Source organism: Citrobacter sp. wls706 (assembly GCF_005281305.1).
Taxonomy (GTDB): Bacteria; Pseudomonadota; Gammaproteobacteria; order Enterobacterales; family Enterobacteriaceae; genus Citrobacter; species Citrobacter werkmanii.
In genome coordinates this window covers 458,832-516,502 of record NZ_SZXG01000029.1, presented here as the reverse complement: position 1 = coordinate 516,502, position 57,671 = coordinate 458,832, and the positions used below count along the sequence as shown (strand labels likewise).

At 53.1% G+C, this 57,671-nt stretch carries 50 protein-coding genes (2 of these 50 cut by a window edge); 33 read left to right on the top strand and 17 right to left on the bottom strand.

Annotation, left to right across the window (positions count from 1 at the left end; translation table 11 throughout):
* From FDW92_RS07365 to FDW92_RS07310, 12 genes are all read left to right on the top strand, one after another.
* On the top strand, window positions 1-1,030 hold the 3' portion of the coding sequence (locus FDW92_RS07365) for an alpha-2-macroglobulin (protein ID WP_137400592.1). Its footprint begins 3,905 nt before the window's first position; only the last 1,030 of its 4,935 coding nucleotides appear in the window; its start codon lies off the left edge, out of view; the stop codon is at window positions 1,028-1,030.
* Complete coding sequence (gene pbpC / locus FDW92_RS07360; protein WP_042306745.1) at window positions 1,031-3,343, top strand: peptidoglycan glycosyltransferase PbpC; 2,313 nt, start codon at window positions 1,031-1,033, stop codon at window positions 3,341-3,343.
* A 149-nt stretch (window positions 3,344-3,492) separates the two neighbouring features.
* Entirely contained in the window at window positions 3,493-3,924 is a 432-nt protein-coding gene (gene ndk, locus FDW92_RS07355) for a nucleoside-diphosphate kinase (RefSeq protein WP_003037710.1), read from the top strand.
* A 194-nt stretch (window positions 3,925-4,118) separates the two neighbouring features.
* Window positions 4,119-5,285, top strand: a complete 1,167-nt coding sequence (locus FDW92_RS07350; protein WP_003037713.1) for a bifunctional tRNA (adenosine(37)-C2)-methyltransferase TrmG/ribosomal RNA large subunit methyltransferase RlmN — start codon at window positions 4,119-4,121, stop codon at window positions 5,283-5,285.
* A gap of 285 nt (window positions 5,286-5,570) precedes the next feature.
* The gene (gene rodZ / locus FDW92_RS07345; protein WP_042306747.1) at window positions 5,571-6,569 is read left to right on the top strand and encodes a cytoskeleton protein RodZ; all 999 of its coding nucleotides are present in this window, start codon (window positions 5,571-5,573) and stop codon (window positions 6,567-6,569) included.
* Window positions 6,570-6,595: 26 nt separating this feature from the next.
* Window positions 6,596-7,714, top strand: a complete 1,119-nt coding sequence (gene ispG / locus FDW92_RS07340; RefSeq protein ID WP_016154000.1) for a flavodoxin-dependent (E)-4-hydroxy-3-methylbut-2-enyl-diphosphate synthase — start codon at window positions 6,596-6,598, stop codon at window positions 7,712-7,714.
* Between the two features lie 110 nt (window positions 7,715-7,824).
* The gene (gene hisS / locus FDW92_RS07335; RefSeq protein WP_042306750.1) at window positions 7,825-9,099 is read left to right on the top strand and encodes a histidine--tRNA ligase; all 1,275 of its coding nucleotides are present in this window, start codon (window positions 7,825-7,827) and stop codon (window positions 9,097-9,099) included.
* 13 nt (window positions 9,100-9,112) lie between these two features.
* Window positions 9,113-9,733, top strand: coding sequence for a YfgM family protein (locus FDW92_RS07330; RefSeq protein ID WP_042306752.1), 621 nt, complete (start codon window positions 9,113-9,115; stop codon window positions 9,731-9,733).
* A 10-nt stretch (window positions 9,734-9,743) separates the two neighbouring features.
* Window positions 9,744-10,922: an outer membrane protein assembly factor BamB gene (gene bamB / locus FDW92_RS07325; protein ID WP_042306755.1), complete on the top strand. Its 1,179-nt coding sequence runs from the start codon at window positions 9,744-9,746 to the stop codon at window positions 10,920-10,922.
* Between the two features lie 116 nt (window positions 10,923-11,038).
* A complete protein-coding gene (gene der, locus FDW92_RS07320) occupies window positions 11,039-12,511 on the top strand; it encodes a ribosome biogenesis GTPase Der (protein WP_038642605.1) in 1,473 nt (490 codons plus the stop codon).
* Window positions 12,512-12,811: 300 nt separating this feature from the next.
* Window positions 12,812-14,353 (top strand): peptide MFS transporter, encoded by a 1,542-nt coding sequence (locus FDW92_RS07315; RefSeq protein ID WP_042306756.1) that lies wholly within the window; start codon window positions 12,812-12,814, stop codon window positions 14,351-14,353.
* A gap of 139 nt (window positions 14,354-14,492) precedes the next feature.
* The gene (locus tag FDW92_RS07310) at window positions 14,493-14,708 is read left to right on the top strand and encodes a zinc ribbon domain-containing protein (protein ID WP_072014717.1); all 216 of its coding nucleotides are present in this window, start codon (window positions 14,493-14,495) and stop codon (window positions 14,706-14,708) included.
* On the opposite strand, the gene xseA is transcribed toward FDW92_RS07310, so the two are convergent.
* Window positions 14,705-16,078: an exodeoxyribonuclease VII large subunit gene (xseA, locus tag FDW92_RS07305; protein WP_042306758.1), complete on the bottom strand. Its 1,374-nt coding sequence runs from the start codon at window positions 16,076-16,078 to the stop codon at window positions 14,705-14,707. The genes FDW92_RS07310 and xseA overlap by 4 nt on opposite strands.
* 160 nt (window positions 16,079-16,238) lie before the next feature.
* Between xseA and guaB the strand changes: the two genes are divergently transcribed.
* Window positions 16,239-17,705, top strand: a complete 1,467-nt coding sequence (guaB, locus tag FDW92_RS07300; RefSeq protein ID WP_038642597.1) for an IMP dehydrogenase — start codon at window positions 16,239-16,241, stop codon at window positions 17,703-17,705.
* A gap of 69 nt (window positions 17,706-17,774) precedes the next feature.
* Complete coding sequence (gene guaA / locus FDW92_RS07295) at window positions 17,775-19,352, top strand: glutamine-hydrolyzing GMP synthase (protein ID WP_042306761.1); 1,578 nt, start codon at window positions 17,775-17,777, stop codon at window positions 19,350-19,352.
* Between the two features lie 108 nt (window positions 19,353-19,460).
* Here guaA and mscS read toward each other — a convergent pair whose 3' ends face one another.
* Both mscS and FDW92_RS07285 read right to left on the bottom strand, forming a co-directional pair.
* Window positions 19,461-20,339, bottom strand: a complete 879-nt coding sequence (gene mscS, locus FDW92_RS07290) for a small-conductance mechanosensitive channel MscS (protein WP_042306850.1) — start codon at window positions 20,337-20,339, stop codon at window positions 19,461-19,463.
* A 368-nt stretch (window positions 20,340-20,707) separates the two neighbouring features.
* The gene (locus tag FDW92_RS07285; RefSeq protein WP_032939486.1) at window positions 20,708-20,911 is read right to left on the bottom strand and encodes a YfgG family protein; all 204 of its coding nucleotides are present in this window, start codon (window positions 20,909-20,911) and stop codon (window positions 20,708-20,710) included.
* Between the two features lie 63 nt (window positions 20,912-20,974).
* On the opposite strand from FDW92_RS07285, the gene FDW92_RS23180 reads away from it, so the two are divergent.
* Complete coding sequence (locus tag FDW92_RS23180; protein WP_227255164.1) at window positions 20,975-21,100, top strand: hypothetical protein; 126 nt, start codon at window positions 20,975-20,977, stop codon at window positions 21,098-21,100.
* A 161-nt stretch (window positions 21,101-21,261) separates the two neighbouring features.
* Complete coding sequence (locus tag FDW92_RS07280) at window positions 21,262-23,532, top strand: sensor domain-containing phosphodiesterase (protein WP_042306853.1); 2,271 nt, start codon at window positions 21,262-21,264, stop codon at window positions 23,530-23,532.
* On the opposite strand, the gene ppx is transcribed toward FDW92_RS07280, so the two are convergent.
* The 4 genes from ppx to purM form a co-directional block, all read right to left on the bottom strand.
* Entirely contained in the window at window positions 23,512-25,053 is a 1,542-nt protein-coding gene (gene ppx / locus FDW92_RS07275; RefSeq protein WP_042306855.1) for an exopolyphosphatase, read from the bottom strand. The genes FDW92_RS07280 and ppx overlap by 21 nt on opposite strands.
* Window positions 25,054-25,057: 4 nt before the next feature.
* Window positions 25,058-27,124 (bottom strand): polyphosphate kinase 1, encoded by a 2,067-nt coding sequence (gene ppk1 / locus FDW92_RS07270; protein WP_042306859.1) that lies wholly within the window; start codon window positions 27,122-27,124, stop codon window positions 25,058-25,060.
* Between the two features lie 179 nt (window positions 27,125-27,303).
* Window positions 27,304-27,945 carry a phosphoribosylglycinamide formyltransferase gene (gene purN, locus FDW92_RS07265; RefSeq protein WP_042306860.1) on the bottom strand — a complete coding sequence of 214 codons (642 nt, stop codon included), beginning with the start codon at window positions 27,943-27,945 and terminating at the stop codon, window positions 27,304-27,306.
* The gene (gene purM / locus FDW92_RS07260) at window positions 27,942-28,979 is read right to left on the bottom strand and encodes a phosphoribosylformylglycinamidine cyclo-ligase (RefSeq protein ID WP_042306862.1); all 1,038 of its coding nucleotides are present in this window, start codon (window positions 28,977-28,979) and stop codon (window positions 27,942-27,944) included. Before purM ends, purN begins: the two co-directional genes overlap by 4 nt.
* Before the next feature lie 521 nt (window positions 28,980-29,500).
* Between purM and upp the strand changes: the two genes are divergently transcribed.
* The 3 genes from upp to FDW92_RS07245 all read left to right on the top strand — a co-directional run bounded on the left by upp (window position 29,501) and on the right by FDW92_RS07245 (window position 32,310).
* Window positions 29,501-30,127 carry a uracil phosphoribosyltransferase gene (upp, locus tag FDW92_RS07255; protein ID WP_003835110.1) on the top strand — a complete coding sequence of 209 codons (627 nt, stop codon included), beginning with the start codon at window positions 29,501-29,503 and terminating at the stop codon, window positions 30,125-30,127.
* A 96-nt stretch (window positions 30,128-30,223) separates the two neighbouring features.
* Complete coding sequence (uraA, locus tag FDW92_RS07250; RefSeq protein ID WP_042306864.1) at window positions 30,224-31,513, top strand: uracil permease; 1,290 nt, start codon at window positions 30,224-30,226, stop codon at window positions 31,511-31,513.
* A 95-nt stretch (window positions 31,514-31,608) separates the two neighbouring features.
* On the top strand, window positions 31,609-32,310 hold the full coding sequence (locus FDW92_RS07245) for a DnaA inactivator Hda (RefSeq protein WP_211924219.1): 702 nt from the start codon (window positions 31,609-31,611) through the stop codon (window positions 32,308-32,310).
* Between the two features lie 35 nt (window positions 32,311-32,345).
* Here FDW92_RS07245 and arsC read toward each other — a convergent pair whose 3' ends face one another.
* Window positions 32,346-32,705, bottom strand: coding sequence for an arsenate reductase (glutaredoxin) (gene arsC, locus FDW92_RS07240; protein WP_042306866.1), 360 nt, complete (start codon window positions 32,703-32,705; stop codon window positions 32,346-32,348).
* An 11-nt stretch (window positions 32,706-32,716) separates the two neighbouring features.
* Window positions 32,717-34,180 (bottom strand): beta-barrel assembly-enhancing protease, encoded by a 1,464-nt coding sequence (gene bepA / locus FDW92_RS07235; RefSeq protein ID WP_042306868.1) that lies wholly within the window; start codon window positions 34,178-34,180, stop codon window positions 32,717-32,719.
* 226 nt (window positions 34,181-34,406) lie between these two features.
* On the opposite strand from bepA, the gene FDW92_RS07230 reads away from it, so the two are divergent.
* The 4 genes from FDW92_RS07230 to iadA all read left to right on the top strand — a co-directional run bounded on the left by FDW92_RS07230 (window position 34,407) and on the right by iadA (window position 37,934).
* Entirely contained in the window at window positions 34,407-35,471 is a 1,065-nt protein-coding gene (locus FDW92_RS07230; RefSeq protein ID WP_006683504.1) for an AI-2E family transporter, read from the top strand.
* A gap of 165 nt (window positions 35,472-35,636) precedes the next feature.
* On the top strand, window positions 35,637-36,296 hold the full coding sequence (locus tag FDW92_RS07225; RefSeq protein WP_042306870.1) for a nucleoside recognition domain-containing protein: 660 nt from the start codon (window positions 35,637-35,639) through the stop codon (window positions 36,294-36,296).
* 1 nt (window position 36,297) lies between these two features.
* The gene (locus tag FDW92_RS07220; RefSeq protein ID WP_003037948.1) at window positions 36,298-36,759 is read left to right on the top strand and encodes a YjiG family protein; all 462 of its coding nucleotides are present in this window, start codon (window positions 36,298-36,300) and stop codon (window positions 36,757-36,759) included.
* A gap of 11 nt (window positions 36,760-36,770) precedes the next feature.
* Window positions 36,771-37,934 carry a beta-aspartyl-peptidase gene (iadA, locus tag FDW92_RS07215; RefSeq protein ID WP_042306872.1) on the top strand — a complete coding sequence of 388 codons (1,164 nt, stop codon included), beginning with the start codon at window positions 36,771-36,773 and terminating at the stop codon, window positions 37,932-37,934.
* 116 nt (window positions 37,935-38,050) lie between these two features.
* On the opposite strand, the gene bcp is transcribed toward iadA, so the two are convergent.
* Complete coding sequence (bcp, locus tag FDW92_RS07210; RefSeq protein WP_038642568.1) at window positions 38,051-38,521, bottom strand: thioredoxin-dependent thiol peroxidase; 471 nt, start codon at window positions 38,519-38,521, stop codon at window positions 38,051-38,053.
* Complete coding sequence (locus tag FDW92_RS07205; protein WP_038642566.1) at window positions 38,521-39,093, bottom strand: glycine cleavage system transcriptional repressor; 573 nt, start codon at window positions 39,091-39,093, stop codon at window positions 38,521-38,523. Before FDW92_RS07205 ends, bcp begins: the two co-directional genes overlap by 1 nt.
* 145 nt (window positions 39,094-39,238) lie before the next feature.
* On the opposite strand from FDW92_RS07205, the gene dapA reads away from it, so the two are divergent.
* From dapA to ypfH, 6 genes are all read left to right on the top strand, one after another.
* Window positions 39,239-40,117, top strand: a complete 879-nt coding sequence (gene dapA, locus FDW92_RS07200; protein ID WP_016153972.1) for a 4-hydroxy-tetrahydrodipicolinate synthase — start codon at window positions 39,239-39,241, stop codon at window positions 40,115-40,117.
* Between the two features lie 16 nt (window positions 40,118-40,133).
* Window positions 40,134-41,168 carry an outer membrane protein assembly factor BamC gene (gene bamC / locus FDW92_RS07195; RefSeq protein WP_038642564.1) on the top strand — a complete coding sequence of 345 codons (1,035 nt, stop codon included), beginning with the start codon at window positions 40,134-40,136 and terminating at the stop codon, window positions 41,166-41,168.
* Window positions 41,169-41,279: 111 nt separating this feature from the next.
* Entirely contained in the window at window positions 41,280-41,993 is a 714-nt protein-coding gene (purC, locus tag FDW92_RS07190; RefSeq protein WP_003835086.1) for a phosphoribosylaminoimidazolesuccinocarboxamide synthase, read from the top strand.
* Window positions 41,994-42,121: 128 nt separating this feature from the next.
* Window positions 42,122-42,985 carry a neutral zinc metallopeptidase gene (locus FDW92_RS07185; RefSeq protein ID WP_032944186.1) on the top strand — a complete coding sequence of 288 codons (864 nt, stop codon included), beginning with the start codon at window positions 42,122-42,124 and terminating at the stop codon, window positions 42,983-42,985.
* Between the two features lie 15 nt (window positions 42,986-43,000).
* Window positions 43,001-45,016 carry a tRNA(Met) cytidine acetyltransferase TmcA gene (locus FDW92_RS07180; protein ID WP_137400591.1) on the top strand — a complete coding sequence of 672 codons (2,016 nt, stop codon included), beginning with the start codon at window positions 43,001-43,003 and terminating at the stop codon, window positions 45,014-45,016.
* A 73-nt stretch (window positions 45,017-45,089) separates the two neighbouring features.
* Window positions 45,090-45,788 carry an esterase gene (gene ypfH, locus FDW92_RS07175; protein ID WP_042306878.1) on the top strand — a complete coding sequence of 233 codons (699 nt, stop codon included), beginning with the start codon at window positions 45,090-45,092 and terminating at the stop codon, window positions 45,786-45,788.
* 92 nt (window positions 45,789-45,880) lie between these two features.
* Here the strand turns inward: ypfH and FDW92_RS07170 are convergent, their stop codons facing one another.
* The 3 genes from FDW92_RS07170 to FDW92_RS07160 are packed head-to-tail and all read right to left on the bottom strand — an operon-like array spanning window position 45,881 to window position 47,596.
* Complete coding sequence (locus FDW92_RS07170) at window positions 45,881-46,081, bottom strand: YpfN family protein (protein ID WP_003835080.1); 201 nt, start codon at window positions 46,079-46,081, stop codon at window positions 45,881-45,883.
* A 27-nt stretch (window positions 46,082-46,108) separates the two neighbouring features.
* Window positions 46,109-47,236 (bottom strand): succinyl-diaminopimelate desuccinylase, encoded by a 1,128-nt coding sequence (gene dapE, locus FDW92_RS07165; RefSeq protein WP_042306881.1) that lies wholly within the window; start codon window positions 47,234-47,236, stop codon window positions 46,109-46,111.
* A gap of 3 nt (window positions 47,237-47,239) precedes the next feature.
* Window positions 47,240-47,596 carry an ArsC family reductase gene (locus FDW92_RS07160; RefSeq protein ID WP_042306882.1) on the bottom strand — a complete coding sequence of 119 codons (357 nt, stop codon included), beginning with the start codon at window positions 47,594-47,596 and terminating at the stop codon, window positions 47,240-47,242.
* Between the two features lie 388 nt (window positions 47,597-47,984).
* Between FDW92_RS07160 and ypfM the strand changes: the two genes are divergently transcribed.
* Window positions 47,985-48,044 (top strand): protein YpfM, encoded by a 60-nt coding sequence (gene ypfM, locus FDW92_RS07155; protein ID WP_001386977.1) that lies wholly within the window; start codon window positions 47,985-47,987, stop codon window positions 48,042-48,044.
* A gap of 75 nt (window positions 48,045-48,119) precedes the next feature.
* Here ypfM and acrD read toward each other — a convergent pair whose 3' ends face one another.
* Both acrD and narQ read right to left on the bottom strand, forming a co-directional pair.
* Window positions 48,120-51,233: a multidrug efflux RND transporter permease AcrD gene (acrD, locus tag FDW92_RS07150; protein WP_042306884.1), complete on the bottom strand. Its 3,114-nt coding sequence runs from the start codon at window positions 51,231-51,233 to the stop codon at window positions 48,120-48,122.
* Window positions 51,234-51,417: 184 nt separating this feature from the next.
* The gene (narQ, locus tag FDW92_RS07145) at window positions 51,418-53,115 is read right to left on the bottom strand and encodes a nitrate/nitrite two-component system sensor histidine kinase NarQ (RefSeq protein WP_042306886.1); all 1,698 of its coding nucleotides are present in this window, start codon (window positions 53,113-53,115) and stop codon (window positions 51,418-51,420) included.
* A 263-nt stretch (window positions 53,116-53,378) separates the two neighbouring features.
* Here narQ and aegA point away from each other — a divergent pair, with 263 nt between their 5' ends.
* The 3 genes from aegA to FDW92_RS07130 all read left to right on the top strand — a co-directional run bounded on the left by aegA (window position 53,379) and on the right by FDW92_RS07130 (window position 57,168).
* Window positions 53,379-55,358, top strand: a complete 1,980-nt coding sequence (gene aegA, locus FDW92_RS07140) for a formate-dependent uric acid utilization protein AegA (RefSeq protein WP_042306888.1) — start codon at window positions 53,379-53,381, stop codon at window positions 55,356-55,358.
* Between the two features lie 67 nt (window positions 55,359-55,425).
* Window positions 55,426-56,001: a GDP-mannose pyrophosphatase NudK gene (nudK, locus tag FDW92_RS07135; protein ID WP_006683526.1), complete on the top strand. Its 576-nt coding sequence runs from the start codon at window positions 55,426-55,428 to the stop codon at window positions 55,999-56,001.
* Between the two features lie 123 nt (window positions 56,002-56,124).
* Window positions 56,125-57,168: a DUF1176 domain-containing protein gene (locus tag FDW92_RS07130; protein ID WP_042307205.1), complete on the top strand. Its 1,044-nt coding sequence runs from the start codon at window positions 56,125-56,127 to the stop codon at window positions 57,166-57,168.
* Here the strand turns inward: FDW92_RS07130 and tkt are convergent.
* A protein-coding gene (gene tkt / locus FDW92_RS07125) for a transketolase (protein ID WP_042306890.1) crosses the window boundary here: on the bottom strand, window positions 57,158-57,671 show its final stretch. It continues 1,481 nt past the right edge of the window; only the last 514 of its 1,995 coding nucleotides appear in the window; its start codon lies beyond the right edge, outside the window — the gene reads right to left on this strand; it ends in the stop codon at window positions 57,158-57,160. The two genes, FDW92_RS07130 and tkt, sit on opposite strands and share 11 nt — an antisense overlap.

Here is a 57,671-nt window from a genome sequence, read left to right as displayed (position 1 = left end):
CTACGCCGCGCTGGTGCTGGCTCGTCAGCAAAAAGCCCCGCTTGGCGCACTGCGTGAAATCTGGGAGCGCCGCGCTCAGGCGGCTTCTGGTTTACCGCTGTTGCAACTGGGGATCGCGCTGAAAAACATGGGCGATGCTAATCGTAGTGAACAGGCGCTTACGTTGGCGCTGAATACTCCGCGTCGCGATGCACAGCAGTGGATGGCGGATTACGGCAGTCAGCTACGCGACAACGCGCTGATGCTGGCCTTGCTGGAAGAGAACAAGCTCAAACCTGAAGAGCAGAACACGTTACTGAATACCTTGTCAGAACAGGCCTTTGGTCAGCGCTGGCTTTCTACTCAGGAAAATAATGCGTTGTTCCTTGCCGCACGTACGCTACAGGATTTACCAGGCACGTGGCAGGCGCAAACATCACTCTCTGAACAGCCGTTAGCAGGTGAGAAATCGCAAACCAGGAATCTGGATGCCGACGAGCTGTCCACGTTGAGCGTCACGAATACCGGTAATCTGCCGCTGTGGCTGCGTCTGGATGTCAACGGGTATCCGCAAACATCACCTACGCCTGCCAGCAACGTCCTGCATATTGAACGTCAGATCCTGGGACTCGACGGGAGCAGCAAATCACTGGATTCTCTGCGCAGCGGCGAGCTGGTGCTGGTCTGGTTGGAAGTGAAAGCCAGCCAGAACGTGCCGGATGCGTTGGTCGTCGACTTACTGCCTGCCGGACTGGAGCTGGAAAACCAAAATCTGGCCAACGGCAGCGCCAGCCTGCAGGATAGCGGTAGCGAAGTGGCGAATCTGCTCAATCAGATGCAGCAGGCGGATATCCAGCATATTGAGTTCCGAGACGATCGCTTTGTTGCTGCGGTGGCGGTCAATGAAGGACAGCCGGTTACGCTGATGTACCTGGCGCGGGCAGTAACGCCGGGGACGTATCAGGTTCCCGTCCCACAGGTGGAATCAATGTATGTTCCACAGTGGCGGGCAACCGGTGCGGCAGAGGGGCTTTTGATTGTCAGACCGTAAATGATGCGCAGGTTGGGTAAACGCGGCTGCTGGCTCTGGCTGGCAGTCGTTGCGCTAGTGTTGGTGACGGCAATTTGGGCGGCAGATAAAATCTGGCCACTGCCGCTTCACGAGGTGGATCCCGCACGTGTCGTGGTGGCGCACGATGGTACGCCTCTCTGGCGCTTCGCCGACGCGGACGGTATCTGGCGTTATCCGGTGACGATTGATGAGGTGTCACCCCGCTACCTTGAGGCCTTAATCAACTACGAAGACCGCTGGTTCTGGAAACATCCTGGCGTCAATCCATTTTCAGTGCTGCGCGCCGCATGGCAGGACCTCTCCTCAGGGCGTGTTGTTTCGGGCGGCAGTACGCTCACCATGCAGGTGGCACGTTTACTCGACCCCCACCCACGCACCTTTGGCGGCAAGTTTCGCCAGCTCTGGCGCGCTTTGCAGCTGGAATGGCATCTGTCCAAGCGCGACATTCTGACGCTGTATCTTAACCGTGCGCCGTTTGGCGGCACGTTGCAAGGTGTGGGCGCAGCAAGCTGGGCCTATCTTGGCAAATCGCCTGCACAACTGAGCTACTCCGACGCCGCACTGCTGGCTGTGCTGCCACAGGCGCCGAGCCGTCTGCGTCCGGACCGTTGGCCGGACCGCGCTGAAGCGGCGCGTAATAAAGTGCTCGAACGTATGGCAATTCGGGGCATTTGGCCCGCAAAACAGGTGCAGGAGTCACGTGAAGAGCCAGTCTGGCTGGCCCCCAGGCAGATGCCGCAGTTAGCGCCGTTATTTTCGCGCATGATGCTGGGAAAAAGCCGCAGCGATAAAATCGTGACTACCCTTGACGCCGGGTTGCAGCGCCAACTCGAAGAGCTGGCGCAAAACTGGAAAGGGCGGTTACCGGCGCGCAGTTCGCTGGCGATGATTGTGGTCGATCACACCGATATGAGCGTGCGTGGCTGGGTGGGATCAGTTGATATGAATGATGACTCCCGTTTTGGTCATGTGGATATGGTGAATGCGATCCGCTCACCGGGATCGGTGCTGAAGCCGTTTATCTATGGTCTGGCGCTGGATGACGGATTAATTCATCCCGCTTCGTTGTTGCAGGATGTACCACGGCGAACCGGTGATTATCGACCGGGGAATTTTGACAGTGGTTTTCACGGACCGGTAAGCATGAGTGAGGCGCTGGTACGTTCACTGAATTTACCCGCGGTCCAGGTACTGGAAGCCTATGGTCCGAAGCGTTTTGCCGCATCGTTACGTAACGTCGGTTTACCGTTATATCTGCCTGCAGGGGCTGCGCCGAATCTGTCGCTGATTTTGGGCGGTGCGGGGGCAAGGCTTGATGATATGGCGGCGGCGTATAGCGCCTTTGCCCGCCACGGGAAGGCGGGTAAACTGCGCCTGCAGCCGTCAGACCCGCTACTGGAGCGCCCGCTGATGTCGGCAGGCGCGGCGTGGATTATTCGCCGGATTATGGCTGACGAAGCACAACCGCTACCGGATAACGCACTGAGCAGAGTGGTTCCGCTGGCGTGGAAAACGGGTACCAGCTATGGCTATCGCGATGCGTGGGCGATTGGGATTAACGCCCGTTATGTGATTGGCATCTGGACCGGCAGGCCCGACGGTACGCCGGTGGTGGGGCAGTTTGGCTTTGCCAGCGCCGTACCGCTGCTCAATCAGGTCAACAATCTTCTGCTCTCTCGCGGGACGAATCAGCCGGAAGATCCTCGTCCTGAATCCGTTAGCCGCGGCGTGGTATGTTGGCCGGGCGGGCAATCTCTTGCGGTTGGAGACAGCAACTGTCGCCGCCGTCTGGCAACCTGGTTATTGGAAGGCAGTCAGCCGCCAACGCTGTTATTACCCGAGCAGGAAGGCGTTAATGGCATTCGTTTTCCTGTCTGGCTGGATGATGAAGGCAAACGCGTGGCGGCGGATTGCCCACAGGCGCGCGAACAGACGCTTATCGTCTGGCCATTGCCGCTGGAGCCATGGCTGCCGGAATCAGAGCGCCGTGGGGCGAGATTACCGCCTGTTTCTGCCATATGTCCGCCGTTGGGACAGGATCCCGCGTTACCGTTGCAGTTGACAGGTCTGCGCGATGGCGCGATTGTGAAGCGTTCACCCGGTTCACCAGAGGCTTCATTGCCGGTGCAAACCAGCGGTGGAACAGGCGATCGCTGGTGGTTTCTTAACGGACAACGTCTGGACGAGCGCGGGCGTCACCTGACGCTACGTCTGACGGTCAAAGGGGATTACCAACTGCTGGTGATGGATGACGCCGGACAGGTGGCGACGGTGAGATTTTCGTTGCAATAGACCAGTTGCTGACTATTTGTTGCTAAAACTCATCTTATTTTAAAGAAATGTTACCTTCATCAATAGTCAATTGCCGGGATGCTCTTTATAATCCGCGCCAGGTCGTACATCTATATAGACAACAACAGAACATATTACAGAGGTTATCAATGGCTATTGAACGTACTTTTTCCATCATTAAACCAAACGCGGTGGCAAAAAACGTTATTGGGAGCATCTTTGCGCGCTTTGAAGCTGCAGGGTTCAAGATTGTCGGGACTAAAATGCTGCACCTGACCGTTGAGCAGGCGCGTGGCTTCTATGCTGAGCACGACGGCAAGCCGTTCTTTGACGGTTTGGTTGAATTCATGACCTCCGGTCCGATCGTTGTTTCTGTTCTGGAAAGCGAAAACGCCGTACAGCGTCATCGCGATCTGCTGGGCGCTACCAACCCAGCGAACGCGCTGGCCGGTACCCTGCGTGCCGACTACGCTGACAGCTTCACCGAGAACGGGACTCACGGTTCTGATTCCGTTGAATCTGCCGCTCGCGAAATCGCCTATTTCTTTGGTGAGGGCGAGGTTTGCCCGCGTACGCGCTAATCTCCTGCGTCTGCAACGCCGTTGAGATGAATTAGCGATTTACATATTATTTTCGCTAATGCTTCGTGCAAACGTGGCATCCCTGCGCCAGACTTTGTACAATGCAACGCCCCGGAAGAGCAGACCGCTTGCCGGGGCGTTTCTTTTTAACCCTCCACGGGCCACAACGTGTAACAACGAGGCCGGAAAAAATTATGTCTGAATTAGTTAACACCTCTGAAGTCGTCATTCCTGCGGTTCCAAATAAAAATGGAAAAATTAACCTGCTGGATCTGAACCGTCAGCAAATGCGCGAATTCTTCAAAGAGATGGGCGAAAAGCCGTTTCGTGCCGATCAGGTCATGAAGTGGATGTACCACTATTGCAGCGACAACTTTGATGACATGACTGACATCAATAAGGTGCTGCGCAACAAGCTGAAAGAAGTCGCTGAAATTCGCGCCCCGGAAGTGGTGGAAGAGCAGCGTTCCTCTGACGGCACGATCAAATGGGCTATCGCGGTTGGCGATCAGCGCGTTGAAACTGTTTATATTCCTGAAGACGATCGCGCGACCCTGTGTGTTTCTTCACAGGTTGGTTGTGCATTAGAGTGTAAATTCTGCTCTACGGCGCAACAGGGATTTAACCGTAACCTGCGAGTGTCGGAAATCATTGGCCAGGTTTGGCGTGCGGCGAAAATCGTTGGCGCGGTCAAAGCAACGGGCGTACGTCCTATCACCAACGTGGTGATGATGGGGATGGGCGAGCCGCTGCTCAACCTGACTAACGTGGTGCCGGCGATGGAAATCATGCTGGATGACTTCGGTTTCGGGCTGTCCAAGCGTCGCGTTACGCTTTCCACCTCAGGGGTTGTACCTGCGTTGGATAAGCTGGGCGATATGATTGACGTCGCGCTGGCGATCTCTCTGCATGCGCCAAACGATGAAATTCGTGACGAAATTGTGCCTATCAACAAAAAGTACAATATCGAAACGTTCCTCGGGGCAGTACGTCGTTACCTGGAGAAATCCAACGCCAACCAGGGACGTGTGACCATTGAGTATGTCATGTTGGATCACATCAATGACGGTACCGAACACGCGCATCAACTGGCTGAACTGCTGAAAGATACACCGTGTAAGATCAACCTGATCCCATGGAACCCGTTCCCTGGCGCACCGTATGGTCGTAGCTCTAACAGCCGTATCGATCGTTTCTCCAAAGTGTTGATGAGCTATGGTTTCACCACCATCGTGCGTAAAACACGTGGCGATGACATCGATGCAGCCTGCGGTCAATTGGCCGGCGATGTTATCGACCGTACCAAGCGTACTCTGCGCAAGCGTATGCAGGGTGATGCTATCGACATCAAAACCGTTTGATGTCGAGTGCACTACGGTATAATTCATGTACCGTAGTGCAATGTAAGCCAGATGAGGTTCTTTGGTTGTTGTCGTCAGGTCAATAATAACGGTGCGTTTTTGTCGACTTTAAGGCAGTATGTAACGGCGCAACAAGAGTTTAGCCCTCAGGTTTACGCTTTTTTGTCATTGGTAGTCTGACCGTTTTATACTGTCTGACGAAGGTTAACTGACCAGATGTTTCGCGGTGTGGGTGAGCATTGTGACTCGCCGGCGCCAGAACCCAAATTTACGCAGCTGTAGCGAATGAATACTGAAGCCACGCACGACAAAAATGAAGCACTCTCCACCGGCGTTCGTCTGCGCAATGCCCGTGAACAACTCGGATTCAGCCAGCAGGCAGTCGCGGAGCGACTGTGCCTGAAGGTCTCCACGGTACGTGATATTGAAGAAGATAAGGCACCAGCCGATCTCGCTTCAACATTCCTGCGTGGATACATCCGTTCTTATGCGCGTCTGGTGCATATTCCTGAAGAAGAACTGTTGCCAGGGCTGGAAAAACAGGCGCCAATTCGTCCTGCTAAAGTCGCGCCGATGCAGAGCTTCTCGCTCGGTAAGCGTCGTAAAAAGCGCGATGGCTGGTTAATGACCTTCACCTGGCTGGTGCTGTTTGTCGTTGTCGGACTGACAGGGGCCTGGTGGTGGCAGAACCATAAAGCGCAGCAGGAAGAGATCAGCACCATGGCCGATCAATCTTCCGCTGAACTGAATGCCGGTAAAGACACTGCGCAGAATGTACCGTTAGATACCAGCGCCGCAGCAGGTCAGGAGACAACTCCGGCTGCGGGCGATGGCGTGGTGGCGGACGCAGCGCCAGCGACTGATGCCCCGACAGCCCCGGCACCAGCCGCGGATGCGCAACAGAACGCCGTAGTGGCGCCTTCTCAGGCTAACGTCGATACCGCAACCGCCGCGCCAACAGCGCCAGCGAATGCGGCACCGCTGCCGACTGACCAGGCGGGTGTGACTACCCCAGCAGCCGATCCTAACGCGCTGGTAATGAATTTTACCGCTGATTGCTGGCTGGAAGTAACCGATGCAACCGGTAAAAAACTGTTCAGCGGTATGCAGCGTAAAGACGGCAATCTCAATCTGACCGGTCAGGCGCCGTACAAACTGAAAATTGGCGCTCCGGCGGCAGTGCAGATTCAGTTCCAGGGGAAACCTGTCGATCTGAGTCGTTTTATCAGAACTAACCAGGTTGCACGTCTGACCGTTAATGCCGAACAATCACCGGCTCAGTAACAGACGGCAATGCGGGAGATTTTTTAATGCATAACCAGGCTCCAATTCAACGTAGAAAATCGACACGCATTTACGTTGGGAACGTGCCGATCGGCGATGGCGCGCCCATCGCCGTACAGTCTATGACCAATACGCGTACCACTGACGTGGAAGCGACGGTTAATCAGATTAAAGCGCTGGAACGCGTAGGCGCAGACATTGTTCGCGTCTCTGTTCCGACAATGGATGCCGCAGAAGCGTTCAAGCTGATCAAACAGCAGGTTAATGTGCCGCTGGTTGCCGATATTCACTTCGATTACCGCATTGCGCTGAAAGTCGCGGAATACGGTGTCGATTGCCTGCGTATTAACCCAGGCAATATCGGTAATGAAGAGCGTATCCGCATGGTGGTTGACTGCGCGCGCGATAAAAATATCCCTATCCGCATCGGCGTAAACGCCGGCTCGCTGGAAAAAGATCTGCAAGAGAAATACGGTGAACCGACGCCGCAGGCGCTGCTGGAATCCGCTATGCGTCATGTGGATCATCTGGATCGTCTGAACTTCGATCAATTCAAAGTCAGCGTTAAAGCCTCTGACGTTTTCCTCGCTGTAGAATCCTATCGCCTGCTGGCGAAACAGATCGATCAACCGCTGCACCTGGGGATCACCGAAGCCGGTGGCGCACGTAGCGGGGCGGTGAAATCCGCGATCGGTTTAGGATTACTGCTATCTGAAGGGATCGGCGATACGCTGCGTGTTTCTCTGGCCGCCGATCCGGTAGAAGAGATCAAAGTGGGCTTCGATATTCTGAAATCGCTGCGCATTCGCGCGCGCGGGATCAACTTTATCGCTTGTCCAACCTGCTCACGTCAGGAATTCGACGTTATCGGTACGGTTAACGCGCTGGAGCAACGTCTGGAAGACATCATTACGCCAATGGATGTTTCGATCATCGGCTGCGTGGTAAATGGTCCTGGCGAAGCGCTGGTTTCTACGCTGGGCGTGACGGGCGGTAACAAGAAAAGCGGCCTGTACGAAGACGGTGTGCGTAAGGACAGACTCGACAACGACGATATGATCACGCAGCTTGAAGCCCGTATTCGCGCTAAAGCGAGTATCCTGGACGAAGCGCGTCGTATCGACGTGCAGCAGCTTGAAAAATAACAACGTGATGGGAAGCGGCGTGCTTCCCGTGTATGATTGAACCCGCATGGCGCCCGTATTGTTCGGGTTAGCGCTGAGGGTTCATTTTTATATTCATAAAGAGAATAAACGTGGCAAAAAACATTCAAGCCATTCGCGGCATGAACGATTATCTGCCTGGCGAAACCGCCATCTGGCAGCGCATTGAAGGCACTCTCAAAAACGTGCTCGGTAGCTACGGTTACAGTGAAATCCGCTTGCCGATTGTAGAGCAGACCCCGTTATTCAAACGCGCGATCGGTGAAGTCACCGACGTGGTTGAAAAAGAGATGTATACCTTTGAGGACAGAAATGGCGACAGCCTGACTCTGCGTCCTGAAGGGACAGCGGGCTGCGTACGCGCCGGCATCGAACATGGTCTCCTGTACAATCAGGAACAGCGTCTGTGGTATATCGGGCCGATGTTCCGCCACGAACGTCCGCAGAAAGGACGCTATCGTCAGTTCCATCAGTTGGGTGTCGAAGTGTTTGGCCTGCAAGGCCCGGACATCGATGCTGAACTGATTATGTTGACCGCTCGCTGGTGGCGCGCGCTGGGTATATCTCAGCATGTCAGCCTGGAGCTGAACTCAATTGGTTCGCTTGAAGCCCGCGCTAACTACCGTGATGCGCTGGTCGCCTACCTGGAACAGCATAAAGAGAAGCTGGACGAAGACTGCAAGCGTCGCATGTACACCAACCCGCTGCGCGTGCTTGATTCCAAAAACCCAGAAGTGCAGGCGCTGCTCAACGATGCACCTGCGCTGGGTGATTATCTTGATGACGACTCTCGCGAGCATTTCGCGGGTCTGTGCAAACTGCTGGAATCCGCAGGGATTGCCTACACCGTCAATCAGCGTCTGGTTCGTGGCCTTGATTACTACAACCGCACCGTATTTGAGTGGGTTACCAGCAGTCTGGGCTCGCAGGGTACCGTGTGTGCCGGTGGTCGTTACGACGGTCTGGTAGAGCAACTTGGCGGTCGCGCAACGCCTGCTGTGGGCTTCGCCATGGGCCTGGAACGACTTGTTTTATTAGTTCAGGCAGTTAATCCGGAATTTATTGCCTCCCCTGTTGTCGATATATACCTGGTTGCTTCAGGCGCAGACACACAGTCGGCGGCAATGCGGCTTGCAGAACGTCTGCGTGATGAAGTTCCTGGTGTGAAACTGATGACCAACCACGGCGGCGGCAACTTTAAGAAACAGTTTGCCCGTGCCGATAAGTGGGGCGCCCGCGTTGCACTGGTACTGGGTGAGTCCGAAGTGGCTGACGGTACCGTTGTAGTGAAGGATTTGCGCTCTGGTGAGCAAACGGCAGTAGCGCAGGATGGCGTTGCCGCGCATTTGCGCACTCTACTGGGCTAAGGAGAAGGACAGCGTGGAAATTTACGAGAACGAACACGACCAGGTTGATGCGGTAAAACGCTTCTTTGCCGAAAACGGCAAAGCGCTGGCGGTTGGGATAATTTTAGGGGTTGGCGCGCTGGTTGGCTGGCGTTACTGGACCAGCCATCAGACGGAGTCCGCACGCTCTGCTTCTCTGGCATACCAAAATACGGTGACCGCGGTTAGCGCGGGTAAAGCGGATAGCATTCCTGCGGCAGAGAAATTTGCCGCAGAGAATAAAAATACCTACGGCGCGTTAGCTTCACTGGAACTTGCGCAGCAGTTTGTTGACCAAAATGAACTTGAGAAAGCCGCCAGCCAGCTGCAACAAGGCCTGGCTGCAACCAGCGATGATAATCTCAAAGCGGTGATTAACCTGCGTCTGGCTCGTGTTCAGGTTCAGCTTAAACAGGCTGATACCGCGCTGAAAACACTCGACACCATTAAAGGTGAAGGGTGGACGGCCATTGTTGCCGATCTGCGCGGTGAAGCGTTGCTGAGCAAGGGCGACAAACAAGGTGCGCGTAGCGCATGGGAAGCGGGTGTGAAAAGCGATGCCTCTCCTGCTCTGAGCGAAATGATGCAGATGAAAATCAATAATTTGTCCATCTGAGAGGGACCCGATGCAATTGCGTAAATTACTTCTGCCAGGGCTGCTTTCCGTTACCCTATTGAGCGGCTGTTCACTGTTTAGTGGCGAAGAAGATGTCGTTAAGATGTCCCCATTACCGGTGGTTGAAAACCAGTTTACTCCGTCTACGGACTGGAGCACTTCCGTGGGCAACGGTATTGGTGATTTCTATTCCAATCTTCATCCTGCGCTGGCGGATAACGTTGTCTATGCAGCCGATCGCGCAGGTGTCGTGAAAGCGTTGAACGCAGACGACGGCAAAGAAGTGTGGTCTGTTAATCTGGGTGAGAAAGACGGTTGGTTCTCCCGTGCATCTGCACAGCTTTCTGGCGGCGTAACCGTGTCCGGTGGTCATGTTTACATTGGCAGTGAAAAAGCGCAGGTTTATGCGTTGAATACCAGCGATGGTACCACCGCATGGCAGACGAAAGTCGCCGGTGAAGCGCTGTCTCGTCCGGTTGTGAGCGATGGCGTGGTATTAATCCACACCAGTAACGGTCAATTGCAGGCGTTGAACGAAGCTGACGGCGCCATCAAGTGGACCGTTAACCTCGATATGCCATCCCTGTCTCTGCGTGGCGAATCTGCCCCTGCGACGGCCTTTGGCGCAGCTATTGTTGGTGGTGATAACGGTCGCGTAAGCGCCGTGCTGATGCAGCAGGGTCAGATGATTTGGCAGCAACGTATTTCTCAAGCGACAGGCCCAACGGAAATCGATCGTCTGAGTGACGTTGATACCACGCCGGTTATCGTCAATGGCGTTGTTTACGCGCTGGCTTATAATGGTAACCTGACCGCGCTGGATCTGCGCAGTGGCCAGATTATGTGGAAACGTGAACTGGGCTCGGTGAATGATTTCATCGTCGACGGAAACCGTATCTACCTGGTCGATCAAAACGACCGCATCCTGGCGCTGACTACCGACGGCGGCGTGACGCTGTGGACGCAAAGCGATCTGCTGCACCGTCTGCTGACGTCTCCGGTATTGTATAACGGCAATTTAGTTGTGGGCGATAGCGAAGGCTACCTGCACTGGATTAACGTTGAAGATGGTCGCTTTGTTGCCCAGCAGAAAGTCGACAGCTCCGGTTTCCTGACTGAGCCAGTCTCTGCTGATGGTAAACTGCTGATCCAGGCGAAAGACGGTACGCTGTACTCCATTACGCGTTAATCGTCCTGGCCGCTCGCTTTGAAAAACGGCTCCTGGTGCAGGGGCCGTTTTACTGTTTTTAACAACGGCGCAAAATGTGCCCGTTGTCTGATGATTTTTTAAATGAGGCTTTAAACATGGTACCTGTGGTCGCGCTTGTCGGGCGCCCTAACGTTGGCAAATCCACGTTATTTAACCGTCTAACTCGCACCCGAGATGCGCTGGTTGCGGATTTCCCGGGTCTGACTCGTGACCGTAAGTACGGTCGTGCGGAAATTGAAGGCCGCGAGTTTATCTGCATTGATACCGGCGGTATTGATGGCACCGAAGACGGTGTTGAAACCCGCATGGCTGAACAGTCTCTGTTGGCTATCGAAGAAGCGGACGTTGTGCTGTTTATGGTGGATGCGCGTGCTGGCCTGATGCCAGCGGATGAAGCCATTGCTAAACATCTGCGTTCACGCCAGAAACCGACGTTCCTGGTGGCCAACAAAACTGACGGACTGGATCCCGATCAGGCGGTTGTTGATTTCTACTCGCTGGGTCTGGGTGAAATTTATCCGATTGCTGCCTCCCATGGTCGCGGCGTTCTCAGCCTGCTGGAGCATGTTCTGCTGCCGTGGATGGATGACGTTGCGCCGCAGGAAGAAGTCGATGAAGATGCGGAATATTGGGCGCAACTGGAAGCCAAAGAAAACGGTGAAGAAGAGCCTGAAGACGACTTCAACCCGCAGGATCTGCCGATCAAACTGGCGATTGTGGGTCGTCCGAACGTAGGTAAGTCCACACTGACTAACCGTATTCTGGGCGAAGACCGCGTGGTGGTTTACGACATGCCTGGGACCACGCGTGACAGCATTTATATTCCGATGCAACGCGACGAACGTGAATATGTGCTGATCGACACCGCGGGCGTGCGTAAGCGCGGGAAAATTACCGAAGCGGTAGAAAAATTCTCAGTCATCAAAACGCTGCAGGCGATTGAAGATGCCAACGTGGTCATGCTGGTGATTGATGCGCGGGAAGGTATTTCCGATCAGGACCTGTCGCTGTTGGGCTTTATCCTCAATAGTGGGCGCTCACTTGTTATTGTCGTCAACAAATGGGACGGCCTGACGCAGGAAGTGAAAGAGCAGGTCAAGGAAACGCTGGACTTCCGTCTGGGCTTTATTGATTTTGCGCGTGTACACTTTATCTCTGCACTGCACGGTAGCGGCGTCGGTAATCTGTTTGAATCGGTCCGCGAAGCGTACGACAGCTCGACCCGTCGCGTTAGTACCGCGATGTTGACGCGTATCATGACCATGGCGGTAGAAGATCATCAGCCGCCGCTGGTACGTGGTCGTCGCGTGAAGCTGAAATATGCCCATGCCGGCGGTTATAACCCGCCGATTGTGGTGATTCATGGTAATCAGGTGAAAGATCTGCCGGATTCATATAAGCGCTATCTGATGAACTACTTCCGCAAAACTCTGGACGTGATGGGGACACCGATCCGCATTCAGTTCAAAGAAGGGGAAAACCCGTTTGCGAATAAACGTAATACGCTGACGCCGACCCAGATGCGTAAACGTAAGCGTTTGATTAAACACATCAAAAAAAGCAAATAATTGTTGCTGATGTTGATAAAAACCCGCGCTTGCCGCGGGTTTTTTTTCGTTATTCCATCGCCAGCTTCAGCCCGTGCGATGTCAATCACTATTCGTTTTTTACCAAGTTTAAATCTAAGAAAGTAGACATTTGTCGAGTTTTCATCTTAAAGTCCGGGGGCTGGTACTTGACAAAACTAGCCTTAAGTTATCAAATGGTTAAATAACTTTTCGCCGCATGTAAAAAATCGGTCAGATACGTAACTGGCTGGCGTACATCGCGGTGTTTACACGCACGACGACATAACTTTCGGGAGAATTATGCAATCCTCTGTTAATCAAAAAGAAAGCCGAACTTTCTTCGGTCATCCTTATCCGCTCGGCTCGCTGTTCTTCACAGAGATGTGGGAGCGTTTCTCGTTTTATGGCATTCGCCCATTACTGATCCTGTTTATGGCGGCTACCGTCTATGACGGCGGCATGGGGCTGGCCCGTGAAAACGCCTCGGCGATTGTGGGTATCTTTGCCGGTACGATGTATCTCGCTGCGCTGCCGGGTGGTTGGCTGGCGGATAACTGGCTCGGCCAACAGAAAGCGGTATGGTACGGCTCCATCCTGATTGCGCTTGGTCATCTGTCGATTGCGCTTTCGGCCATTATGGGTAACAACCTGTTCTTTATCGGCCTGATGTTTATCGTGCTCGGTTCCGGTCTGTTTAAGACCTGTATTTCGGTCATGGTTGGCACATTGTATAAAAAAGGCGATGCGCGTCGTGACGGCGGTTTCTCGCTGTTTTACATGGGCATCAATATGGGATCATTCATCGCCCCCTTGATCTCCGGTTGGTTGATTAAAACCCATGGCTGGCATTGGGGCTTCGGTATCGGTGGTATCGGGATGCTGGTGGCGTTAATCATCTTCCGTGTGTTTGCCGTTCCGTCGATGAAACGCTACGACAGCGAAGTGGGACTGGACTCGACCTGGAACAGCCCGGTAGTGAAGCGTAACGGTGTGGGCGCATGGCTACTCGCGCTGGCTGTCGGTGTGGCGGTTATCGTTACGCTGATTGCGCAGGGCGTGATTGTGATTAATCCGGTCGCGGTTGCCAGCATACTGGTGTACGTGATTGCCGCCTCTGTTGCGCTCTACTTTATCTACCTGTTCATCTTTGCCGGCCTGAATCGCAAAGAGCGCGCCAGACTGCTGGTTTGCTTTATCCTGCTGGTTTCCGCCGCATTCTTCTGGTCGGCGTTTGAGCAAAAGCCAACCTCGTTCAACCTGTTCGCCAACGACTACACGAACCGTATGATCGGTGATTTTGAAATTCCGGCGGTCTGGTTCCAGTCGATAAATGCCCTGTTTATCATCCTGCTGGCGCCGGTATTCAGCTGGGCGTGGCCGAAGCTGGCGAGCATGAACATTCGCCCGAGCAGCATCACTAAGTTTGTTATCGGCATTTTGTGTGCGGCGGCAGGCTTTGGCTTGATGATGTTGGCGGCGCAAAACGTTCTCAGCAACGGCGGGGCGGGCGTTTCTCCATTCTGGCTGGTGGGCAGTATCCTGATGCTGACGCTTGGCGAGCTGTGTCTGAGCCCGATCGGCCTGGCGACCATGACGCTGCTGGCACCGGAAAGAATGCGTGGGCAGATGATGGGTCTGTGGTTCTGTGCCAGTGCGCTGGGTAACCTGGCCGCAGGTCTGATTGGCGGTCATGTGAAGGCTGACCAACTGGATATGCTGCCGGATCTCTTCGCTCGCTGCTCGATTGCGCTGCTGATCTGCGCCGCGGTCCTGATCGTCCTCATTGTGCCGATTCGTCGCATGCTGGAGAATACGCAAACTAAACCGGCAACCAGCGCCTGATAACACCTCGATTGTGCCGGGGCAGAGGCTATGCCCCGGTCATTCAATTGATGAGGTATGATGTTTTGTTGGGCCTGGGCGACATTCAGCGTAGCGTGTTAAACTCAACACAAGAATGGAGCCCTGTACTGGAGTTGTTATGTCTATCATTTGCCCGGATTGCCACGCTGAACTGGAACCACAAAACGGTGCGGCGCACTGTGAGAGTTGTCAAAAAGATCTTCAACTGGAAGCACGTTGCCCAGAGTGCCATCAACCACTCGAAGTACTAAAGGCCTGTGGCGCGATAGATTATTTCTGTCAGCATGGCCATGGGCTTATTTCGAAAAAACGCGTGGAGTATGTGCCGGTTTAAACCGGCTTTTTCTTCCGCGTTTTTTTCGCCGCCGTTACGCCCCTAACTTCGCTTTCCACCCAGCCATCTGCTAGTCGGGTGGTGATGACATCGCCTGCGCTGACCTGTTTGATCTGTTTCAGTACGCCGCCGCCAGTGGTGGTAGAAACGCTATAGCCGCGCGCCAGGGTCGCCAGCGGACTGACCGCTTCGAGATGAGTAACCGCATTACCAAAACGTTCGCGCTGTTCGCTGAGGCGCGCGCGAATGGTTTCGGCCAGGCGATATTCCAGTTGCTGGATACGGGTTTGTGCGCGATAAATGCGTGGCTGCGGGTTTTGCTGATTGAGACGTTGCAGCATGCGTTGCTGACGCTGATTTGCCTGTTTAATCTTATTTTCAAGCGCAAATCCCATCCGCTGGCGCAACCGCTCCAGCGACGTTTGCTGACGGGCCAGACGCAGCTGCGGATGCTGCTGTTGCAAACGGTGATGAAGCTGGGTAAATCGACGAGTACGGTTGGCGATGTAGTAGTCCATCGCCATTTCCAGACGCTGCTGGATGGACTGGATCTGACGCAACAACTCCTGCTGGTTGCGGCTGACAATTTCTGCCGCTGCCGACGGCGTCGGCGCACGCAGGTCGCCGACAAAATCAGCGATAGTGACGTCGGTTTCGTGGCCGACGGCGCTAACCACCGGAATACGGCTGGCAAAGATTGCCCGCGCCACGCGTTCGTCGTTAAAACTCCATAAATCTTCCAGCGAGCCACCGCCGCGCCCGACAATTAACACGTCGCACTCGCCGCGGGCGTTGGCCAGTTCAATCGCGCGCACGATCTGCCCCGGCGCATCGTCGCCCTGTACCGCGGTGGGGTAAATCACCACCGGCAGCGATGGGTCGCGGCGTTTTAGAACGTGGAGAATATCGTGCAGTGCCGCACCGGTTTTCGAGGTAATCACCCCGACACAGTGGGCCGGGGAGGGCAGAGGCTGCTTATTTTGCTGATCGAACAATCCTTCCGCCTGCAGTTTGGCTTTCAACTGCTCATATTTTTGCTGCAATAGCCCTTCGCCCGCAGGCTGCATACTCTCGACGATAATCTGGTAGTCGCCGCGTGGCTCATACAGCGTGATGTTGGCGCGCACCAGCACCTGTTGCCCGTGCTGCGGGCGGAATGTTACCCGACGGTTGCTGTTGCGAAACATCGCGCAGCGTACCTGGGCGGTGTCATCTTTGAGCGTGAAATACCAGTGACCGGAGGACGGCTGAGTGAAATTCGAGATTTCACCGCTGATCCACACTTGTCCCATCTCCTGCTCAAGCAGCAAACGAACCGTCTGGTTCAGGCGGCTTACGGTAAAAATTGAGGTGGTCTGAGAGGATAACATGTGAGCGGGATCAAATTCTAAATCAGCAGGTTATTCAGTCGAAAGTAACATGCTCACAGAGGAGCGCAAGGTTTTTTTGCAAAAAAGTGTGGATGCAATCGGTTACGCTCTGTATAATGCCGCGGCAATATTTAATAACCTCCCAGGTGAGATATTGCCCATGCTACGTATCGCAAAAGAAGCCCTGACGTTTGACGACGTCCTCCTCGTTCCCGCTCATTCTACCGTTCTGCCGAATACTGCTGACCTCAGCACCCAGTTGACGAAAACCATTCGCCTGAACATTCCTATGCTCTCCGCAGCAATGGATACCGTGACGGAAGCGCGCCTGGCAATTGCCCTGGCACAGGAAGGCGGCATCGGTTTTATCCACAAGAACATGTCTATCGAGCGCCAGGCTGAAGAAGTTCGCCGCGTGAAAAAACACGAATCTGGCGTGGTAACCGACCCGCAGACGGTGCTGCCAACCACCACCCTGCGTGAAGTGAAAGAACTGACCGAGCGTAACGGTTTTGCGGGTTACCCGGTAGTGACTGAAGACAACGAGCTGGTTGGTATCATCACCGGTCGTGACGTGCGCTTTGTGACTGACCTGAACCAGCCGGTTAGCGTATACATGACGCCAAAAGAGCGTCTGGTGACTGTGCGTGAAGGTGAAGCACGTGATGTCGTGCTGGCCAAAATGCACGAAAAGCGTGTAGAGAAAGCGCTGGTTGTTGATGACAGCTTCCATCTGCTCGGCATGATCACCGTTAAAGATTTCCAGAAAGCGGAACGTAAACCGAACTCATGTAAAGACGAGCATGGTCGTCTGCGCGTCGGTGCAGCTGTAGGCGCTGGTGCTGGTAACGAAGAACGTGTTGACGCGCTGGTTGCTGCGGGCGTTGACGTGCTGTTGATCGACTCCTCTCACGGTCACTCTGAAGGCGTGCTGCAACGTATCCGTGAAACCCGTGCTAAATATCCTGACCTGCAAATCATCGGCGGTAACGTCGCCACTGGCGCAGGCGCTCGCGCACTGGCGGAAGCTGGTTGCAGCGCGGTGAAAGTGGGTATCGGCCCTGGCTCCATCTGTACGACTCGTATCGTTACTGGCGTGGGCGTTCCGCAGATCACTGCCGTTTCTGACGCGGTTGAAGCGCTGGAAGGTACCGGTATTCCGGTTATCGCTGACGGCGGTATCCGTTTCTCCGGCGACATAGCCAAAGCGATTGCTGCTGGTGCCGCTGCCGTCATGGTTGGCTCGATGCTGGCCGGTACCGAAGAATCCCCGGGCGAAATCGAACTGTACCAGGGCCGCTCTTACAAATCTTACCGCGGTATGGGCTCTCTGGGTGCGATGTCCAAAGGTTCTTCCGACCGTTACTTCCAAAGCGACAACGCCGCTGACAAACTGGTGCCGGAAGGTATCGAAGGTCGCGTAGCGTATAAAGGCCGCCTGAAAGAGATCATTCACCAGCAGATGGGCGGCCTGCGCTCCTGTATGGGTCTGACCGGTTGTGGTACCATCGACCTGCTGCGTACGAAGGCTGAATTCGTGCGTATCAGCGGTGCGGGTATCCAGGAAAGCCACGTTCATGACGTGACTATCACCAAAGAGTCCCCGAACTACCGCTTGGGCTCCTGATAAGTTTCCGCGCCCGGTTTTAAACCGGGCGTTTTGTTATTGTTTCACTTGCCTCGGAATTATCGTCAAATGACAGACAATATTCATAAACATCGCATTCTCATCCTCGATTTCGGATCGCAGTACACCCAACTGGTTGCACGTCGCGTACGTGAACTGGGCGTCTACTGTGAACTGTGGGCATGGGATGTTACTGAAGCACAAATCCGTGAGTTCAACCCGAGCGGCATCATCCTCTCCGGTGGCCCGGAAAGCACCACCGAAGCAAACAGCCCGCGCGCGCCTGAGTACGTCTTCAACGCCGGCGTGCCGGTCTTCGGCGTCTGCTACGGTATGCAGACCATGGCAATGCAGCTGGGTGGCCACGTTGAAGGTTCTAACGAGCGTGAATTCGGCTACGCCCAGGTTGAGGTACAGACCGACAGCGCACTGATTCGCGGTATCGAAGATTCTCTGACCGCCGACGGCAAACCGCTGCTTGACGTGTGGATGAGTCACGGCGACAAAGTGACCGCGATCCCGGAAGGCTTCGTTACCGTTGCCAGCACCGAGACCTGCCCGTTCGCCATTATGGCGCACGAAGAAAAACGCTTCTACGGCGTGCAGTTCCACCCGGAAGTGACCCACACCCGTCAGGGCATGCGCATGCTGGAGCGCTTCGTACGCGATATCTGCCAGTGTGAAGCCCTGTGGACTCCGGCGAAAATCATCGATGATGCCGTTGTCCGTATTCGCGAGCAGGTTGGCGACGACAAAGTGATCCTCGGCCTTTCCGGCGGCGTGGATTCTTCCGTAACCGCCATGCTGCTGCACCGCGCAATCGGTAAAAACCTGACCTGTGTGTTCGTAGACAACGGTCTGCTGCGTCTGAACGAAGCCCAGCAGGTGATGGACATGTTCGGCGACCACTTTGGCCTGAACATTGTTCACGTGGAAGGCGAGCAGCGCTTCCTGGAAGCGCTGAAAGGCGAGAACGATCCGGAAGCCAAACGTAAGATCATCGGTCGAGTGTTCGTGGAAGTGTTCGACGAAGAAGCGCTGAAGCTGGAAGATGTGAAGTGGCTGGCGCAGGGCACCATCTATCCGGACGTGATCGAATCCGCAGCTTCCGCGACCGGTAAAGCGCACGTCATCAAATCTCACCACAACGTGGGCGGCCTGCCGAAAGAGATGAAGATGGGTCTGGTTGAACCGCTGCGCGAACTGTTCAAAGACGAAGTGCGTAAAATTGGTCTGGAACTGGGCCTGCCGTACGACATGCTGTACCGTCACCCGTTCCCGGGCCCTGGTCTGGGCGTGCGTGTGCTGGGCGAAGTGAAGAAAGAGTACTGCGACCTGCTGCGTCGTGCGGACGCTATCTTCATTGAAGAGCTGCACAAAGCTGACCTGTACAACAAAGTCAGCCAGGCGTTTACCGTGTTCCTGCCGGTACGTTCCGTTGGCGTGATGGGCGATGGCCGTAAATATGACTGGGTTGTCTCTCTGCGCGCGGTCGAAACCATCGACTTTATGACCGCACACTGGGCGCATCTGCCGTATGACTTCTTAGGCCGCGTCTCTAACCGTATCATCAACGAAGTGAACGGCATTTCCCGTGTGGTGTATGACATCAGCGGTAAGCCACCGGCTACCATTGAGTGGGAATAATATCCCTCTCTGTAAGCGGTTTCTGAATTCGTAATATCAAAAAACCCTCTGTTTATAGAGGGTTTTTTATTGCTCTCATTTCAGAAGGAAATTCTGATGGATGATGTTCTAATCAACCAGTTGAAGCTGAGGTTGAGAGTGGGATGCTACGTTCTCCACGCGAATATCCATCTGCGGATACGGCAGGTCAATATGATTAGCATCCAGGGCCTCTTTAATGTTTTCCAGCAAATCGTAATAGGTGTTCCAGTACTCAATATTAGGCACCCACACGCGGACGTAAAAATTGAGCGCAGAGGCACCTAACTCACCCAGACGAACGGTTACCCCTCGTTGCTTATCGATGCGACTGTCCTGCTCGATGATATGGTTAATCACGCGCTTAACATCTGCGATCCGACTCTGATAACCCACGCCAATCACAAGATCGATACGACGAAAAGGGTGGCGGGAATAGTTAATAATATTATCTGCGATGATCTTGCCGTTTGGGATCACCACTTCTTTGCTGTCAGCGGTGAGCAGGGTGGTAGAGAAAATGTGCACCTTTTCAACTGTCCCGGTGACTGCGCCAATCTGCACGATTTCTCCGGCGCGGAAAGGTCGCAGGGAAACCAACAGTACACCAGCGGCGAAGTTGGAGAGCGATCCTTGTAGCGCGAGACCAATAGCCAGTCCGGCGGCGCCAATGACGGCAATAATGGAGGATGTTTCAATACCGACTCTCCCCAACGCAGCGACCACGAAAAAGGCGATCGTGATGTAACGTACCAGGGCGGTGAAGAACTGAATGATGGTCCGGTCAACTTTACGTTTTAACAGCAACTTTTCCAGTCCACGGGAGAGTAGTCGAGAGATAAGTTTACCGATAAAAAGTAAAATCACGGCAGCAACGATATTCCAGCCGAATTGCATAACGGCATCGCTGTGCTCGGCGATCCACTCAATTCCGTTTCTTATTTTCGGGAATAATGAAAAACCATTCATAGTATTGCTCTGTAGTATTTAAAAATGTTAACAGTTCAAATAAGGTCTTAATTTCATACGAAATATTAATGTTATCGCCAGTGATATTTCCTGGTGATATTAATTAAAGACTATTTGAACTGACTTTATCTTTTTTATGTCCAGTAAACGGGAGCGTAAGAAATTAGCGCGAATGGTGCGGTGAAGCCGGATTAAAAGATTGTGTATTTGTGCGAAAAGCAGGGGATGATTATCTGTATTTTCAATGTGTGTCGAGGGCAAGATGATGAGTAGTGCCGTCACTCAAATCCCTTACCGGATGGTTAATTGTCAGGCGATTAGCCATCCGGTAAGGAATCTTAATGCTGGGGGATTACAGGCAAGCGCGATCAACGTACGTCGGTTTGCGTTGGCGATGTCTGTTGCGGCTGGGTTAACTGCTGAGATTCTTTTTTGTCCTGGTGGTGATGCCACGCACCAATGGCGGAGTAGACGAAGCGTCCGAAGAAGAAGAGAAAGCTGATAAGCAGTACGATCCGGATCATGCGACTGTTAAATCGGTGTCGTTTGCGTAGGCTGGTAACCTGGCTCACAAAAGGTTCCTTGTTGTGTACCCGACGAGGGGCGATACTTACATTAAGGCATACTGTGAGGGAATGGTCAATTCTTCGTTATGTAAAATTGCTTCAGTTGTTTTATCCTCTTATGTTATGAAAATTAATATTATTATTTACATGAATAATGAATTAACGATAAAAAACAATGAAAAGAGTAATAATTGATTAATGAGGGGTGTTTTTTTTGATATGTATCAAACGCCACCCTTTGCTAATAACTAAAATTGATGAGCCCTTATGATGTATTTTACTTTATCGTTTTAAAGTCAGGTGGGATGCCTGTCTGAATACCCCCTACAGGATGTGTGGGATTCTACTGAGCATCTATGAAACTCAATAAAAAATATATTGGTATTAGAGATAGATGGTGGGCGTTACCTCTCATCTTACCTTCTTTACTGTTGCCTATATTGAGCACCGCCAACACCTATGCCCATATTAGTACAGGGACCGTAGTACTTTTCTATCTGCCATTGGCGCTGATGATTAGTCTGATGCTTTTTTTTGGCTGGGCGGCATTGCCAGGAATTATCATTTCCATTATCTGGTATAAATATCCGCAGGTTGGCCTATTTGAAACACTCTCAATAATTTCGCACTTTATAGTTACGTTAGTGCTTAGCTGGGGCGGGTATAAGGTATTTACTCCCCGACGCAATAATGTTTCGCACGGCGATTCTCACTTGATGTTTCAGCGAATGTTCTGGCAGGTGTTCTGCCCGGCAACGCTGTTTCTGATTCTCTTCCAGTTTGCCGCCTTTGTGGGCGTCTATGAGAGCAAATCAGGCATGGTGGGCGTAATGCCCTTCAATACTGGTACGTTGATTAATTATCAGGCCTTGCTGGTAGGGAATCTTGTTGGGGTTCCACTGTGCTATCTTATTATTCGAACGATACGAAATCCTTTGCACCTTAGAGGCTATTTTTCTCAATTAAAGCAGCAGTTTGATAGCAAAGTCACCAAGACAGAGCTTGCAGTCTGGTCGATTATATTAATGGCACTGATGTCTATGTTATGCATGCCGTTAAATGAACAAAGCTCAATATTTAGCACGAATTACACCTTGTCGCTGTTACTGCCCGTTATGCTTTGGGGCGCAATGCGTTACGGGTACAGGTTTATTTCGTTGGTATGGTCAGTCGTACTTATTACTGCAATTCATTATTATCAGCGCTATATGCCCTGGTATTCGGGCTATGACACCCAGCTTGCCATTACCTCATCGAGCTATCTGGTTTTCTCCTTTATAGTGAATTTCATTGCCGTACTGGCAACGCGACAGCGGTTCGTTACCCGACGGAACCATCGTCTGGCATACTTTGATCCGATGGTACATATTCCTAACCTGCGCGCGTTGAATCGGGATTTGAAAAAAGCGCCCTGGTCAGTGCTTTGTTTTTTGCGGGTTCCCGGCATGGAACTGCTGGTGAAAAATTACGGTATTATGCTGCGTATCCAGTACAAGCAAAAACTCGCTCAGTGGATAACACCTCTGTTAGAACTGGATGAGCATGTCTATCAATTATCGGGCAATGATCTCGTTTTACGTTTTAACACAGAGGCTCATCAGGAACGTATTGAAGCACTGGACAGGCATATTAAGCAATTCCGCTTTATCTGGGATGGCATGCCTTTACAGCCGCAGGTAGGCATCAGCTTTTGCTATGTTCGTGCTCCGGTTAACCACATTTATTTGTTGCTCGGTGAGTTAAGCACCATTGCTGAGATCTCCCTGGCGACCAATTCTCCAGAAAATATGCAGCGGCGCGGCGTGATGCACTTACAACGTGACCTGAAAGATAAGGTTGCGATGATGAACCGTCTGCAGCAGGCACTGGAGCACAATCGTTTTTTCCTGATGGCGCAGCCGATCGCTGGCGTGCGTGGCGATGTCTATCACGAAATTCTGCTGCGACTTCATGGGGATGACGGTGAAATTATCGCCCCGGATAATTTCTTGCCAGTAGCGCACGAGTTTGGCTTGTCATCCAGCATCGACATGTGGGTGATTGAAAATACGCTGAAATTTATGGCGCAGAATCGGGAACAAATGCCTGCCCGTCGGTTTGCTATTAACTTATCACCTACATCGGTATGCCGCGCCCGGCTTCCGCATGACATCAATCAGTTACTGACGAAATACAAAGTTGAAGCCTGGCAACTCATCTTTGAGGTGACGGAAAGCAATGCCTTAACCAATGCGGACCAGGCGCAGGCGACGTTACTACAGCTGCAGGCTTTGGGTTGTCAGATTGCGATTGATGATTTTGGGACCGGATATGCCAGCTATGCGCGACTGAAAAATGTGAATGCCGATATCCTGAAAATTGACGGCAGTTTTATTCGTAATATCGTTTCGAACAGCCTCGATTACCAAATCGTGGCCTCCATTTGTCATTTGGCGCGGATGAAAAGAATGCTGGTGGTTGCGGAGTACGTCGAAAGCGAAGAAATACGCAGTGCAGTGGTTTCGCTGGGGATTGATTACTTGCAGGGGTATTTGATTGGCAAACCGCAGCCGCTGCATGAAACTCTGGAGGAGCAGGTGCCAGACGAGCCGGCACCTGTTGAGAGCTTATGCGGCGAGATCGGGTGAGCTTTCTTCTTCAATTTTGAGACGCCAGCCGGTTACTGCGTCCCAGTATTGCTGCTCTTTTTCCAGATCGAGCAGGACCAGCGCATTTTGGCTGAACCAGTCATGCGGGAAGCGTAAGGTCCAGTGGTTGTCTTCGGTTAACAGGGTCAGAGTCGGCGGCGTAGTTGTCGCCTGACGCTGATTATTTAGCAATACCCCCAGACGCAACAGCTGGATTAACGGCAGAAACTGTTTTTTCTTAAACAGCGTAAAGCGGGGTAAATCATCAAGTTTCACCGCTTTACGATGGTAACGAACTAGTGTTGCCATCATCAGCTGTTGTTCCTGATTAAATCCAGGTAAATCGCTATTTTGTAGAATGTAAGCAGAATGGCGATGCAGACCGCTGTGGTTGATGTTCAGCCCAACCTCATGCAGCATCGCAGCCCAGCGCAGTAATGCTTCCAGCTGCGGATTGGCCAGCTTTGGCTGCTGCGTATGCCACTGATCGTACATTTGCATCGTCGTTTCCAGTACGCGGCGGGCTTGCTCACTGTCGATGTTGTACTGATTAGCCAGGCTGCTGGCGGTGCGGCTGCGTACATCCTGATGGCGAAAACGGCCTTCCATCTCATACAGCACGCCTTCACGTAGCGCGCCATCGGACAGTCGAAGTTCGCGAATAGCCAGCGCATCAAAAACGCCACACAAAATAGCCAGCCCAGGTACAAACACCGCTTTTCGTTCTTCTGACAGTCCCGGCAAACTGAGCGCATCGAATGACGTGTGCTTCAGCACTTCAGCGGTCAGTTTTTGCAGTCGTTCGGGGGTGATAAAACCATCTTTTTCACCCATCTCCAGCAGCACCTCGTGTGCCGCTTTAATGGTCCCCGACGCGCCCAGCGCAACGTTCCAGCCCTGAATGCGAAACTGCCAGGTTAGCGTTTCAAGTTTCTGCGCTGCCGCCATGCGGGCGCGCTGGAAGTTTTCCCGACTAATGGCGCCGCCCGGGAAATACATCTGAGCAAAACTAACGCAGCCCATACGGCGGCTTTCAACCAGTTTGGGTTCGAAATCTTCGCCGATCACCAGTTCCGTTGAGCCGCCGCCGATATCGATAACCAGCTTGCGGCCTTTTTCCGGCTGGGTGTGCTCAACGCCCATAAAAATCAGTCGGGCTTCTTCGTTACCGGAAATAATCTCAATCGGGTAGGGGATGACTTTTTCTGCGCGCTTGAGAAAATCGGTCGCATTCAGCGCCTGACGTAGAGTATGGGTTCCCACGATACATACGCTCGATGGGGGAAAGCCTTGCAGTCGTTCGGCGAAAAGTGACAAACAGCTTAATCCGCGCTCCATTGCTTCTTCGCTCAGCTTGTTGTCTGCGCCGAGCCCATCCGCCAGATGTACGCGTTGTTTCAGTCGGCCGATAATTTGCATTGCACCATCAACCACACGGGCAATGACCATATGAAAACTATTTGAACCCAGGTCGACCGCAGCAAATTCCTGCGGTCGCGGTGACTTGTCGTGTATTGGCATATCGTTAGTCAGGTTGCTCGAGTGATTTGATGTAGTCGTAAATCGCCAATTGTGACTGAACCTTACGGCGGTTTCCACGTGGCACGTAGCGATTACTCAGTTCTTTATCGATGAAGCGAGCCTTCACCGTATCGCTAAACAGGATATCAATGATATCCAGCACGCGTTGCTTGAGGCGCGGGTCAAGTAGCGGGGTAGCGACTTCGATACGATAGTCGATATTTCTTGTCATCCAGTCAGCCGAGGAGAGATACACCTGCTTATCGCCGCCATTCTCAAAAATATAGACCCGGTCATGTTCGAGGTAGCGGTCAACAATGCTGATAACGCGAATATTGTCGCTGATGCCTTCCAGGTTCGGGATCAGAGAACACATACCGCGAATCAATAAATTGACCGGCACGCCCGAGCCTGAGGCCGCATAGAGACGATCCACCAGACCTTTATCGACCAGGTTATTCAGTTTTAACGTAATACCTGAAGGTAACCCTTGCTGTGCGTTGGCGATCTCTTTGTCGATCATGGCGTACAGCAGGCGACGTGAGTTCTGCGGAGAAACCAGCAGATAATCAAACGTGACCGGACGATATGGGTTTTCAATGAAGTTGAATACCCGACGAACTTCGTTGGTAATGCGCGAATCGGCGGTAAGCAATGAGTAGTCGGTATACAGTCGCGCCGTTTTTTCGTTGAAGTTCCCGGTCCCGATATGCGCATAGCGCACGACTTCATCGCCTTCTTTACGTGAGATAAGGAACAGCTTGGCGTGAATTTTCAGGCCTGGGGCGGAGAAGATGACGTGAACGCCCGCTTCGGTAAGACGTTTGGCCCAGTGAATGTTAGCTTCTTCATCGAAGCGTGCCTGCAGTTCCACGACGACAGTGACTTTCTTACTGTTATGCGCGGCATGGATCATCGCATCGATGATGCGCGAGTCTTTTGCCACACGGTAGATGTTGATTTTTATCGCCAGCACGCTTGGGTCGAAAGAGGCCTGACGCAGCAGTTCCAGCACATGCTCAAAGGTGTGATACGGATAATAAAGCAGTACATCACGCTCGCGGATAGCATCAAATCCGTTGCGGAATTTCTCGTTATCGAACCAGATGTGACGCAGACGGGGCAGTGGTTTATTCACCAGGTTAGCTTTGCCAACGTTGGGGAAGTTAATAAAGTCTTTGAAGTTATGGTAACGCCCGCCGGGAACGATGGAGTCGTAGCGAGAAATGGTCAGTTTTTCACGCAGCACTTCGACCAGCGCATTAGGCATATCTCGCTGATAAACAAAGCGCACAGGCTCGGCGGTCAGACGCTGTTTCAGGCTGGATGACATCAGCTCCATCAGGCTGGATTCCATCTCGTGCACTAAATCGTATTCGGCGTCGCGGGTCATTTTCATCGAATAGGCGTTCAGCGCATCGTAATCAAAGAACCCTTTGAAAATATCGTCAAGGCAATAACGTAAAATGTTGTCCAACAGGATCATCGGTTTACGACGGCGCGGGGTCTCCGGCGGTAAATTCACAAAACGGGGAACCTTGTCAGAAGGGATTTCCAGTAGCGCATAGCGGATCGTATCACCACGGATAATCTCCACCGCCAGATAGGTATAGTCATCTTTCAGAAACTGGACTAAATCCGTCTCGCGGTTAATCAGGATCGGCGTAATGTGCTGGCGAAGATACTGCTTGAAGTAATGGCGTAACCAGCTCTGCTGATTCACCGACAATTGGCGTTCGTTGATTAAGAAAATCTGGTTGCGCGCCATCTCCAGCAGTAATTCGTTGTACAGGCCGTCAAATTCCTGATCGGCTTTTAATACGCGGGCCTGGATTTTGCCGAGTAAATGGCGGGAGTGAGAGTTTGAACCCTGTTCTTCGCTAATGATGATTCGGCGCTTCAGTTCGGCAAAACGAACCTTGTAAAACTCGTCGAGGTTATTGGAATAGATGCCTAAAAAACGCATCCGTTCGATCAACGGGTTTGATTTATCAGCAGCTTCCTGGAGTACACGTTCGTTGAACGCTAACCAGCTGAGTTCTTTCTCGATATATAGCTTTTCCTGACCCATTACCACTTTTACTCCGTTTCATTCACGGGACACTACCGATTTATTATGGCGAGCATTGCTCTCAGATGTCCAACTGTGCCAGAAAAATATGACAATAAACTGTCTGATAGCAAAGAGAAAGAGGGGAAGAAGAGTAGGCCCGATAAGCGAAGCGCCCTCAGGCCTACCGGAGGATGTGATTATTCGTCGGCGGCATAACCTTGTGGTGGCAGGCGATTACCGTCCAGCCACGCGGCGTTATCGCGCATTTTCAGTCGGCCGTCGGCAAACCAGCTAATCACCAGCGGGTAAATATCATGTTCCTGCGCCTGAACCCGGGCAGTGACATCATCTTCGCTGTCGCCTTCAAATACCGGTACTGTCGCCTGGAGAATAACCGGTCCGCCGTCCAGTTCATCCGTTACGAAATGGACTGAGGTTCCATGCTGTTCATCGCCGTTTTCCAGTACCTGACGGTGCGTATGCAGGCCGGGATACTTTGGCAACAACGAAGGGTGGATATTCAACAATCGTTCAGAATAGTGAGCGACAAACGCTGGGCTGAGGATGCGCATATAACCGGCCAACACCACGACATCGGGGCCGTAGGCGTCAATCTCTTGTATCAGTTGGCGGTCAAATGCTTCGCGGCTGGCAAACTGAGCGGCTTCCAGCGAATGTGCCGGAATATTCGCTTCTCGTGCACGTTCAAGGCCGAACGCATCGGCCTTGTTACTGAATACTGCACGTATGGTGCCATTGATTTTTTTCTGTTCGCAGGCGTTGATGATCGCCTGCAAATTGCTTCCGTTACCGGAAATGAGCACCACAATGTTTTTCATTCAATGACCACACGCTGTTTGGAATCTGAGGCTTTGATAATACCGATTTTCCATGCGTTTTCACCTTTCTCATTGAGCAAAGCGAGGGCGTTGTCAACTTCCGAAGCTGGCAGGGCGATGACCATGCCGACGCCGCAGTTAAAGGTGCGATACATCTCGTGCTGGCTGACGTTACCCGCCGTTTGCAGCCAGTTAAAGACGGCTGGCCACTGCCATGAGGATTCGTCGATCACTGCCTGCGTGTTGTCTGGCAGGACGCGCGGAATATTTTCCCAGAAGCCGCCGCCGGTCAGGTGAGCAATGGCATGTACATCCACCTTCTCGATCAGTTCCAGAATGGATTTAACGTAAATGCGGGTCGGGGCCAGTAAGTGATCGGCCAGCGGTTTACCGTCAAGCTCAGTGGTTTCCGGGTTGCATCCGCTGACTTCAACGATTTTACGCACCAGGGAATAGCCGTTGGAGTGTGGACCACTGGAGCCGAGCGCAATCAGCACGTCGCCGTCAGCCACTTTTGAACCGTCGATAATCTCGGATTTTTCGACGACGCCAACGCAGAAGCCAGCCACGTCGTAATCTTCACCGTGGTACATTCCCGGCATTTCAGCCGTTTCACCGCCCACCAGCGCACAGCCTGACTGCAGACAGCCTTCGGCAATACCATTAATGACGCTGGCTGCGGTATCCACATCCAGTTTGCCAGTCGCATAATAGTCGAGGAAAAACAGCGGCTCAGCGCCCTGAACCACGAGGTCGTTGACGCACATTGCGACCAGATCGATGCCAATAGTGTCGTGACGTTTCAGGTCCATCGCCAGACGCAGTTTTGTGCCAACGCCATCCGTCCCGGAAACCAGCACCGGTTCACGATATTTTTGCGGCAATGCGCACAGCGCACCGAAGCCACCCAGACCACCCATCACTTCCGGGCGACGCGTTTTCTTTACTACGCCTTTGATTCGATCAACCAGAGCATTACCTGCATCAATATCAACACCGGCATCTTTGTAGCTAAGAGAGGTTTTATCGGTCACTGCCTGCTTCCCCACATGTTTACTTGCAGTAAAAGTTAAATTCGGCGCAATTCTAACAGGGAAAGCAAACGTTTGCGAGCGTGCTCTGCATCAAGTTTTATCAGCTGATTTTTTCAGCATTTTACAGTCATTTATCTATTTGTTTGAATCACGTTACGAAAAGGAAACCGGTTTCTTTTTTCTGTTACGGACCTCACGGAGAGTGTTTTGCACAGAGCAAGCTGCGGGCTTATCTTCATCGATAAAAATAATGACGGTAGTGGAGCTTAGCACGCTCGCCTAAGAAATCTTTTTCATGGTATTAACACTTCATCCAGAATAATGCTTAATATCTTTAAAATTCATGGTATTGAATGCAGGCCCCGCCATTAGCTCGGACCTTGTTTTATACTCATCATCCAGACGCAAACGACTTTGGTTGATCCATATCAAGCGGATGCAGTGTTGCGCCAGAGACGAAAAGCGGTATAATCCGGCGATTTTTTTTGTGGTTGCCACTCGTCTGAGGAAAGGAGAAGAGTATGAAGATCGTGGAAGTCAAACACCCACTCGTCAAACACAAGCTGGGACTGATGCGTGAAAACGATATCAGCACTAAACGCTTTCGTGAACTCGCCTCGGAAGTTGGCAGCCTGCTGACTTATGAAGCAACCGCAGGTCTGGAAACCGAAAAGGTGACCATTGAAGGCTGGAACGGTCCGGTTGAAGTAGACCAAATCAAAGGTAAAAAAATCACCGTTGTGCCAATCCTGCGTGCCGGTCTGGGTATGATGGAAGGTGTACTGGAAAACGTTCCGAGCGCGCGTATCAGCGTTGTCGGTATGTACCGTAACGAAGAAACGCTGGAGCCGGTTCCGTATTTCCAGAAGCTGGTTTCTAACATCGATGAGCGTATGGCGCTGATCGTTGACCCGATGCTGGCGACCGGCGGTTCCGTTATCGCCACTATTGACCTGCTGAAAAATGCAGGCTGCACCAGCATCAAAGTGTTGGTGCTGGTTGCGGCGCCGGAAGGTATCGCGGCGCTGGAAAAAGCGCACCCGGATGTTGAGCTGTACACGGCCTCCATCGATCAGGGGCTGAACGAGCACGGATACATTATTCCGGGGCTTGGCGATGCCGGCGATAAGATTTTTGGTACCAAGTAAACGAATAAGTGAAAAGAAGCCGACTTTAAGAGTCGGCTTTTTTTTGAATACAACAACCTAATCGCTAATAACAAACAACACTCAGAGGAAAACACTATGACGCGCCGTGCTATCGGGGTAAGTGAAAGACCGCCGCTTTTACAGACAATCCCGCTTAGTTTACAGCACCTGTTCGCCATGTTTGGCGCAACGGTACTGGTGCCAGTCCTGTTCCACATCAACCCGGCTACCGTTTTGCTGTTTAACGGCATTGGTACGTTGCTGTATCTCTTTATCTGTAAGGGTAAAATCCCCGCGTACCTCGGTTCCAGCTTTGCGTTTATTTCTCCGGTGCTGCTGCTGTTGCCGTTAGGTTATGAAGTGGCGCTGGGCGGTTTCATTATGTGCGGCGTGCTGTTCTGCCTGGTTTCTTTCATCGTTAAGAAAGCAGGCACCGGCTGGCTGGATGTGATGTTCCCTCCGGCGGCGATGGGCGCAATCGTTGCCGTCATCGGCCTGGAACTGGCGGGCGTCGCCGCAGGCATGGCGGGGTTACTGCCTGCCGAAGGGCAATTACCGGATTCGAAAACCATCATCATCTCAATGGTGACGCTGGCGGTGACGGTATTTGGCTCCGTACTATTCCGCGGTTTTATGGCGATTATCCCGATTCTGATTGGGGTGTTAGCCGGTTATGCACTTTCTTTTGTGATGGGCGTCGTGGACACTACGCCGATTGCCCAGGCGCACTGGTTTGCGCTGCCGACTTTCTACACGCCGCGTTTTGAATGGGTTGCCATTCTGACCATCCTGCCTGCTGCGCTGGTGGTTATTGCTGAACACGTCGGACACCTGGTGGTGACGGCAAATATCGTGAAAAAAGATTTGGTTCGCGATCCTGGCCTGCATCGTTCCATGTTCGCCAACGGTCTGTCTACGGTGATCTCCGGTTTCTTCGGCTCTACGCCGAACACCACGTATGGCGAAAATATCGGCGTCATGGCGATTACCCGCGTATACAGTACCTGGGTTATTGGCGGCGCCGCGATTTTTGCCATCCTGCTCTCCTGTGTGGGCAAACTGGCGGCGGCGATTCAGATCATCCCACTGCCGGTCATGGGCGGCGTATCGCTGTTACTGTACGGCGTGATTGGCGCTTCCGGTATTCGCGTACTGATCGAATCAAAAGTTGACTACAACAAAGCTCAGAACCTGATCCTGACCTCTGTCATTTTGATCATTGGTGTGAGTGGGGCGAAAGTTCATATCGGTGCCGCAGAGCTGAAAGGTATGGCGCTGGCGACCATTGTCGGCGTCTGCCTGAGCCTGATTTTCAAAGTCATCAGCCTGCTGCGTCCGGAAGAAGTGGTGCTCGACGCAAAAGATGCAGACAGCCCGCAACAGTGAGTCTCTGACCGGGTGGCATCGCTGCCCGGTTCTATCGCGACGTATTTCTGTGTTAAACTCAACGCGATTTTATGAAATCCTGGGTTGAGGTATCTCTGAACACACCGGCACAGCTCTCTCTGCCACTTTATCTTCCTGACGACGAAACGTTTGCAAGTTTCTGGCCGGGGGATAACTCCTCTTTACTGGCTGCACTGCAAAACGTGCTGCGTCAGGAACATAGCGGGTATATTTATCTCTGGTCGCGTGAAGGCGCTGGCCGTAGTCATTTGCTGCATGCAGCCTGTGCGGAACTGTCTGCACGCGGCGACGCGGTTGGCTACGTGCCGCTCGATAAGCGCACCTGGTTTGTTCCCGAGGTGCTCGACGGTATGGAGCATTTATCGCTGGTATGCATCGATAACATCGAATGTGTGGCCGGTGATTCGCTGTGGGAAATGGCGATCTTTGATCTCTATAACCGTATTCTGGAGTCGGGAAAAACGCGATTGCTGATCACCGGCGATCGCCCACCCAGGCAGCTCAATCTGGGGTTACCGGATCTCGCTTCGCGCCTGGACTGGGGACAAATCTACAAGCTGCAGCCGCTTTCTGATGAAGATAAGCTGCAGGCGTTACAATTACGCGCCAGACTTCGTGGGTTTGAACTGCCGGAAGATGTGGGACGTTTCCTGCTTAAACGTTTGGATCGGGAAATGCGTACGCTGTTTATGACGTTGGATCAGCTTGATCACGCATCGATCACCGCCCAGCGTAAGCTGACCATTCCGTTCGTAAAAGAGATTTTGAAACTGTAAACGCCGCAGCCGAAAAGACTGCGGCTGGCTTCAGCTTAACCGACGATTTCCAGTACCTGCTCCGGCGGACGTCCAATCCGCGCCTGGCCTTTGGCCACCACAATTGGGCGCTCCATCAGTTTCGGGTTGTCTACCATGGCCTGAATCAGCGCATCTTCACTCAAATTTTTGTCCGCCAGGTTAAGCGACTTGTAGAGATCTTCTTTCTGGCGCATCAGTTCACGCGCGCTGGACATCCCCAGCATCTGCAGCAGTTCACGCAGGGTTGCGGCGTCAGCCGGAGTGTCCAGATACAGTACCACTTCCGGGTCCACGCCGTTGGACTTCAGTAATTCCAGCGTTTCGCGGCTCTTGGAACAACGTGGGTTATGGTAGATTTTAATCGCGTCTGACATTTTTTTTCCTGTTACATTTTCGTATACGGTTTAAAGCGTTCTTGCAGTTGGCGCAACTGGTCGATACGGGCGTCGTATCTGGCCTGCTGCTGGCTTCCCAGTTTAACCTGCGAACTTGCGCTGCTGAGCATCGAAATCGCCTGGTCAAGACGTCCTGCAAGGGCATACCCTTCCGCGCGAGCCGCCAGTTCCTGATCGCGGTTACCGAGACCGGCCTCCGTTTGCGCTAACAAATCCCAGCCGTTAGGGTCATCCTTGTGGTTAAACGTATAACGATTCAGGATATTGGCTGCTTCTTTGGCTTGTCCGCCCTGTAAATACGCATTTGCCAGATTGAGCTGCAGTACCGGGTTGACTCGCAGGTCTCGAGCATTTTTAAGGCGATTAATAGCGTCGCCTGTTTTCTTCTGTCCGAGATCGATATCCGTTGCCAGGTCGAGATACCAGGCATTGTTAGGGTCAGCCGTCAGCAAAGGTTGCAGCGCTTTACGCGCCTCGTCGTATTTACTGGCTTCCATCGCCTGGAGTGCGCGGCCATACTGCGCCGCACGTTGCTCGCGTACGTTGCCTTTCGACCAGTTACTCAGTAAGTCATCGGTCAACTGATTGCGGCCAGAGTTATACATGCCTAAGGTACGCGCCTTGGCCAGATAAAAATCTTCTGAAGACTGGACGACGACCGGGCGCATCTGGTTGGCGCGGTTACGCGCATCTGCCAGACGGCTTTCTGGCAGGGGGTGGGTCAGCAAAATTTCCGGTGGACGCGAAGAGTAACGGGCCTGATCGAGCAGTTTTTCCAGGAACGTCGGCATGGCCTGGGGATCGAATCCTGAACGTTGCAGTACCTGAATACCGATGCGGTCCGCTTCCTGTTCGTTTTGCTGCGTAAAGCTGATCATTCCCTGGCGCGTACCCGCCAGCGTACCGGTCAGGGCCGCCATACCCGCCTGGGGGCTGGCCATCGCTAATAAAATGGAGCCTAACGCACCGACCCACGTTAGCGGGGCGCTGCGTTTCTGATCTTCCATCGCACGCGCCAGGTGACGCTGCGTGACGTGGGAAATTTCGTGCGCCATAACCGATGCCAGCTGGCTTTCGTTATCGGAATAGCGGAACAGGGCGGAGTGCAAAACAACGTTGCCGCCAAAGAAGGCAAAGGCATTGATTTCATCGTTGTTGATTAAAAAGAAGGTGAAAGGCGTTTTTACCGAGTCGGCGTGGGCAACTAAACGCATCCCCAGACTATTAATATATTGGGTCAGCAGCGGATCGTTAATTAACGGCGCGCTGCCTCGCAGCTGGCGTACGTAAAAATCGCCCATCTGCATTTCCTGTCCTATGGAAAGGGTACTCCCTGCCGAGGTTCCCATATCAGGCAGGGTGTCCGCGGGGTCAGCAAATGCGGGCGCAACCTGACCGATGGTCAGTGCGGCAATGAGGGTAGCAACCAGGTTTTTTTTCAACTGCCTGAACATAACCTCTGTCCTGTATTCTTTTTTGAGATAGCCATTTGACCAATGCCGTGAAGTATCGTTCACACTCCGCAAGCTTAGGAAGTTTAACTGTGAAACCTGACGATGAACACCCAGGAAAAATGTCTTTTCACTTTGCGTAATCAGCCATAAAAAGCGAAGTCTTTTTTGTGACATTTCGATACAATTCGGGATCGCAATCCCGCTATTGGGTTCATGGAAGGGTTTTATGCTCGAAATGTTGATGCAATGGTATCGCCGCCGCTTTAGCGACCCCGAGGCCATCGCCCTGCTAATTATTCTGGTTGCCGGTTTTGGCATCCTGTTCTTCTTTAGCGGTCTTTTGGCGCCGCTGTTGGTCGCCATTGTGCTGGCGTACCTGCTTGAGTGGCCGACTGTACGGCTGGAACATATCGGCTGCTCACGGCGCTGGGCGACATCAATCGTGCTGGTGGTGTTTGTCGGCATTTTGCTGCTGATGGCGTTTGTCGTGATGCCCGTCGCGTGGCAGCAGGGGATCTACCTGATCCGCGATATGCCCGGTATGCTCAATAAATTATCTGATTTTGCCGCCACTTTACCACGACGTTATCCGGCGCTGATGGATGCGGGCATTATTGATGCGATGGCGGAGAATATGCGCTCGCGAATGCTCACCATGGGGGATTCGGTGGTGAAATATTCGTTAGCCTCCCTGGTCGGATTACTCACGCTGGCGGTTTATCTGGTGCTTGTCCCGTTGATGGTGTTCTTCCTGATCAAAGATAAAGGCCAGATGCTGAACGCCGTGCGCCGGGTGCTACCGCGTAATCGCGGGCTGGCGGGACAGGTATGGAAAGAGATGAACCAGCAAATCACCAACTATATCCGCGGTAAAGTGTTGGAAATGGTGGTGGTTGGTGTGGCGACCTGGCTTGGATTCCTGCTGTTTGGCCTTAACTATTCTCTGCTACTGGCGGTGCTGGTGGGGTTCTCGGTTTTGATCCCATATATCGGCGCTTTTGTGGTGACGATCCCGGTCGTTGGGGTGGCGTTGTTCCAGTTCGGGCTTGGCACCGAATTCTGGAGCTGCTTTGCCGTGTACCTGATAATCCAGGCGCTGGACGGTAATCTGCTGGTCCCCGTACTGTTCTCCGAGGCCGTTAACCTGCATCCGCTGGTGATTATTCTGTCGGTCGTGATTTTTGGCGGGCTATGGGGGTTCTGGGGCGTATTCTTTGCGATTCCTCTGGCGACGCTCATCAAAGCCGTCATGCATGCCTGGCCTGACGGTCAGGCTGTTGACGAACCCTAATCTGCAGACTCCGGCGATGCAATGTCGCCGGAACTGAACTTGTCTGACCTCTATCCACACATTCTGAATAATCTCCTCTGGTGTCGTTTTTCTCCGCATTTGTCTTTAACTTGACCAACGTGATGTCTTTTCGTCACGCAAGGATAAGGCCAACAGGAGAACAAAATGGGTCACAACACACACACGCAGCAAAAGGTGGGATGGGGCGGTTATCTCGCTTTTTTAATTACAATAATTCTTTTTTCCGGCATGTTTGCGAAAAGTACCGAATGGTGGCGGGTTTTTGACTTCACCGCCCTCAACGGTGCGTTTGGGAAAGTTAATGCTGCAGGCGATACGGCGATCTCTTTTCGCGGCACGGGTGGTATGGGCGCTAAAGATGGCTTTTTATTCGCACTTGAGCTGGCACCTTCCGTCATTCTTTCTCTGGGGATTATTTCCGTCACCGAAGGGTTAGGTGGATTGCGCGCCGCACAACAGTTGATGACACCTGTCCTGCGCCCGTTACTCGGCATTCCAGGTGTTTGTTCGCTGGCGCTGATCGCGAATTTGCAAAATACCGATGCCGCGGCCGGGATGACGAAAGAGATGGCTGAAGAGGGCATTATCACTGAACAGGAACGTGCCATTTTTGCCTGCTGGCAAACCAGCGGCAGCGCCTGTATTACCAACTATTTTTCCTCGGGAGCCGCGCTGTTTACGATGGTTACCGTTCCGGTGATTACGCCGCTGGCGGTGATCCTCGTGTTCAAGTTTGTGGGGGCTAACCTGCTGCGCTTATGGATTACGCAGTTGGAAAATCGCCGTACGCAGCAGGAGGCATGAGATGACAACTCAGGTACGTAAAAACGTCATGGATATGTTTATCGATGGCGCACGGCGCGGGTTTACCATAGCAACAACCAGCCTGTTGCCGAACGTGGTGATGGCGTTTGTGATTATTCAGGCGCTGAAAGTGACGGGGCTGCTCGAGATTGTCGGGCGGGTATGTGAGCCGGTTATGGCGCTATGGGGGCTGCCGGGCGAATCTGCCACCGTCCTGCTGGCGGCGGTAATGAGTATGGGAGGTGGCGTCGGTGTTTGCGCCAGCCTGGTTGTTGCCGGTACGCTTTCGGGACATGATGCTACGGTATTGTTACCCGCTATCTACCTGATGGGCAACCCGGTGCAAAATGTGGGACGTTGTCTGGGGACAGCGGGGGTCCATCCTCGTTACTATCCGCTTATTATTGCGGTGTGCGTCATTAATGCACTGCTCTCTATTTGGGTCATGCAGGTTATTGCCTGACAAGGAAGGTTATGAACTGTTCAATTCTTGATTTGACGTTGTTCCAGCAGGGACATGTGTACGCGCCGGAAGATTTAGGCCGACAGGATATACTGGTGTCCGGCAGCAAAATTGTTGCCATCGCGCCGTCGATTTCCCTGGAAGACTTTCCCGGCTGTGAGTGTGTCAATCTTGACGGCGCGATTGTGTGTCCTGGGTTTATCGATCAGCACGTCCATTTGATTGGCGGCGGCGGAGAAGCGGGGCCGCACACCCGCACGCCGGAAGTGCGTTTGTCACGGTTGGTTGAAGCAGGGGTCACTTCGGTGGTGGGATTACTGGGTACCGATGGTGTTACCCGTCATCCGGAGTCGCTGCTGGCGAAAACCCGCGCGCTGGAGTTTGAAGGTATCAGCGCCTGGATGCTGACCGGGGCGTACTCTCTGCCTTCCCCGACTATCACCGGCAGCATCGATCGCGACGTGGCGCTGATCGATAAAGTGATTGGCGCGAAGTGTGCGATTTCGGACCATCGTTCTTCAGCACCAGATACTCAGGCACTGGCGAACATGGCGGCGCAGTCGCGCGTCGGTGGATTACTGGGGCGTAAACCGGGAATCAGCGTTTTCCATATGGGCGACAGCCCGCGCATGCTGGAACCGTTGTATCAGATCCTTGAAAACTGCGACGTGCCGATAACTAAACTGTTACCGACACACGTTAATCGTGCGGAACCTTTGTTCCAGGCGGCACTGGAGTATGCCCGCCAGGGCGGTTATATCGACATTACCAGCAGCATTGATGAGCCTGTTGATCCGGCCACGGCTATTGCCACGGCGCTGCGCCAAAATGTGCCGCTGTCGCGCATTACCTTAAGCTCGGACGGCAACGGCAGCCAGCCGGAATTTGATGAGTCAGGTAATCTCACCGGGATTGGCGTCGCGGGGTTTGAATCCCTGGCGGAAACGGTGCGTCAGTTGGTGAAGGTGCATGCTGTGCCGTTGGAACAGGCGCTGTGTCCGCTAACGCGCACGGTGGCAGAGTTTTTAGGACTGGAGCATAAAGGGCGTCTGGCGGTGGGATGCGATGCGGACATTCTGGTGCTGAACGACGCGCTGGAGGTGAATCACCTGTGGGCGAAGGGAAAAACCGTAGTCAGAGCGAAAAAAGCCTGCGTCAAAGGGACGTTTGAATAACCGAGGTTGTTGCCGGATGGCGGCGTAAACGCCTTATCCGGCCTACGGGTTTGTGCAGATCGAAGCCTGATAACACGCGTAGCGTCGCCATCAGGCTTTTTTCTGCAAAACGTGAATCAGGCGTTCTCTTTCAGCCAGTTCATTACCACGTCGTGGTGATTGCTGGTTTTGAAGTTATCAAACACATGCTCGATTTTCCCTTCAGCATCAATCAGGAAGCTGATGCGGTGGATGCCATCGTAGGTTTTGCCCATAAATGACTTCTCACCCCAGACGCCGAACTGCTCGCAAACCTGATGATCTTCGTCGGACAAGAGCGTGAAGTTAAGAACTTCTTTCTCAGCGAATCGGGAAAGTTTTTCCGGTTTATCGGTGCTGATTCCCAGCACTTCAACACCTGCTTTTTTTAACTCATCCATGTTATCGCGCAGGCCGCAGGCCTGTACGGTACAGCCGGGTGTCATGGCTTTCGGGTAAAAATAAACCAGAACACGCTGTCCCTGGAAGTCGGTTAAATTAACTTGTTCTCCGTCTTGATCCGGCAAGCTAAATTTCGGTGCGATATCACCGGCTTTCAGTGGGTTCATTACTTAACTCCATCCTGTTCATCATGCTGTGAGTAATTGACGACGTTAATACTGCCTTGCGCATTGAGTTCTGTACAGAGTGCTTTAAACGCATCTTCAATATTTGCCGCGTCATGTGACGCAGGACTATGTGCGGTAATTTGAATAAACAGCTGTGCCGTCTTTCCATTTTCAGCCGGTTGCGTGCGTGAAACCAGTTCCGCAATATTCATTTGGTGGCTGTCAAATAGGGCGGTAAAGCGTTCAATCAAATGTGGAGAATCGGGGACATCGACCTGTACCCATACCGTGGCGGGCATCGCTGGGCGGGGCCGCGCAGTCGTGCGCTTCATGACAATCAATAAATCCAGCTCAGCGCCTTTCAACGGCAAGGTTGATTCAATCAGGGTGATGGCATTCCAGGTGCCTGACAGCAGCATGATAAATGTGAATTCGTCACCCAGCATCGCCAGTCGGCTGTCTTCGATATTACAGCCGCAACTGCTGACATGACGCGTGATGGTGTTCACAATTCCTGGGCGGTCGGCACCCAGCGCAGTAATGACCAGATAGTGTTGCGATGACGATGTCAAACCTGTTCTTCCTTTGAGCGGTGAGGTAATCATAAGGAAAGCATAAAAAAAACATGCATACAACAATCAGAACGGCTCTGGTCGCTTGCTTTTATTGTCGTACCAAACGTACCATTGAGACACTTGTTTGCACAGAGGATGGCCCATGTTCACGGGAAGTATTGTCGCGCTTGTTACGCCGATGGATGAGAAAGGTAAAGTCTGCCGGTCGAGCCTGAAAAAACTGATTGATTATCATGTCGCCAGCGGCACCTCGGCGATCGTTTCGGTTGGCACCACTGGTGAGTCTGCCACCCTGAGTCATGATGAACATGGCGATGTGGTGATGATGACGCTGGAGCTGGCCGACGGGCGTATTCCGGTTATTGCCGGAACCGGCGCCAATGCGACCGCAGAAGCCATTAGTCTGACGCAGCGTTTCAACGATAGCGGTGTTGTCGGCTGCCTGACGGTGACGCCGTACTACAACCGCCCAACCCAGGAAGGTTTGTTCCAGCATTTCAAAGCCATCGCTGAACATACTGACCTGCCGCAAATTCTGTATAATGTGCCGTCCCGTACTGGCTGCGATATGCTGCCAGAAACCGTTGGCCGCCTGGCGAAAGTAAAAAATATTATCGCTATTAAAGAGGCCACGGGGAACTTAAGTCGCGTTCACCAGATCAAAGAGCTGGTTTCAGACGACTTCATTCTGCTCAGCGGTGATGACGCGACCGGACTGGATTTTATGCAGCTCGGTGGTCATGGCGTGATTTCCGTAACGTCTAACGTTGCGGCACGTGATATGGCTGAAATGTGCAAACTGGCGGCAGCGGGGAATTTTGCCGAGGCGCGGGTGATTAACCAGCGTCTGATGCCGTTACACAACAAACTATTTGTCGAACCCAATCCTATCCCAGTGAAATGGGCATGTAAGGAGTTGGGACTTGTGGCGACCGATACGCTGCGTCTGCCGATGACGCCAATCACGGACAATGCTCGTGAAATCGTCAAGGCGGCGCTTAAGCATGCCGGTTTGCTGTAAAGTTTAGGGAGATTTGATGGCTTACTCAGTACAAAAGTCGCGCCTGGCCAAGGTTGCGGGTGTTTCGCTTGTTATGTTGCTCGCGGCCTGTAGTTCTGACTCGCGCTATAAGCGCCAGGTGAGCGGTGATGAATCCTATCTGGAGGCCGCACCGCTTGCTGAGCTTCATGCGCCAGCTGGGATGATTCTGCCGGTTATGTCGGGTGACTATAATATCCCGGTAACCAACGGTAGTGGTGCCGTGGGTAAAGCGCTGGACATTCGCCCACCGGCTCAGCCGTTAGCGTTAGTCACTGGCGCTCGTACCCAGATCGCGGGTGATACGTCGACATTACTGGTGGAAAATGGTCGTGGCAACACGCTGTGGCCACAGGTCGTTAGCGTCATTCAGTCTAAAAACTACACGATCGCTAAGCGTGATGATGCCAGCCAGACGTTGACCACCGACTGGGTTGACTGGAACCGTCTGGATGAAGACGAGCAGTACCGTGGACGTTATCAAATCTCGGTTAAACCGCAGGGCTATCAGCAAGCGGTAACGGTGAAACTGACTAACCTTGAGCAGGCGGGTAAACCCGTAGCCGATGCGGCATCAATGCAGCGTTACAGCGCTGAGATGATGAACGTTATCTCTGCCGGTCTGGATAAGAACGCCACCGATGCTGCGAATGCCGCGCAGAACCGCTCTGCAGCCACCATGGACGTTCAGAGCGCCGCCGATGACACGGGTTTACCAATGCTGGTGGTGCGTGGACCGTTCAACGTGGTTTGGCAACGTCTGCCGGCAGCGCTTGAGAAAGTGGGCATGAAAGTTACCGACAGTACCCGTTCTCAGGGCAGCATCGCTGTGACCTACAAACCGCTGTCTGATAGCAGCTGGCAGGAACTGGGCGCAAGCGATCCAGGTTTAGTGTCAGGCGACTATAAACTGCAGGTCGGTGATTTAGATAACCGCAGTAGTATGCAGTTTATCGATCCGAAGGGACATACCCTGACGCAAAGCCAGAACGACGCGCTGGTCGCTGTCTTCCAGGCAGCGTTCAGTAAGTAAAAATGAAGGGCTGGATAACTCCAGCCCTTTTTTTCTGATATGATACGCAAACGTGTGCGTCGGCAGAAAAACGCAATATTTATCGTTAATTCACACCCAGGAGTAATAAAGATGCAAAAGCAAGCTGAGTTGTATCGTGGTAAAGCGAAGACCGTATACAGCACGGAAAACCCGGACCTGTTGGTGCTCGAATTCCGCAATGATACGTCAGCAGGGGATGGCGCGCGCATTGAACAGTTTGACCGTAAAGGCATGGTGAATAACAAGTTCAACCATTTCATTATGACTAAACTGCAAGAAGCGGGCATTCCTACCCAGATGGAGCGACTGCTTTCCGATACCGAATGTCTGGTGAAAAAACTGGAGATGGTACCGGTTGAATGTGTGGTGCGTAACCGCGCGGCAGGCTCACTGGTTAAGCGTTTAGGCGTTGAGGAAGGTATTGAACTGAATCCGCCGCTGTTTGATCTGTTCCTGAAAAACGATGCTATGCACGATCCAATGATTAACGATTCCTATTGCGAAACTTTTGGTTGGGTGAGCAAAGAGAATCTGGCACGTATGAAAGAGCTGACCTACAAAGCTAACGACGTGCTGAAAAAGATGTTCGATGATGCGGGCCTGATTCTGGTCGATTTCAAACTTGAGTTTGGCTTGTATAAAGGTGAAGTGGTGCTGGGTGATGAATTCTCACCGGACGGTAGCCGTCTGTGGGATAAAGAAACGCTGGATAAAATGGACAAAGATCGCTTCCGCCAGAGCCTGGGCGGCCTGATCGAAGCCTATGAAGCCGTCGCGCATCGCCTGGGTGTCAAGTTAGACTAATTCCCCTTTGAGCCGGCGATCGCTCACCGGCTCATCAATCTCGCCGATTTTGATTACTGTTTCTTATGGTAATCCTGTTCCGAACCGCCTACGATCATCATCATAATGAATAAAAAGTTGAGGTGATTATGCGCTGGCAAGGGCGTCGTGAAAGTGACAATGTAGAAGACAGACGAAATAGCTCCGGCGGCCCTTCTATGGGCGGGCCTGGTTTTCGTTTGCCCAGTGGTAAAGGCGGCATCATCCTGCTGATTGTGGTGTTGGTCGCAGGTTATTATGGCGTGGATCTCACCGGGTTAATGACCGGTCAACCCGTCTCCCAACAGCAATCATCACGCTCCATCAGCCCAAATGATGATGAAGCGGCAAAATTTACCTCGGTGATTCTGGCCACCACAGAGGATACCTGGGGACAGCAGTTTGAAAAAATGGGCCGGACCTATCAACAGCCGAAGCTGGTGATGTATCGAGGCGCTACACGTACCGGCTGCGGCGCGGGCCAGTCCGTGATGGGGCCGTTTTACTGCCCGGCGGATGGCACTGTGTACATTGACCTCTCCTTCTACGACGATATGAAAAACAAGCTGGGCGCCGATGGTGATTTTGCTCAGGGCTATGTTATCGCCCATGAAGTGGGCCACCACGTGCAGAAACTGCTGGGTATTGAACCGAAAGTTCGTCAGATGCAGCAGAATGCCTCACAGGCTGAAGTGAACCGTCTTTCCGTGCGTATGGAACTGCAGGCGGATTGCTTTGCCGGCGTCTGGGGCCATAGTATGCAGCAGCAGGGCGTGCTGGAGTCCGGCGATCTGGAAGAGGCGCTGAACGCCGCGCAGGCGATTGGCGACGATCGCCTGCAGCAGCAAGGACAAGGGCGCGTTGTACCGGACAGCTTTACCCACGGAACCTCTGAACAGCGTTTTACCTGGTTCAAACGCGGCTTTGACAGCGGCGATCCGGGGCAGTGCAATACTTTTGGAAAAGGCATTTAAAATACAGAGGCAGGGATGTCTGATAACACGGCGCTGAGTGCGTTAACTGAACAGATGACCCGCGAAGGTATCCGCCGTTTGCTGGTTATCAGCGGCGAGGATAGCTGGTGTCAGGCGCAAGCGTTAGCACTACGCAACGCGTTACCCGGTGACTGGCTATGGGTAGGGGCGCAAGCCCCTGCTGAGCCGAACTGTACGCCGCAGGCGCTGCAAACATTACTGGGGCGCGAATTCCATCATGCAGTTTTTGACGCCGGGCAGGGATTTGACGCTGCGGCGTTTGCCGCCTTAAGCGGCACGCTGCTCGCCGGGAGCTGGCTGGTGTTGCTGACTCCCCCCTGGCATGGCTGGCATACGCATCCGGACACGGATTCACTGCGCTGGAGCGACTGCGCAGACCCTATTCCAACGCCACATTTTGTTGAACACATCAAACGGGTGATTTCCCAGGATGGACAGGCGTTGCACTGGCAGCAGCATCAGCCTGCTACATATCCCCACTTTCCTGCTCGCGCCGACTGGCACGCGGCAACTGGTGAACCTCAGCCTGAACAGGCGCTGATTTTAGCACAGTTGCTGGGTATGCCTCCTGGCGTGGTTGCCGTGACGGCCGCGCGTGGTCGGGGAAAATCCGCGCTGGCGGGGCAACTGATTGCACGTATCAACGGGACTGCTATTGTTACCGCGCCTGCTAAAGCGGCAACCGATGTGCTGGCGCAATTTGCCGCAGAACGTTACCGCTTTATGGCCCCGGATGCGTTGTTAAGCAGTTCTGCAACCGCAGACTGGCTTATCGTTGATGAAGCCGCCGCAATTCCCGCGCCGCTACTGCATCAGTTAGTCGCGCGTTTTCCCCGTACGCTATTAACCACCACCGTTCAGGGCTATGAGGGAACCGGCAGAGGCTTCTTGTTGAAATTCTGCGCCCGCTTTCCCCATCTTCGACGTTATGAGTTACAACAGCCCGTACGCTGGGCGCTGGGATGTCCGCTGGAGAAAATCGTCAGCGATGCGCTGGTGTTTAACGACGAAACTTTTACGCATGCCCCGTTGGGCGCACTCTATTTCTCGGCATTTGAACAACAATCCTGGCATGACAACCCGGCACTGCCGGTAGCGGTATATCAACTGCTTTCCGGGGCGCACTATCGCACCTCGCCACTTGATCTGCGGCGGATGATGGACGCACCAGGCCAACATTTTCTTCAGGCATCGTGTGCTGATTCGGTGGCGGGAGCCGTATGGTTGGTGGATGAAGGGGGACTATCCGCAGAATTAACCCAGGCCGTTTGGGCAGGATATCGCCGACCACGAGGAAATCTGGTTGCACAGTCACTGGCGGCGCACGGTGGCGATCCGTTGGCGGCAACGCTCATTGGACGGCGGGTAAGCCGAATTGCGGTTCATCCTGCTCGCCAGCGAGAAGGTATCGGGCAGCAGTTGATTATGCAGGCCCGGCGTTACTCCACGCAGTGTGATTATCTGTCCGTCAGTTTTGGGTATACGGTCGAACTCTGGCGTTTCTGGCAGCGCTGTGGTTTTGTTCTGGTACGAATGGGCAATCACCGCGAAGCCAGCAGCGGGTGCTATACCGCCATGGCGTTATTGCCCATCAGCGAAGCGGGAAAACGCATTGCCGGGCGCGAACACCAGCGTCTGCGTCGTGATGCGGAGATCCTTACGCAGTGGAACGGTGAGGGCATTCCGCTGGCCCCGTTGAAAGAGTCTACGCTTAATGAGGATGACTGGAACGAGCTGGCCGGATTTGCTTTTGCCCATCGACCATTACTGACGTCGCTTGGCTGTCTGACTCGTCTGCTTCAGCAAAGCGAGTTACCTCTCCCGGCCTTGCGGGGCCGCTTACAGGCTAAACGCAGCGATGCCGAATTGTGCCAGCAGTTGAAGATCTCCGGGCGTAAAGCACTGCTGGTCGTTCAGCGGGCCGAGGCGGTGCAGGCGTTAAAGCAGCTGGATGCTGAACGTATACAGCGGCTACAAAATCGCATTATGCAATGGCAAAATTTTCACTAACTTCTTCAATTTACTGACATGGTCATTGCGGTTAAGCGGCGTAGAATGATTCTCATCAGTTAAGGAGATCGCCATGAAACATGACCATTTTGTTGTTCAAAGTCCCGATAAACCCGCTCAACAGCTATTGTTGCTGTTTCATGGCGTCGGCGATAACCCGGTTGCCATGGGGGAAATTGGCTCCTGGTTTGCGCCGCTGTTTCCGGATGCGCTCATCGTCAGCATTGGCGGGGCTGAGCCTTATGGTTCTCCTTCCGGACGTCAGTGGTTTTCGGTACAGGGCGTAACGGAAGAGAACCGGCAGGCGCGTGTTGACGCCATTATGCCGGTCTTTATTGAAACCGTGCGCTACTGGCAGAAGCACAGCGGCGTTTCGCCTCAGGCTACCGCGCTGATTGGTTTTTCTCAGGGGGCGATTATGTCGCTTGAGAGTATTAAAGCCGAGCCGGGGCTGGCATCGCGCGTCATCGCCTTTAATGGTCGCTATGCCACCTTGCCAGAGGTTGCAACCACGGCGACGACGGTGCATTTGATTCACGGCGGTGAAGACCGGGTGATTGAGTTATCTCACGCCGTTGCCGCGCAGGAGGCGTTAATTCGCGCCGGTGGGGATGTGACGCTGGATATTGTTGAAAATCTGGGGCACGCCATTGATGAACACAGCATGCAGTTTGCGCTGGATCATCTGCGTTTTACCGTACCGAAGCACTACTTTGATGAAGCGCTGAGTGGCGGTACGCCCAACGATGATGATGTGATTGAGATGATTTAACCTGTAGGCCGGATAAGGCGAAGCCGCCATCCGGCATGACAGTCAGTGATAGTGCCGGATAGCAATGTGATATGTGTTATCCGGCCTGGAAATTATTTCTTCGGCTGATCCTTATTCGGCCAATCGTCGTCGTCGTCCCATTTATCGTTAAAGTCACGATGCGGGGGAAGTTCCGGCTTATTCGCAAGAAATTTCTTGTGGTCGACGCGCTTGAGATCTTTAATCACGTTCAGCAATACGCCTACCAGAAACACCAATACTAAAATCCACCAATATTTTGCCAGCCAGTCCATGCTCATTTCCTCTTGCAGGAACACTCATCAGGCGACGAGTTGCTCCATGATACGTTGATACATACGGGCAAGCAGTTGCAGGTCGGCGGCATTAACGCATTCATTAATTTTATGAATGGTGGCATTGACCGGCCCAAGCTCTACTACCTGTGCCCCCATGCGGGCAATAAAACGCCCGTCGGATGTCCCGCCTGTAGTCAGTAACTGCGGTTTAATTTCATTATAGTGCTCAATGGCGTTCACTACTGCATCCACCAGTTTACCGCGTGCGGTCAGGAACGGCTGACCGGAGAGCCACCAGTCGACGGTATAACGCAGTTGATGTTTTTCCAGCAGTTCCAGCACCCTGGCTTTAATCATTTCATCGTTTAATTCGGTGCTGAAACGGAAGTTAAACTGGATGAACAGCTCACCAGGGATGACGTTGTTGCTACCGGTTCCTGCCTGAATATTGGCAATCTGCATACTGGTCGCTGGGAAGAACTCGTTACCCTGATCCCACTCGATCGCCACCAGTTCATTGAGCATTGGCGCGGCGCGGTGTACCGGGTTATCAGCCAGATGTGGGTAGGCCACGTGTCCTTGCACGCCGTGAATGGTCAGGTTGCAGGTCAGCGAACCACGACGACCATTTTTCACCACGTCGCCAACGATTTCCGTACTGGATGGTTCGCCTACCAGACAATAATCGAGGCGTTCGTTACGCGCCATCAGCGCTTCAACCACCTTTACGGTGCCGTTTTTGGCGCTGGCTTCTTCGTCAGAGGTTATCAGGAACGCCAGACGGCCCTGATGATTAGGATGTTGGGCGACAAAGCGTTCTGCGGCCACGACCATCGCCGCCAGTGAACCTTTCATATCGGCAGCGCCACGCCCAAACAGCATGCCATCGCGAATGGTCGGTTCGAACGGCGGATTAATCCAGCGATCGACATCGCCGGCAGGCACTACGTCAGTGTGACCGGCAAATGCCAGGGTCTCACCTTTACCGCGCCATGCCCAAAAATTCTGCGTGTCACCAAAATCCATACGCTCAACGGTAAAACCTACCGCACGCAGACGTTCAATCATTAACGCCTGGCACCCGGCATCATCCGGGCTCAGAGAAGGACGGCGAATAAGCTGCTGAGTCAGCTCAATAACCGGGCACGACATAGATTACACCTCATTAAAAAACTGCGTATAACTGGAATCACTGAAACCAAGCAGCATAGGCTTACCCGGCTTGCAGAGCAATGGGCGTTTGATAATTGCAGGCATTTCAATCATCAACGCGGCGGCGGCGTCCGCAGTAGTGATTTGGCTACGCGTGGCTTCATCCAGTTTCCGCCATGTGGTTCCACGCGTATTGAGTAATGGCTCCCAGCCTAATTCGCTGATAAAAGACTGTAATAGCGTGTTGTCCAGTCCGTCGACGCGATAATCATGGAAGCGGTAGTCGATCCCACGCTCTTCTAACCAGCGTCTGGCTTTTTTAATAGTATCGCAATTTTTAATGCCGTAGAGAGTGATCATTTGAATCCTTATCGATTTAATTTGAATATTTATTCTCGTGTTGTGTGAACACGGATAATACATATTGTCATCCTGGCGTTATAGAGAAATATAACATTGTTGAACAATGGTGAATAATGATTCCTGAAAGTTCCAAAACTAACTCATAAATGAAAATCAGAATTTACCTGTTTGCATCAGCCTGTTTTTCCATCAGAATTGCAAAAGTAGTAGATGATGTATGAATATTTCAAAATATTGCAGTAAGTCACATAAAATTTATGGGTATAGCGCATAGTGATCACATAAACCCCAAACACGGGAGGATGTAATCACAACCATCGGTTAAATGATCTTCTTTTGATGATGATGATTTCGTAGAATGCTCATAATAATAAGAGAGGTTGTTATGATTGAACGTGAACTGGGGAACTGGAAAGACTTTATCGAAGTCATGCTTCGTAAATAATTTTCTGGAAGAAATTCAGATCCTGCAAAGGATAAAAAAAGGCGACTCAACGTAAGTCGCCTTTTTTGTGTCCGATTATTCTGGGCGTGGCTTCAATGGGAAGCGTCGGCGGACCAGCACAAAAAACAGGGGGACGAAGTAAATCGCCAGGATTGTGGCTGAAATCATCCCGCCCATTACGCCGGTCCCCACTGCATGTTGACCGCCGGAACCCGCGCCATTGCTGATGGCCATCGGCAACACCCCAAAGATAAACGCCAGCGACGTCATCAGAATCGGGCGTAAGCGCTGGCGACAGGCATGCAGCGTGGCGTCGAGCAGATCGTGTCCTTTCTCGTTCATCTCATTGGCGAATTCAACAATCAATATCGCGTTCTTCGCTGAAAGACCGATAACGGTTAATAACCCGACCTGGAAATAGACATCGTTTTCCAGACCGCGCATCCAGGTGGCCAGCAGCGCGCCAATTACCCCCAGCGGAACGACCAGCATGACGGAGAAGGGCACCGACCAGCTTTCGTACAGTGCCGCCAGGCACAGGAACACTACCAGCAGAGAAATGGCGTACAGGGCAGGTGCCTGAGAACCAGACAGTCGTTCCTGATAAGACATTGCCGTCCATTCGAGGCCAAATCCGGTCGGCAACTGTCGCACCAGCGACTCCATCACGTCCATTGCCGTACCGGTACTGACGCCGGGCGCGGCTTCACCGACAATCTCGACGGCAGAATAGCCGTTATAACGCTCCAGACGCGGTGAGCCGGTTTCCCAGCGCGAGGTGGCAAAGGCTGAGAAAGGCACCATGCCGCCGCTATTATTGCGGACGTACCACAAGTTGATGTCGTCCGGGAGCATGCGGTACTTCGCCGCCGCCTGGACGTAAACTTTCTTCACGCGACCGCGATCCATAAAGTCATTAACGTAGCTGGAGCCCCAGGCCGTTTGCAATGTATCGTTGATGTCGTCAATGGACACGCCCAGCGCCTGGGCTTTGCGCTGATCGATATCAATTTGCAATTGTGGACTGTCGTCGAGTCCGTTATGACGAACGCGGGTCAGGGATGAGTCTTTCCCGGCCAGCTCAATCAGCTTGTCGCGTGCGGCCATTAACGCGTCATGACCCGCGCCGGCGTGATCCTGCAGTTCCATATCAAAACCAGCCGAACTGCCGAGGCCGCTAATGGCCGGAGGGCTGCTGGCGAAGACGCGAGCCTCTTTAATCTTATTAAACGCTTTGGTCGCGCGTTCGATAATGGCGAAGGAAGTCCCGGTGGTGGCGTCACGCTCATCCCAGTCTTTTAAACGCACGAACATACGCGCCACGTTTTGTCCGTTCCCGCCGGGGCCGGATCCTACAGTGGAAAAGACCGACATAATATTGTCTTTTTCGTGGGTGAAGTAATACTTCTCTACTTCCTCTACCACTTTCAACGTTTGTTGTTGGGTGGAACCGCTGGGGAGCTGTATCGAGGTGGTAAACATGCCGCGGTCTTCCAGCGGCAGGAAGGAAGTCGGCAGACGCAGGAACAGGAAGACCATACCGCCGAGCAGCAGACCGTAGATCAGGATCCAGCGCAGGCTGCGATGCAGGATCCGGGCAACGCCTTTTTCGTAGCGTTCGGCATTGCGGTTAAACATGCGGTTAAACCAACCGAAGAAACCGGTTTGCCCGTGATGTTCGCCTTTATGCAGCGGTTTGAGTAGCGTGGCGCACAGGGCGGGGGTGAGAATCATCGCCACGAGAACGGACAGCACCATCGCGGAAACAATGGTAATCGAGAACTGGCGGTAAATCGCCCCGGTAGTGCCGCCGAAGAAGGCCATCGGGATAAACACCGCCGACAGCACCATGGCGATACCTACCAGCGCGCCCTGGATTTGCCCCATCGATTTCCGCGTCGCTTCACGCGGCGAGAGGCCTTCCTCACTCATAATTCGTTCTACGTTTTCCACTACCACAATGGCGTCATCCACCAGCAGACCGATCGCCAGCACCATCGCAAACATAGTTAACGTGTTCACGCTATAGCCAAAGGCGTAGAGCACGGAGAAGGTGCCCATCAGCACGACGGGAACGGCGATAGTGGGAATCAGCGTGGCGCGGAAGTTTTGCAGGAACAGGTACATGACCAAAAATACCAGCGCGATCGCTTCCAGCAGGGTTTTTACCACGTCGATGATTGAGGCTTTTACGAAGGAGGTGGTTTCATACGCCACCTTATATTCCAGTCCGTGTGGAAAATATTGCGACAGCTCGTTCAGACGGTTAATGACCAGCGTTGCCGTCGCCATTTCATTGGCGCCGGAGGCCAGCTTCACGCCCAGACCGGAGGCGGGATTACCGTTAAAGCGGCTGAGGTAATCATACTTCTCAGCCCCCATTTCGACCGTCGCCACGTCGCCCAGTTTAACTTCTGAACCGTCCTGGTTAACGCGTAGCGTAATATCGCGGAATTGATCCGGAGTCTGCAGCAGCGACTGGGCATTAATCGTCGCATTCAGCGCTTGTTTGTCCACTGAAGGCGTGCCGCCAAGCTGTCCGACAGCAATCTGCGCATTCTGTGACTCGATGGCATCGGTCACATCTTTGGCGGTCATCTGGAAGCTGTTAAGTTTGGCCGGGTCGAGCCAGATACGCATGGAGTATTGTGAACCGTAGGCGTCGATATCCCCCACGCCGTTTATACGACTGAGCGGGTCCTGAATATTACTCGCGACGTAATCGGCGATGTCCTGCTTATCCATGGAGCCATCGGTAGAGACGAAGGCGATGGTCAGAATATTTGTGTCCCCGGTTTTACGCACCGTGACCCCTTGATCCTGTACCGCCTGCGGCAACTTACGCATTGCCGATTGCAGCTGGTTTTGCACCTGCTGTACGGCTTCATCAGGATCGGTCCCGGCGACAAAGCTCAGCGTAACCGTCGCCTGGCCTGTCCCGCTGCTTTGTGATGACATGTACATCAGATTATCGAGACCAGTCATATTCTGCTCGATGACCTGAGTCACGGTGTTTTCCAGCGTTTGTGCAGATGCGCCAGGATAGTTGGCGGTTACCCGCACGTTGGGCGGGGCCAGATCGGGATATTGCTCAACGGGTAGTGAAAAAATAGCCAGGGCTCCTGTCAGGCACAACAGGATAGCTAACACCCAGGCAAAAATGGGGCGATCGATGAAAAAATTCGCCATTAAAAGGGGACCTCGTGTTTCTGCGTATCGTTATGGGTATGACTTGCTTCACTTTAGCGGCAAGGTACGAGCCAAACGTGGAGAAAAAAAGAAGATAATGTAAATTATCATGCCCGTTTACAGCATACCTTTTGTGCCAGCGCCGTCAGGCCTGGATCCAGGCCTGCAAGCGCTTTGCGGTTCTTTACGTTAGCCCACTGTCGGAGTCAGCCGAACGAAAACTGATGCTTACCAGCGTACCCCCGCCGGAGGGCTGCGAGAAGGTCAGCGTGCCACTCAGCCTTTCCGCTCGCTCACGCATAATATTTAATCCATAGTGCCCGGTAGGCTCATGCGGTTCGCCAATGCCGATGCCGTTATCGCGGACATAAACCGTATGATTGCCATCCGGCGCGGTGACGCAACTGACGGCAATTTCGGTTGCGTTAGCATGTTTAATCGCGTTCAGCACCGCTTCACGAACAATTTGCAACAGATGCACCTGCATTTGCGCATCCAGCGCCAGCGTAGGCAACCGACAATCGAGTGTGAGTTTAGCTGTGGTCTGATTTTGCAGCGTTTCCAGCATTTCATGCAGGGCGGAGGGTAAATCGGCCTGCTGTAAGGTCAGACGGAAGGTGGTCAGCAGCTCGCGCAATTGACGATAGGCATCATTCAGCGCCTGAGAGAAATCCGCCATAATGCTTTGCGCCGGAGCGTTATCCTCTGGAATCGAGCGCTTCAGCAGCGTGAGCTGAATGCGTAAATAAGAGAGCACCTGCGCCAGCGAGTCATGCAGTTCGCGTGCAATGGTCGCGCGCTCTTCCATTAATAACAGCTGCTGAAAATGTTTTTGCGCCTGGTTGAAGTACAACCCGCGTCCCAGCATTGATGATACGCTGTTGAGCAGCGGGGTCGAGGCATTGACGTTTGGACTTTGCCAGTGCAGTTCGCCGTAGACGGTTTCCTGCATCGTGACCGGCAGGATTTGCATTGGCAGCTCGGGGCTTTTGGTCCCTTCGCTAATCCGCCAGTTATCGCCGACGGTAAGCTCCAGGAAATACGCGGCGTCATGTTCGCGGACAATCTGTAAAATATGGCGGAAACAGTACACATCAATCTGGCTGGTGTTGAGCGCCTGAGAGCACTGATACAGCACCTCCAGGCGGCGATTAGCTTCGTGGAGATCGTGGGTTTTCTCTGCGACCGAGGCTTCCAGCGAGCGGTACAGCTTGTGTAACTCACTCGACATCTGGCTAAAGGTCTTGCCCAGCAGCCCCAGTTCGTTGGGTAAACCGGTATCCAGCGGCGGGATATCAAACTGACCGTGCTCAATGTGCTGGCTGGCCATTACCAGCTTATTTAGCGGCCGCACCACCTGCTGGCGAATGCGCCGCAGGGTAAAGAAAACCAAAGTGAATATGCCGATCCCGCCAGCCAGCGAAATACCAAAAACCAGCATCACTTTGCGTTCGGCGTAATGTTGCAGCGCCAGTACGAAGAGATCGATTTGATCGACATAGTTGTTGATATTAGCCTGGTACCATTTTAAATCGCCATCGATCAGACGGGCGTTCATTTCCAGCCAGTTTGCATGCAGTCGTCCATAGCGACTTTTCACCGCTTGCGGTACATACCACGCATTCAGATTTTGCAATGCCGACGAGTTTAGCGCCTGTTGGAAAAGTTGGCGGTGAGCGTTGAGTTGCGGGCTTTGGCTTTGCAGATCGTAACCCAGACGGTAGCTTTGCATGCGCAATGAGCCAGCAACGTTGATGGCTTCAGCATCCCGCAAGCTGCTGGTCAGCGTGAGCAGCGCAATACCCGTTGAGAGAATCGACAACAGCACGATGTAGAAAAAAGCCTTGGCCAGACTGGCCGAGACCGGACGCTTTACCGTCACTTGTGCATCCTCACACACTACACGTCGCGCCTTGATTCAGCCCGAACGATGCGGTGTAGTTGATAAATGTTAATAAAACGCCATGAAACTGGATGGTAACTGAAACACAATTTCATATGCGATGAAATAAATTGATCTGCCACAGGTTCTGGATAAATAGTTGTGCTTCCTGGGCAAATGAACATTGCCGCTTCCTTCCGTGTCGGTTAATAACAACAGTCATATAAAGAATAAGGTTTTTGCAACCAAAAAAGAAGGAAGCCATGAATCGTTTTATTATGGTCAATAGCCAGCAGTGCCTGGGTTGCCATGCCTGTGAGGTCGCCTGCGTCATGGCTCACAATGGCGAGCAGCATGTCCTGAGCCCGCGGCATTTTCAGCCCCGAATTACCGTCATCAAGCATCAGCAACAACGCAGTGCGGTGACCTGCCACCACTGTGAAGATGCGCCCTGCGCCAGAAGTTGCCCAAATGGGGCAATCAGCCATGAAAACGACAGCGTGCAGGTGAACCCGCAAAAATGTATTGGCTGCAAATCGTGCGTCGTGGCTTGTCCCTTTGGCACGATGCAGATCGTACTCACTCCCGTGGCTAAAGGAAAGGTGAAAGCGACAGCGCATAAATGCGACTTATGTCAGGGGCGTGAAGAGGGGCCCGCCTGCGTGGAAAACTGTCCGGCACAGGCGTTACAGTTGGTGACGGAAAACGCGCTTACCGGTCTGTCAAAAGCGCGCAGACTGCGTACAGCCAGTCTGGAGAGTCAGCCCTGGCACAGTAGCGCTACCGATTTTGTTCAGGATGCCATCACCAAACGTGAGCAAATGCAGGCGACGCCTGCGCGTGGTGAGCCGGACAAGCTGGCGATTGAAGCCCGTAAAACCAGCTTTGAAGAGATCTATCTGCCGTTTCGTACGGCGCAGGCGGAACGGGAAGCATCCCGCTGTCTGAAATGCGGCGACCACAGTATTTGCGAATGGACCTGCCCACTGCATAACCATATTCCGCAGTGGATAGAACTGGTCAAAGCCGGGAACATTGACGCGGCGGTTGAGCTTTCTCATCAGACCAACTGTCTGCCGGAAGTGACCGGGCGCGTGTGTCCCCAGGATCGGCTCTGCGAAGGGGCATGTACGGTGCGTAACGAGCATGGCGCGGTGACTATCGGTAATATTGAGCGTTATATTTCTGATCGGGCGCTGAGTAAAGGTTGGCGACCGGACTTAAGCCACGTACAGAAAGTGGATAAGCGCGTCGCGATTATCGGCGCGGGTCCGGCGGGCCTGGCCTGTGCGGATGTGTTAGCGCGAAACGGCGTTAGCGCCACCGTGTACGATCGCCATCCTGAAATCGGCGGTTTGCTGACGTTTGGCATACCGGCCTTCAAGCTCGACAAAACGCTGCTGGCGCGTCGCCGTGAAATCTTCAGCGCCATGGGTATTCATTTCGAACTTAACTGCGAAGTGGGCAAGGATGTGGCGCTGGCGACGCTGCTGGAAGAGTACGATGCCGTGTTTGTGGGCGTGGGGACCTATCGTTCCATGAAGGCGGACCTGCCGAATGAAGACGCGCCTGGTGTTTATGATGCGCTGCCGTTCCTGATTGCCAACACGAAACAGGTGATGGGGCTGGATGAACTGCCTGAAGAACCGTTTATTGATACCGCCGGGTTGAATGTGGTTGTCCTGGGCGGAGGCGATACGGCAATGGACTGCGTTCGCACTGCGCTGCGTCACGGCGCAAGTCAGGTAACCTGCGCCTATCGTCGTGATGAAGCCAACATGCCGGGTTCGAAAAAAGAGGTAAAAAACGCGCGTGAAGAGGGGGCGAACTTTGAGTTTAACGTCCAGCCGGTTGAACTGGTGTTGAATGCCGATGGACGAGTCAGCGGCGTGCGTTTCTTACGTACCCAGCTTGGCGAGCCGGACGCGAATGGGCGTCGACGTCCGGTGCCGATCGCCGGGAGTGAGTTTGTTATGCCCGCAGACGCGGTGATCATGGCGTTTGGTTTCCACCCGCACGGTATGCCGTGGCTGGAGACGCATGGCGTTAAGGTCGATAACTGGGGACGGATTGCCGCCAACGTTGAGAGCGCGTACCGTTATCAAACCAGTAATCCGAAAATTTTTGCCGGCGGAGATGCGGTACGCGGTGCGGACCTGGTGGTCACGGCGATGGCCGAAGGGCGGCATGCTGCCCAAGGGATCGTTGACTGGCTGGGCGTAAAATCAGTCAAATCTCACTAGCCGAAGGTCAAGACAAACCCGGTTTCACGGCGTAGTATTATTTTTCACTTCTCGCCGTGGAGCCGGTATGTCGCAAAAAATTACCCTCATCAAAGATAAAGTCCTTTCTGATAACTACTTCATCCTGCGCAATATCACCTATGACCTGACCCGAAGTAATGGGGAGGTGATTCGTCACAAACGCGAGGTTTACGATCGCGGCAACGGTGCGACTATTCTGTTGTATAACGCTGAGAAAAAAACCGTGGTGCTCATCCGTCAGTTCCGCGTCGCGACCTGGGTCAACGGTAACGAAGACGGCCAACTGATTGAAACCTGCGCCGGGCTACTGGATAACGACGAACCGGAAGCGTGTATTCGTAAAGAGGCGATTGAAGAGACCGGCTATGAAGTGGGTGAAGTGCGTAAACTGTTCGAACTCTACATGTCTCCGGGCGGCGTAACGGAGCTGATCCATTTCTTTATCGCGCAATACAGCGACAGTCAACGGGCAAACGCAGGCGGCGGTGTTGAAGATGAAGATATTGAGGTTCTGGAGCTACCGTTCACGCAGGCACTGGAAATGATTAAAACGGGTGAGATCCGTGACGGCAAAACGGTGCTGTTGTTGAATTACCTGCAGTCGTCGCACCTGATGGATTAACCTTCAGTATTAATATTTCTTTACAAATAGACGGCCAATCCGACGATTCTTATTGAGCCACATCAGTCGCGCAAGGAAGATACCGCTTAGGCTGTGTGTTTTGATTTCGGGGTTGTACCGTCCATGCGCTATCGCGTCATTTTCTTTTTCCTGCTCGGGCTGCTACCCGTTCGTTTGCTGTGGGCCGCGCCCGCGCAGCAGGCTTTTTCTGATTGGCAGGTGACGTGTAACAACCAGAATTTTTGCGTGGCGCGCAATACCGGAGAACATCACGGCCTGGTCATGACCCTCAGCCGCAGCGCCGGGGCGCACACCGATGCCGTGTTGCGTATTGAACTGGGAGGGCTGGAGCCTTCCCATGTTAAAGAGAGCGAAATTGCGTCGCGTCTGTTGCTGGATGGCGACTCGCTTGCGCTTAGCGGTGAGCACTGGCGTATTACGCCCTGGCAACTGATGACCGATGATCCGGCAACTATTAGCGCATTTTTACAAACTGTACAGGACGCGAAGGCAATAACCCTGCAAAAAGGCGCGCAAAATCTTTCACTGATCGGATTAAAAGCAGCATTGCTGTTTATCGATGCCCAGCAAAAACGCGTGGGGAGCGAAACCGCCTGGATCGAAAAAGGTGATGAGCCGCCGCTCAGCGTACCGCCAGCCCCGGCCCTGAAAGGTGTGGCTGTCATTAACCCAACGCCAACGCCCTTAACACAACAAGAGCGCAGCGAGCTGCTGGATTATGGTAACTGGCGCATCAATGGTATTCGCTGCTCGATCGATCCACTGCGTCGCGAGATGCGCGTCACGGCCCTGACGGATGATAAAGCGCTACTGATGATCGGCTGTGAAGCCGGGGCGTATAACACTATCGATCTGGCGTGGATTGTTTCGCGCGCAAAACCGTTAACTTCCAGTGCCGTACGTTTGAGTCTGCCATTTAAAACGGATGCCGAAAGTCGGGATATGGAGCTGACCAACGCCACATTTGACGAGAAGTCGCGAGAACTGGTTACCCTCGCCAAAGGACGAGGGATGGCAGATTGCGGTATCCAGACGCGCTGGCGCTATGATGGACAGCGGTTTCGCCTGGCGCGTTATGCCCAGGAACCAAGTTGCGATAACTGGCATGGGCCAGATGCCTGGCCCACATTGTGGATCACGCGTTAAGCACTTTATGCGCTTTGGCCACGATGTTATCCACCGTAAAGCCGAAGAACGGGAACAACTTATCTGCCGGAGCCGATTCTCCATAACCGGTCATGCCGACAATTGCCCCTTTTAGACCGACATATTTGTACCAGTAATCGGCAATGCCTGCTTCCACCGCCACGCGCGCGCTGACGTTTATCGGTAAGACAGATTCCCGGTACGCCTCATCCTGAGCGTCAAAAATATCGGTTGAGGGCAGAGAAACCACGCGCACGTTACGGCCTTCACCGGTCAGTTTTTCCGCTGCCAGCAGCGTGATTTCCATTTCTGAACCGGTAGCAATCAAAATAATATCCGGTTTACCGCCGTTGTCCTTCAGCACATATCCCCCGCGGGCAATCTGCTGCACCTGTTCAGGCGTACGCTCAACCTGCGCCAGATTTTGTCTGGAGAGGATTAGCGCCGTTGGCCCGTCATGGCGTTCGACCGCCAGCTTCCAGCCTACTGCCGCCTCAACCTGA

What these genes read in the sequence shown, in the direction of transcription:
- FDW92_RS07280 (WP_042306853.1), top strand. Translation starts at nt 21,262, where the DNA reads ATGAAACTCAATAAAAAATATATTGGTATTAGAGATAGATGGTGGGCG.
- uraA (WP_042306864.1), top strand. Translation starts at nt 30,224, where the DNA reads ATGACGCGCCGTGCTATCGGGGTAAGTGAAAGACCGCCGCTTTTACAG.
- ispG (WP_016154000.1), top strand. Translation starts at nt 6,596, where the DNA reads ATGCATAACCAGGCTCCAATTCAACGTAGAAAATCGACACGCATTTAC.
- rodZ (WP_042306747.1), top strand. Translation starts at nt 5,571, where the DNA reads ATGAATACTGAAGCCACGCACGACAAAAATGAAGCACTCTCCACCGGC.
- dapE (WP_042306881.1), bottom strand. Translation starts at nt 47,236, where the DNA reads ATGTCGTGCCCGGTTATTGAGCTGACTCAGCAGCTTATTCGCCGTCCT.
- FDW92_RS07230 (WP_006683504.1), top strand. Translation starts at nt 34,407, where the DNA reads ATGCTCGAAATGTTGATGCAATGGTATCGCCGCCGCTTTAGCGACCCC.
- bcp (WP_038642568.1), bottom strand. Translation starts at nt 38,521, where the DNA reads ATGAACCCACTGAAAGCCGGTGATATCGCACCGAAATTTAGCTTGCCG.
- FDW92_RS07160 (WP_042306882.1), bottom strand. Translation starts at nt 47,596, where the DNA reads ATGATCACTCTCTACGGCATTAAAAATTGCGATACTATTAAAAAAGCC.
- acrD (WP_042306884.1), bottom strand. Translation starts at nt 51,233, where the DNA reads ATGGCGAATTTTTTCATCGATCGCCCCATTTTTGCCTGGGTGTTAGCT.
- xseA (WP_042306758.1), bottom strand. Translation starts at nt 16,078, where the DNA reads ATGTTATCCTCTCAGACCACCTCAATTTTTACCGTAAGCCGCCTGAAC.
- purN (WP_042306860.1), bottom strand. Translation starts at nt 27,945, where the DNA reads ATGAAAAACATTGTGGTGCTCATTTCCGGTAACGGAAGCAATTTGCAG.
- upp (WP_003835110.1), top strand. Translation starts at nt 29,501, where the DNA reads ATGAAGATCGTGGAAGTCAAACACCCACTCGTCAAACACAAGCTGGGA.
- FDW92_RS07350 (WP_003037713.1), top strand. Translation starts at nt 4,119, where the DNA reads ATGTCTGAATTAGTTAACACCTCTGAAGTCGTCATTCCTGCGGTTCCA.
- bamC (WP_038642564.1), top strand. Translation starts at nt 40,134, where the DNA reads ATGGCTTACTCAGTACAAAAGTCGCGCCTGGCCAAGGTTGCGGGTGTT.
- ppk1 (WP_042306859.1), bottom strand. Translation starts at nt 27,124, where the DNA reads ATGGGTCAGGAAAAGCTATATATCGAGAAAGAACTCAGCTGGTTAGCG.
- guaA (WP_042306761.1), top strand. Translation starts at nt 17,775, where the DNA reads ATGACAGACAATATTCATAAACATCGCATTCTCATCCTCGATTTCGGA.
- iadA (WP_042306872.1), top strand. Translation starts at nt 36,771, where the DNA reads ATGAACTGTTCAATTCTTGATTTGACGTTGTTCCAGCAGGGACATGTG.
- der (WP_038642605.1), top strand. Translation starts at nt 11,039, where the DNA reads ATGGTACCTGTGGTCGCGCTTGTCGGGCGCCCTAACGTTGGCAAATCC.
- ndk (WP_003037710.1), top strand. Translation starts at nt 3,493, where the DNA reads ATGGCTATTGAACGTACTTTTTCCATCATTAAACCAAACGCGGTGGCA.
- FDW92_RS07315 (WP_042306756.1), top strand. Translation starts at nt 12,812, where the DNA reads ATGCAATCCTCTGTTAATCAAAAAGAAAGCCGAACTTTCTTCGGTCAT.
- nudK (WP_006683526.1), top strand. Translation starts at nt 55,426, where the DNA reads ATGTCGCAAAAAATTACCCTCATCAAAGATAAAGTCCTTTCTGATAAC.
- dapA (WP_016153972.1), top strand. Translation starts at nt 39,239, where the DNA reads ATGTTCACGGGAAGTATTGTCGCGCTTGTTACGCCGATGGATGAGAAA.
- guaB (WP_038642597.1), top strand. Translation starts at nt 16,239, where the DNA reads ATGCTACGTATCGCAAAAGAAGCCCTGACGTTTGACGACGTCCTCCTC.
- FDW92_RS23180 (WP_227255164.1), top strand. Translation starts at nt 20,975, where the DNA reads ATGGTCAATTCTTCGTTATGTAAAATTGCTTCAGTTGTTTTATCCTCT.
- aegA (WP_042306888.1), top strand. Translation starts at nt 53,379, where the DNA reads ATGAATCGTTTTATTATGGTCAATAGCCAGCAGTGCCTGGGTTGCCAT.
- ppx (WP_042306855.1), bottom strand. Translation starts at nt 25,053, where the DNA reads ATGCCAATACACGACAAGTCACCGCGACCGCAGGAATTTGCTGCGGTC.
- FDW92_RS07180 (WP_137400591.1), top strand. Translation starts at nt 43,001, where the DNA reads ATGTCTGATAACACGGCGCTGAGTGCGTTAACTGAACAGATGACCCGC.
- FDW92_RS07130 (WP_042307205.1), top strand. Translation starts at nt 56,125, where the DNA reads ATGCGCTATCGCGTCATTTTCTTTTTCCTGCTCGGGCTGCTACCCGTT.
- FDW92_RS07220 (WP_003037948.1), top strand. Translation starts at nt 36,298, where the DNA reads ATGACAACTCAGGTACGTAAAAACGTCATGGATATGTTTATCGATGGC.
- ypfH (WP_042306878.1), top strand. Translation starts at nt 45,090, where the DNA reads ATGAAACATGACCATTTTGTTGTTCAAAGTCCCGATAAACCCGCTCAA.
- mscS (WP_042306850.1), bottom strand. Translation starts at nt 20,339, where the DNA reads ATGAATGGTTTTTCATTATTCCCGAAAATAAGAAACGGAATTGAGTGG.
- bamB (WP_042306755.1), top strand. Translation starts at nt 9,744, where the DNA reads ATGCAATTGCGTAAATTACTTCTGCCAGGGCTGCTTTCCGTTACCCTA.
- FDW92_RS07310 (WP_072014717.1), top strand. Translation starts at nt 14,493, where the DNA reads ATGTCTATCATTTGCCCGGATTGCCACGCTGAACTGGAACCACAAAAC.
- bepA (WP_042306868.1), bottom strand. Translation starts at nt 34,180, where the DNA reads ATGTTCAGGCAGTTGAAAAAAAACCTGGTTGCTACCCTCATTGCCGCA.
- pbpC (WP_042306745.1), top strand. Translation starts at nt 1,031, where the DNA reads ATGATGCGCAGGTTGGGTAAACGCGGCTGCTGGCTCTGGCTGGCAGTC.
- purC (WP_003835086.1), top strand. Translation starts at nt 41,280, where the DNA reads ATGCAAAAGCAAGCTGAGTTGTATCGTGGTAAAGCGAAGACCGTATAC.
- FDW92_RS07225 (WP_042306870.1), top strand. Translation starts at nt 35,637, where the DNA reads ATGGGTCACAACACACACACGCAGCAAAAGGTGGGATGGGGCGGTTAT.
- FDW92_RS07185 (WP_032944186.1), top strand. Translation starts at nt 42,122, where the DNA reads ATGCGCTGGCAAGGGCGTCGTGAAAGTGACAATGTAGAAGACAGACGA.
- FDW92_RS07170 (WP_003835080.1), bottom strand. Translation starts at nt 46,081, where the DNA reads ATGGACTGGCTGGCAAAATATTGGTGGATTTTAGTATTGGTGTTTCTG.
- arsC (WP_042306866.1), bottom strand. Translation starts at nt 32,705, where the DNA reads ATGTCAGACGCGATTAAAATCTACCATAACCCACGTTGTTCCAAGAGC.